The sequence below is a fragment of the Ralstonia sp. AU12-08 genome, assembly GCF_000442475.1.
Classification (GTDB): Bacteria; Pseudomonadota; Gammaproteobacteria; order Burkholderiales; family Burkholderiaceae; genus Ralstonia; species Ralstonia insidiosa.
On record NZ_ASZV01000046.1, the window covers coordinates 283,968 to 341,638 of the forward strand.

Annotated in this window: 54 protein-coding genes and 1 pseudogene (2 of these 55 cut by a window edge); 28 read left to right on the forward strand and 27 right to left on the reverse strand. The window is 62.2% G+C overall.

Features of this window, described 5'->3' with window-relative positions; translation table 11 throughout:
* From C404_RS51620 to C404_RS51640, 5 genes are all read left to right on the forward strand, one after another.
* On the forward strand, positions 1-898 hold the 3' portion of the coding sequence (locus C404_RS51620) for an SDR family oxidoreductase (RefSeq protein ID WP_021196677.1). Its footprint begins 35 nt before the window's first position; the window shows 898 of its 933 coding nt (coding positions 36-933); the start codon falls outside the window, past its left edge; the stop codon is at positions 896-898.
* A gap of 577 nt (positions 899-1,475) precedes the next feature.
* Positions 1,476-2,825, forward strand: a complete 1,350-nt coding sequence (locus C404_RS51625) for an NAD(P)/FAD-dependent oxidoreductase (protein WP_021196678.1) — start codon at positions 1,476-1,478, stop codon at positions 2,823-2,825.
* Entirely contained in the window at positions 2,822-3,589 is a 768-nt protein-coding gene (locus C404_RS51630; protein ID WP_031329903.1) for a DUF1365 domain-containing protein, read from the forward strand. Before C404_RS51625 ends, C404_RS51630 begins: the two co-directional genes overlap by 4 nt.
* A complete protein-coding gene (locus tag C404_RS51635) occupies positions 3,586-4,785 on the forward strand; it encodes an SAM-dependent methyltransferase (protein WP_021196680.1) in 1,200 nt (399 codons plus the stop codon). The genes C404_RS51630 and C404_RS51635 overlap by 4 nt, the downstream gene beginning before the upstream one ends.
* A gap of 146 nt (positions 4,786-4,931) precedes the next feature.
* Positions 4,932-6,041: an SAM-dependent methyltransferase gene (locus tag C404_RS51640; protein ID WP_021196682.1), complete on the forward strand. Its 1,110-nt coding sequence runs from the start codon at positions 4,932-4,934 to the stop codon at positions 6,039-6,041.
* 134 nt (positions 6,042-6,175) lie between these two features.
* Here C404_RS51640 and C404_RS51645 read toward each other — a convergent pair whose 3' ends face one another.
* The 5 genes from C404_RS51645 to C404_RS51660 all read right to left on the reverse strand — a co-directional run bounded on the left by C404_RS51645 (position 6,176) and on the right by C404_RS51660 (position 11,406).
* Positions 6,176-6,688: a chalcone isomerase family protein gene (locus tag C404_RS51645; protein ID WP_021196683.1), complete on the reverse strand. Its 513-nt coding sequence runs from the start codon at positions 6,686-6,688 to the stop codon at positions 6,176-6,178.
* 234 nt (positions 6,689-6,922) lie between these two features.
* Complete coding sequence (locus C404_RS51650; protein WP_031329905.1) at positions 6,923-7,309, reverse strand: RidA family protein; 387 nt, start codon at positions 7,307-7,309, stop codon at positions 6,923-6,925.
* 35 nt (positions 7,310-7,344) lie between these two features.
* Positions 7,345-8,616 (reverse strand): FAD-dependent oxidoreductase, encoded by a 1,272-nt coding sequence (locus tag C404_RS58910; protein ID WP_021196685.1) that lies wholly within the window; start codon positions 8,614-8,616, stop codon positions 7,345-7,347.
* A gap of 92 nt (positions 8,617-8,708) precedes the next feature.
* Positions 8,709-10,169, reverse strand: coding sequence for a M81 family metallopeptidase (locus tag C404_RS51655; RefSeq protein WP_021196686.1), 1,461 nt, complete (start codon positions 10,167-10,169; stop codon positions 8,709-8,711).
* A 121-nt stretch (positions 10,170-10,290) separates the two neighbouring features.
* Positions 10,291-11,406 (reverse strand): ATP-binding protein, encoded by a 1,116-nt coding sequence (locus C404_RS51660; RefSeq protein ID WP_232317405.1) that lies wholly within the window; start codon positions 11,404-11,406, stop codon positions 10,291-10,293.
* Positions 11,407-11,802: 396 nt separating this feature from the next.
* Here C404_RS51660 and C404_RS51665 point away from each other — a divergent pair, with 396 nt between their 5' ends.
* Together C404_RS51665 and C404_RS51670 are read left to right on the forward strand one after the other, a co-directional pair.
* Positions 11,803-13,929 carry a TonB-dependent receptor gene (locus C404_RS51665; RefSeq protein WP_021196688.1) on the forward strand — a complete coding sequence of 709 codons (2,127 nt, stop codon included), beginning with the start codon at positions 11,803-11,805 and terminating at the stop codon, positions 13,927-13,929.
* 15 nt (positions 13,930-13,944) lie between these two features.
* Complete coding sequence (locus C404_RS51670; RefSeq protein ID WP_031329908.1) at positions 13,945-15,576, forward strand: serine hydrolase domain-containing protein; 1,632 nt, start codon at positions 13,945-13,947, stop codon at positions 15,574-15,576.
* A 58-nt stretch (positions 15,577-15,634) separates the two neighbouring features.
* Here C404_RS51670 and C404_RS51675 read toward each other — a convergent pair whose 3' ends face one another.
* Genes C404_RS51675 through C404_RS51710 form a run of 8 tightly spaced genes read right to left on the reverse strand, consistent with a single transcriptional unit; the run spans position 15,635 to position 23,826 of the window.
* The gene (locus C404_RS51675) at positions 15,635-17,332 is read right to left on the reverse strand and encodes a serine hydrolase domain-containing protein (protein ID WP_064496175.1); all 1,698 of its coding nucleotides are present in this window, start codon (positions 17,330-17,332) and stop codon (positions 15,635-15,637) included.
* Positions 17,329-18,972, reverse strand: a complete 1,644-nt coding sequence (locus C404_RS51680; RefSeq protein WP_031329910.1) for a serine hydrolase domain-containing protein — start codon at positions 18,970-18,972, stop codon at positions 17,329-17,331. The genes C404_RS51675 and C404_RS51680 overlap by 4 nt, the downstream gene beginning before the upstream one ends.
* An 8-nt stretch (positions 18,973-18,980) precedes the next feature.
* Positions 18,981-19,994, reverse strand: a complete 1,014-nt coding sequence (locus tag C404_RS51685; protein WP_021196692.1) for a dipeptide epimerase — start codon at positions 19,992-19,994, stop codon at positions 18,981-18,983.
* Between the two features lie 22 nt (positions 19,995-20,016).
* Positions 20,017-21,378, reverse strand: a complete 1,362-nt coding sequence (locus C404_RS51690; RefSeq protein ID WP_031329911.1) for an MFS transporter — start codon at positions 21,376-21,378, stop codon at positions 20,017-20,019.
* Positions 21,379-21,437: 59 nt separating this feature from the next.
* Complete coding sequence (locus tag C404_RS51695) at positions 21,438-21,869, reverse strand: ExbD/TolR family protein (protein ID WP_021196694.1); 432 nt, start codon at positions 21,867-21,869, stop codon at positions 21,438-21,440.
* Positions 21,870-21,903: 34 nt separating this feature from the next.
* Positions 21,904-22,335, reverse strand: coding sequence for an ExbD/TolR family protein (locus C404_RS51700; RefSeq protein WP_021196695.1), 432 nt, complete (start codon positions 22,333-22,335; stop codon positions 21,904-21,906).
* A gap of 3 nt (positions 22,336-22,338) precedes the next feature.
* Complete coding sequence (locus C404_RS60920) at positions 22,339-23,127, reverse strand: MotA/TolQ/ExbB proton channel family protein (RefSeq protein ID WP_021196696.1); 789 nt, start codon at positions 23,125-23,127, stop codon at positions 22,339-22,341.
* A gap of 57 nt (positions 23,128-23,184) precedes the next feature.
* Positions 23,185-23,826, reverse strand: a complete 642-nt coding sequence (locus tag C404_RS51710) for an energy transducer TonB (RefSeq protein WP_031329914.1) — start codon at positions 23,824-23,826, stop codon at positions 23,185-23,187.
* Positions 23,827-24,173: 347 nt separating this feature from the next.
* Here C404_RS51710 and C404_RS51715 point away from each other — a divergent pair, with 347 nt between their 5' ends.
* On the forward strand, positions 24,174-24,884 hold the full coding sequence (locus tag C404_RS51715; RefSeq protein WP_021196698.1) for a response regulator: 711 nt from the start codon (positions 24,174-24,176) through the stop codon (positions 24,882-24,884).
* Between the two features lie 76 nt (positions 24,885-24,960).
* On the opposite strand, the gene C404_RS51720 is transcribed toward C404_RS51715, so the two are convergent.
* Together C404_RS51720 and C404_RS51725 are read right to left on the reverse strand one after the other, a co-directional pair.
* Positions 24,961-26,136 (reverse strand): chromate transporter, encoded by a 1,176-nt coding sequence (locus tag C404_RS51720; RefSeq protein ID WP_031329917.1) that lies wholly within the window; start codon positions 26,134-26,136, stop codon positions 24,961-24,963.
* Between the two features lie 45 nt (positions 26,137-26,181).
* Positions 26,182-27,150 (reverse strand): chromate resistance protein ChrB domain-containing protein, encoded by a 969-nt coding sequence (locus C404_RS51725; protein WP_031329918.1) that lies wholly within the window; start codon positions 27,148-27,150, stop codon positions 26,182-26,184.
* 124 nt (positions 27,151-27,274) lie between these two features.
* Here C404_RS51725 and C404_RS51730 point away from each other — a divergent pair, with 124 nt between their 5' ends.
* Entirely contained in the window at positions 27,275-27,598 is a 324-nt protein-coding gene (locus C404_RS51730; RefSeq protein ID WP_021196701.1) for an ArsR/SmtB family transcription factor, read from the forward strand.
* 13 nt (positions 27,599-27,611) lie between these two features.
* A pseudogene (locus tag C404_RS51735) lies at positions 27,612-27,857 on the forward strand (low molecular weight phosphatase family protein); the annotation flags it as partial.
* Between the two features lie 352 nt (positions 27,858-28,209).
* Here C404_RS51735 and C404_RS51740 read toward each other — a convergent pair.
* Positions 28,210-29,142, reverse strand: a complete 933-nt coding sequence (locus tag C404_RS51740) for a LysR substrate-binding domain-containing protein (protein WP_021196703.1) — start codon at positions 29,140-29,142, stop codon at positions 28,210-28,212.
* A gap of 191 nt (positions 29,143-29,333) precedes the next feature.
* Between C404_RS51740 and C404_RS51745 the strand changes: the two genes are divergently transcribed.
* Genes C404_RS51745 through C404_RS51765 form a run of 5 tightly spaced genes read left to right on the forward strand, consistent with a single transcriptional unit; the run spans position 29,334 to position 33,397 of the window.
* Positions 29,334-29,993 carry an RraA family protein gene (locus C404_RS51745; protein WP_021196704.1) on the forward strand — a complete coding sequence of 220 codons (660 nt, stop codon included), beginning with the start codon at positions 29,334-29,336 and terminating at the stop codon, positions 29,991-29,993.
* Positions 29,994-30,025: 32 nt separating this feature from the next.
* Positions 30,026-30,706: an RraA family protein gene (locus tag C404_RS51750; protein ID WP_021196705.1), complete on the forward strand. Its 681-nt coding sequence runs from the start codon at positions 30,026-30,028 to the stop codon at positions 30,704-30,706.
* A gap of 5 nt (positions 30,707-30,711) precedes the next feature.
* The gene (locus tag C404_RS51755) at positions 30,712-31,347 is read left to right on the forward strand and encodes an RraA family protein (protein ID WP_021196706.1); all 636 of its coding nucleotides are present in this window, start codon (positions 30,712-30,714) and stop codon (positions 31,345-31,347) included.
* Complete coding sequence (locus tag C404_RS51760) at positions 31,347-32,564, forward strand: pyridoxal phosphate-dependent aminotransferase (protein ID WP_021196707.1); 1,218 nt, start codon at positions 31,347-31,349, stop codon at positions 32,562-32,564. The genes C404_RS51755 and C404_RS51760 overlap by 1 nt, the downstream gene beginning before the upstream one ends.
* A gap of 23 nt (positions 32,565-32,587) precedes the next feature.
* Positions 32,588-33,397, forward strand: a complete 810-nt coding sequence (locus C404_RS51765; protein WP_021196708.1) for an alpha/beta fold hydrolase — start codon at positions 32,588-32,590, stop codon at positions 33,395-33,397.
* A 135-nt stretch (positions 33,398-33,532) separates the two neighbouring features.
* Here the strand turns inward: C404_RS51765 and C404_RS51770 are convergent, their stop codons facing one another.
* Positions 33,533-34,441: a LysR family transcriptional regulator gene (locus tag C404_RS51770; RefSeq protein WP_021196709.1), complete on the reverse strand. Its 909-nt coding sequence runs from the start codon at positions 34,439-34,441 to the stop codon at positions 33,533-33,535.
* Positions 34,442-34,810: 369 nt separating this feature from the next.
* On the opposite strand from C404_RS51770, the gene C404_RS51775 reads away from it, so the two are divergent.
* From C404_RS51775 to C404_RS51835, 13 genes are all read left to right on the forward strand, one after another.
* On the forward strand, positions 34,811-36,187 hold the full coding sequence (locus C404_RS51775; RefSeq protein WP_021196710.1) for an MFS transporter: 1,377 nt from the start codon (positions 34,811-34,813) through the stop codon (positions 36,185-36,187).
* A gap of 84 nt (positions 36,188-36,271) precedes the next feature.
* Positions 36,272-36,631, forward strand: a complete 360-nt coding sequence (locus C404_RS51780) for a hypothetical protein (protein ID WP_021196711.1) — start codon at positions 36,272-36,274, stop codon at positions 36,629-36,631.
* Positions 36,624-37,388, forward strand: coding sequence for a 5-oxoprolinase subunit PxpB (gene pxpB, locus C404_RS51785; RefSeq protein ID WP_021196712.1), 765 nt, complete (start codon positions 36,624-36,626; stop codon positions 37,386-37,388). The genes C404_RS51780 and pxpB overlap by 8 nt, the downstream gene beginning before the upstream one ends.
* Positions 37,385-38,362 (forward strand): biotin-dependent carboxyltransferase family protein, encoded by a 978-nt coding sequence (locus C404_RS51790; RefSeq protein ID WP_021196713.1) that lies wholly within the window; start codon positions 37,385-37,387, stop codon positions 38,360-38,362. Before pxpB ends, C404_RS51790 begins: the two co-directional genes overlap by 4 nt.
* A gap of 42 nt (positions 38,363-38,404) precedes the next feature.
* Positions 38,405-39,181, forward strand: a complete 777-nt coding sequence (locus tag C404_RS51795; RefSeq protein ID WP_021196714.1) for a LamB/YcsF family protein — start codon at positions 38,405-38,407, stop codon at positions 39,179-39,181.
* A 26-nt stretch (positions 39,182-39,207) separates the two neighbouring features.
* Positions 39,208-39,675: a hypothetical protein gene (locus tag C404_RS51800; RefSeq protein WP_021196715.1), complete on the forward strand. Its 468-nt coding sequence runs from the start codon at positions 39,208-39,210 to the stop codon at positions 39,673-39,675.
* A 527-nt stretch (positions 39,676-40,202) separates the two neighbouring features.
* Positions 40,203-40,493, forward strand: coding sequence for a co-chaperone GroES (gene groES, locus C404_RS51805; RefSeq protein ID WP_021196716.1), 291 nt, complete (start codon positions 40,203-40,205; stop codon positions 40,491-40,493).
* A 112-nt stretch (positions 40,494-40,605) separates the two neighbouring features.
* On the forward strand, positions 40,606-42,249 hold the full coding sequence (gene groL, locus C404_RS51810) for a chaperonin GroEL (protein ID WP_021196717.1): 1,644 nt from the start codon (positions 40,606-40,608) through the stop codon (positions 42,247-42,249).
* Positions 42,250-42,661: 412 nt separating this feature from the next.
* Entirely contained in the window at positions 42,662-43,132 is a 471-nt protein-coding gene (locus C404_RS51815) for a TadE/TadG family type IV pilus assembly protein (RefSeq protein ID WP_021196718.1), read from the forward strand.
* Between the two features lie 88 nt (positions 43,133-43,220).
* Positions 43,221-43,691 carry a TadE/TadG family type IV pilus assembly protein gene (locus tag C404_RS58915; protein WP_080981295.1) on the forward strand — a complete coding sequence of 157 codons (471 nt, stop codon included), beginning with the start codon at positions 43,221-43,223 and terminating at the stop codon, positions 43,689-43,691.
* A 60-nt stretch (positions 43,692-43,751) separates the two neighbouring features.
* Positions 43,752-45,059 carry a vWA domain-containing protein gene (locus C404_RS51825; protein WP_021196720.1) on the forward strand — a complete coding sequence of 436 codons (1,308 nt, stop codon included), beginning with the start codon at positions 43,752-43,754 and terminating at the stop codon, positions 45,057-45,059.
* 234 nt (positions 45,060-45,293) lie between these two features.
* A complete protein-coding gene (locus tag C404_RS51830; protein WP_021196721.1) occupies positions 45,294-46,379 on the forward strand; it encodes a YjgN family protein in 1,086 nt (361 codons plus the stop codon).
* Positions 46,380-46,400: 21 nt separating this feature from the next.
* Positions 46,401-47,483: a M48 family metallopeptidase gene (locus tag C404_RS51835; RefSeq protein WP_021196722.1), complete on the forward strand. Its 1,083-nt coding sequence runs from the start codon at positions 46,401-46,403 to the stop codon at positions 47,481-47,483.
* A gap of 81 nt (positions 47,484-47,564) precedes the next feature.
* On the opposite strand, the gene C404_RS51840 is transcribed toward C404_RS51835, so the two are convergent.
* The 10 genes from C404_RS51840 to cpaB all read right to left on the reverse strand — a co-directional run.
* Positions 47,565-48,011: a GtrA family protein gene (locus C404_RS51840; protein ID WP_021196723.1), complete on the reverse strand. Its 447-nt coding sequence runs from the start codon at positions 48,009-48,011 to the stop codon at positions 47,565-47,567.
* 44 nt (positions 48,012-48,055) lie between these two features.
* Positions 48,056-49,123 carry a glycosyltransferase family 2 protein gene (locus C404_RS51845; RefSeq protein WP_021196724.1) on the reverse strand — a complete coding sequence of 356 codons (1,068 nt, stop codon included), beginning with the start codon at positions 49,121-49,123 and terminating at the stop codon, positions 48,056-48,058.
* A 54-nt stretch (positions 49,124-49,177) separates the two neighbouring features.
* A complete protein-coding gene (locus tag C404_RS51850; RefSeq protein ID WP_021196725.1) occupies positions 49,178-50,497 on the reverse strand; it encodes a glycosyltransferase family 87 protein in 1,320 nt (439 codons plus the stop codon).
* Between the two features lie 18 nt (positions 50,498-50,515).
* The gene (locus C404_RS51855) at positions 50,516-51,457 is read right to left on the reverse strand and encodes a type II secretion system F family protein (RefSeq protein ID WP_021196726.1); all 942 of its coding nucleotides are present in this window, start codon (positions 51,455-51,457) and stop codon (positions 50,516-50,518) included.
* A 42-nt stretch (positions 51,458-51,499) separates the two neighbouring features.
* Positions 51,500-52,477 (reverse strand): type II secretion system F family protein, encoded by a 978-nt coding sequence (locus C404_RS51860; protein ID WP_021196727.1) that lies wholly within the window; start codon positions 52,475-52,477, stop codon positions 51,500-51,502.
* A gap of 11 nt (positions 52,478-52,488) precedes the next feature.
* Complete coding sequence (locus C404_RS51865) at positions 52,489-53,853, reverse strand: CpaF family protein (RefSeq protein ID WP_021196728.1); 1,365 nt, start codon at positions 53,851-53,853, stop codon at positions 52,489-52,491.
* A gap of 24 nt (positions 53,854-53,877) precedes the next feature.
* Positions 53,878-55,071: an AAA family ATPase gene (locus tag C404_RS51870; RefSeq protein ID WP_021196729.1), complete on the reverse strand. Its 1,194-nt coding sequence runs from the start codon at positions 55,069-55,071 to the stop codon at positions 53,878-53,880.
* Positions 55,072-55,113: 42 nt separating this feature from the next.
* A complete protein-coding gene (locus tag C404_RS51875; protein ID WP_021196730.1) occupies positions 55,114-55,422 on the reverse strand; it encodes a hypothetical protein in 309 nt (102 codons plus the stop codon).
* A gap of 32 nt (positions 55,423-55,454) precedes the next feature.
* Positions 55,455-57,179, reverse strand: coding sequence for a type II and III secretion system protein family protein (locus C404_RS51880; protein ID WP_021196731.1), 1,725 nt, complete (start codon positions 57,177-57,179; stop codon positions 55,455-55,457).
* A gap of 121 nt (positions 57,180-57,300) precedes the next feature.
* On the reverse strand, positions 57,301-57,671 hold the final stretch of the coding sequence (cpaB, locus tag C404_RS51885) for a Flp pilus assembly protein CpaB (protein ID WP_021196732.1). It continues 481 nt past the right edge of the window; the window shows 371 of its 852 coding nt (coding positions 482-852); the start codon falls outside the window, past its right edge; the stop codon is at positions 57,301-57,303.

A 57,671-nucleotide genomic window follows, 5' to 3' on the forward strand; every position in this document is an offset into this window, starting at 1 on the left:
CATGGAACTGGCGCGGGAGTTGCACCGCAACTACACAAGCGAACTACGGCTCGTGAGCCGCACGCCGCGCAAGGTGAATGACACCGACAGCCTGGTGTCGGCCAACCTCCTCGATGCAGAGCAGACGACCGAGGCCGTGAAGGGAAGCAGCGTTGTCTATTTCACCGCTGGCTTGCCGCCGGACACGCACCTGTGGGAAACGCAGTTTCCCGTCATGTTGAAGAACGCGCTGGATGCCAGTCGGGCAGCGGGCGCCAAGTTCGCCTATTTCGACAACACCTACATGTATCCGCAGGATGCCCGGCTGCAGACGGAGGCCACGCCGTTCGCGCCGGTGGGGCGCAAGGGTCGGGTGCGGGCGGCGATGGCGTCCATGGTGCTGGACGAGATGGCGCGCGGAGAGATTCCCGTGCTCATCGGCCGGGCCCCCGAGTTCTATGGCCCGGGTAGGACGCAGAGCTTCACCAACGCGCTCATCATCGAAAACCTGGAGACCGGCAAGAAGCCCCGCGTGCCGGTGCGCGACGACACCCGGCGCACGCTCATCTGGACCCCCGACGCAAGCCGCGCGCTGGCCGCACTGGGCAACACGCCCGACGCGTTCGGGCAGACCTGGCATCTGCCCTGCGATGATGACCGGCTGACGTACAGGCAGTTCGTCGCCATGGCCAGCGACGTGTTTGGCCGGGAGACGTCCTACACGGTCATTGGCAAATGGGCCATGACTGCTGCCGGCCTCTTCTCCAAGCCGGTGCGGGAGATTCGCGAACTGCTGCCGCGGTACGAGCAGGACAACCTGTTTGATTCCACCCGGTTCAAGCGTCGGTTCCCGGAGTTCAAGGTAACGAGCTATCGCGAAGGGCTGGAGCTGATTCGGCGGGAGTGGGCAGGGGGATAAGCGTCGCTTGGGATTGCACGGCTTCCCCTCCGGCAATGCGGCGTACTGTTGAGATCGAGTTGGCCGCATAACTGTAAGACACGCCTGTTTCAACGTGCACCGCCTGCCAATGTGCCGCAAGCGCCCGGAACGCGTTGCCGTGCGTGCAATCCACCCAGCCGCGTTGGGTCACGGTCGGCTACGCGCTGCGCTTCCGTTTGACACGTAAAAGTGAGCTCAACTCAACTCAATTGCGATTCATGAGTGGGGTTGCCCCGTGTTTTCCTGTTCATTCTGTTGACCCGATTGGCGCTCTGTCATTTCATTGGATGCAATCTGTGATTCAAGGGGACGCGCGTGGCACAGGCAAAGAATGCGCCGTGATGCCTGCGCGGTGCGCTCCCCGGTGGATGAACAACTGCACCGGCACCTGGGCGAGTCACCAACCGTGCCCGCCTGATGCTCGAAGACGCGATGGAATACGCCATCCGCGTTGAAACGCTGCATCCACCGGAGCCTTAGCCGCGTATATGCCGGTAAGCGTCACATGAACCGGTAGGGGTGATGCGCGCATCGCCCGCACTTGGAGACAATTTCAATGGAATGGTCCTTGGATCCACCCGGCAATACCGGGGCGGCTGACGGCGTACGGCCTTCGGTTGTGCCGGCGTCCGGCCAACGCATTGCGGTGGTGGGCTCGGGCATCTCAGGCTTGGCTGCGGCGCACTGTCTTGCGCAGCGCCATGCCGTCACGCTGTTTGAAGCGGCGCCCAGATTGGGTGGGCACACCAACACCGTCGACATTGAAGACAGCGGACACGTGTTTGGGGTGGACACGGGCTTTCTGGTATTCAACGCGCGCACCTATCCGAACCTGATTGCCCTGTTTGATGCGCTGGGCGTGGCGCATTGTGAGAGTGACATGTCGTTCAGCGTATCGGTGGGCAATGGTGCGCTGGAGTGGGCGGGCACGAGTCTGCGCACGGTGTTTGCACAGCCGCGCAACTTGGTGTCTGCCCCGTTTCTGTCGATGCTGGGCGACATCCTGCGCTTCAACCGGCAGGCGCACGCCAACCTGGCGGCCGCACGGCGTGCCCGCCACAGCCTTGGCGCGTTGCTGGCCGCGGGCCGCTATGGCGAGCCCTTTTGCGCGCACTATCTGCTCCCGATGGCGGCTGCCATCTGGTCCACCCCCAGCCGCGACATCCTTTCGTTTCCCGCCGAAACATTTCTGCGCTTCTGCCTCAACCACGGCTTGCTGCAGATCTTCGACCGGCCACGCTGGCGCACGGTCAAAGGGGGCGCGCGCAGCTACGTGCACGCCATCGCCAGCCGGTTGGCCGATGTCCGTGTTGCCACACCCGTGCGCGGCATTCGCCGGGCGGCCACCCATGTTGATGTGCTGACTGATGCAGGCAGCGAGCGCTACGATGCCGTGGTGCTGGCCACGCATGCGCCCCAGACGTTGCGCATGCTCGACGATGCAACGGATGACGAGCGTGCCGTGCTCGGGGCATTCCGCTATCAGCCCAACACCGCCTTTCTGCACCGCGATACCCGCCTGCTGCCGCGCCGGCGGCGGGTCTGGTCGGCCTGGAACTACATTGACGCATCGCAAGCTGGGGCAGCCGGCGGCGCACCCTGCGTGAGCTATCTGCTCAACCAACTGCAGCCGCTGCCGGTATCGACTCCGGTTGTGGTCACGCTCAACCCACCAGCACCGCCCGCACCTGAACTGGAGTACCAGCGCTTCGCGTATGAGCACCCGGTGTTCGACCAGCCGGCCATCGACGCGCAGGCCCGCCTGCCCGCGCTGCAAGGGCAACGCCGCACGTGGTTTGCCGGTGCATGGACGGGGTATGGCTTTCATGAAGACGGCTTGAAATCTGCCCTGCGCGTGGCTGCCGATTTTGGTTGCCCACCCGCCTGGGCGCAGGTGGCGTCATGAGCGAAGACGCACAGCTCCTCGTCGGCCAGGTCATGCACCGCCGCTTGCGGCCCGTGGCCAATCGCTTCGTCTACCCAGTGTTTGCGGTGCGCGTGAAGCTGTCGGCGCTGGAGCGGCTGACGGGCACGTGGTTTGGCGTGAACTGCTGGCGGCCGCTGTCGCTGCGCACGCGTGACTACGGTCCGCGCGACGGCTCTGATCTGCTCGTGTGGATTCGCGGCGTGCTGCGTGATGCCGGCTTAGCCGCCGATGGCGAGGTCTGGCTGCAGACGTTTCCGCGCATTGCGGGCTGGATGTTTAACCCCGTGTCGTTCTGGTACTGCCACGATGCGGCTGGCCAGCTGCGCGCGGTGCTGGCCGAGGTCAACAACACGTTTGGCCAGCACCACCGCTACCTGCTGTGTGCGGCGGATGGCGGTGCCATTGGTGCGCACACGGTGCTGCGTTGCCGAAAGGAACTGCATGTCTCTCCGTTCTGTCGGGTCGAAGGGGGCTATCAATTCCGCTTTGCTGAGACGGCAACCACGGCACTCGCGCGCATTGACTACCACGACCACGACGGCCTGCTGCTGCACACCGCCATCGGCGGGCGACTGCAGCCGTTCGATGCCTCGCATCTGCGCCGTGCGCTCCTGCGCCAGCCGTTGCTGGCGCTGCAGGTGATCGGGCGCATTCACTGGCAGGCGCTGCGGCTGTGGTTCAAGGGCGTGCCGTTTTTCGGCCGCGCTGCGCATGAGGCTTCTTCTCTGGAGAACACCCAATGACAGCCACGCATTCTCTTGCCTGGGTGCCACCCCACGTTCCCGCCGCTGGGCGCTTGCTGTTGGCGCTGGCTGGGCGCCTGCGCCACGGCTTTCTCCATCTCGCCACGCCCGATGGCGAAGTGCAGGTTGGCGATGCGGCATCGCCGTTGCATGCGGATCTGCGCATCCTCGACTGGCGTGCCTGTGCCCGTATCCTGCGCAGCGGCGACGTGGGCTTTGCCGAGGCCTATCGGGACGGATGGATCGACACGAGCAATCTGACCAACCTGCTGCGGTTGGCCATTGTCAACGCCGCCACGCTGGAGCAGGCCATCTTCGGGCATGCCCTTGCGCGGACCTGGTTGCGTGTGCGCCATCTGCTGCGCCGGAACACCCGCAAAGGCAGTCGCCGCAATATCCACTTGCATTACGACCTGGGCAACGACTTCTACCGGCTGTGGCTGGACGAGGGAATGACGTACTCGGCCGGCTGGTTCAACGGCCACCCGCACCAGACGCTGGCCGATGCGCAAACGGCCAAGTACCAGCGCGTGTGCGACCAGCTCCGGCTGGGGCCCGGCGTGGATGTGCTGGAGATCGGCTGTGGCTGGGGCGGCCTGATGGAAATGGCCTGCGAACGCGGCGCGCATGTGCATGGCATCACGCTATCGGAAGCCCAGCGTGGCTACACCGCACAGCGGTTGGCGGATGAACCACGCGCCCGCGTTGAATTGCGCGACTACCGTGACATCGATAGCGCCTACGACGCCGTTGTCTCCATCGAGATGTTCGAGGCTGTGGGCGAGGCCTACTGGCCAACTTACTTTCAGACGCTGGCGCGCTGCCTGCGCCATGGCGGCCGCGCACTCGTGCAGAGCATCACCATCGACGAAGCGCAGTTCGAACGCTACCGCGCCGGCACCGACTTCATCCAGCAGTTCATTTTTCCGGGCGGCATGCTGCCGAGCCGCGAACGCTTTATCCAGTTGGCAGAACAACACGGTATGCGCGTGCTCGATCGTCTGGATTTCGGCAGCGATTACGCAGAGACCTTGCGCCGCTGGAGCCAGCGCTTTGAAGCCCAGCTCGATGCGGTGCGCGCGCTCGGGTTTGATGACGCCTTTATCCGTATCTGGCGCTTGTACTTTGCGTATTGCGAAGCGGGATTTGATGAGGGCCGGATCGGTGTGTCGCAGTTCCTGCTGGAGCGGGTGTGAGCCTGTCGCCGCGCGCTGCTGCTCTCGTTGTGTTGCGGATGCTGGTGGCCGTGTTCAACGCCACGCGCGCGGACTACGCACGCACCCCAAGTGTTCTGATCCCCTGGCCGCCGCGCCGCTGATCTGCCAATCGTGAGGAGACCTGCATGACCACGCTGAGCACGCCGTCAACACCATCCGCACCCGCCCAGGCCACCCCGGACCCGCGCGATGGTTGGCTGATCCAATGCTGTGAGCGGGGCTGGGTGCCAGACCCGCTCATCCGCATGGGCATGCGCACGCTGATGCGGCAGCGCTTGCAAGACGAGGGGATTCACGATGGGGAGTTACGTGCGCGGCGTTTCAACACGTTGCTCGACGCGTTGCGCGTCAGCCCCATCGCCATTGAAACGGACAAGGCAAACACGCAACACTACGAATTGCCGGCAGCCTTCTTTGCGGCGCATCTTGGCCCGCGCTTGAAGTATTCGTGCGCGCTGTACCCAACGGGCGAAGAGACGCTCGCACAGGCCGAAGACGCGATGTTTGCGTGTTATGCAGAGCGCGCGGGTCTGGCGGACGGGCAGTGCATTCTCGATCTGGGTTGTGGCTGGGGTTCGCTGTCGCTATGGATGGCGGCACAGTATCCGAAGGCGCGCATTGTGGCGCTGTCGAATTCGCACAGCCAACGCGCGTGGATTCGCGCGCGGGCGGCCGAGCGCCGCATTGCAAACTTGACCGTGCACACCGGCAACATTGCCGACTTCGAGTTTGCCGACGTGCCGGCGCGCGGGTGCTTCGACCGCGTGGTGTCGATCGAGATGTTCGAGCACATGAAGAACTACGGCCAGCTGCTCAGCAAGATCGCGCGCTGGATGCGGCCCGATGCCGTGCTGTTTGCGCACCTCTTCGCGCATCGCACGCTGGCGTATCACTTCCAGGTACAGGGCGGCACGGATTGGATGTCGAAGTATTTCTTTACCGGCGGCACCATGCCTTCGGAGAATCTGCTGCTGCAGTTTCAGGACGATCTGCGCGTGACGCGCCAATGGTGGGTGAATGGCACACACTACGCACGTACAGCCAATCATTGGCTCGCCAACCTGGACGCTGCGCGCCACAGGCTGATGCCAGTGTTTATGCAGACCTATGGCGAGCGCGATGCGGCGGTGTGGTTTCAGCGTTGGCGCATGTTTTATATGGCGGTGTCGGAACTGTTTGGTTATGCGCGCGGCAATGAATGGGGCGTGGTGCACTACCGGTTTGAAAAGCGCTAGGTCTGTTTAGCCACGCGCGTTGATGCCGTCACTGCGTTGTGCAAGCCGCACCCGTACAGGCATCCAGAACGCCTGCTCCGCTTGAGGCGGTGCGCTACGACATCAAGCGCTTCCAGCGTGCAGTCGTATATGCATCAATGGGACTCCCCCAGAAGACGGCGGCGCAACCCGGGAGCACGGGTGCCAGGTGCCAGCCAGATATCGAAAAACGCGTGCGCGAAGGCGGTGTCGTCCACCTCGGTTGTCAGTTGCCCATTGGCATAAAAGCGTGCGCCGCGGCCCGGCAAGTAGACGCCGCACAGTGTGTCACCGGGCTTCACGTCGATGAAGGCCGGCGTCATGGCTTCCTGCCACTGCAGCAAGGTCGAGTCGGGCGGCGGGGGCACGTTCAGGCGGCGGATTTCATCGAGCGCCGTCTCGATGAGCTTTGCGCGGGTGATGGCACGCCGGTATGTGATCTCCAGCGCAAACGGCGTGTCGTAGCTGGGTGGCGTCTGTGTGCTCCAGAGCTGTGCGTCGTAGAGGCAGAAGCCCAGAAGGCACAGCGCGCCTTTGCCTGACAGCTGGGCGTGGTCCACTTGGCTGCGGCAATCCGCCCACGCATAGGTGTTGAGTACCGCGGCAAGCAGGACGATCAGCACACGCATGGCGAACCTCCAGGATTGACCAGGAAAGAAGCTCGAGTTTGCCGCCTCCATTGGTCAGGATCAATACTGCGCCGCCATGCCTCTGTTCGAGCGAAGCCTGAGGGGAACGGGACCGTTCTCCAGCTTGTGGCCGAGAACGACCCGCATTCATATCGCGTCTCGATGGTGTCGACGCTGAAATGCAGGGGTATTTCGTAACGCGTGGCTTGCGTATGTGGTGGCTGAATTGATGCGCTACGGACTCACGCTGTCATCGATGGCCAGCACCTCAATTTCGACGGCGACGCCAAAAGCCAGCTTGGCCTCGACCAGACTCCGAGCGGGGTAAGCACCCTCTTGAAAGTAGCTCAGGTAGATCTGGTTAAACGCGGCAACGTTCGCGAGATCGCTCAACCAGACGGTGGTCTTCACGACGCGGTGCAGAGAGCTTCCCAGGCCTCCAAGCGTGGTGGAAATGCTTTGCAGGACGGCGTGCGTCTGTTCTTCGATGGTTCCGCCATGCGGCTTGTTTTCGGCATCGAAGGGAATGTGTCCGGACAGCAGCAAGAAGCCGCCAGCACGTACCGCCGTCGAGAAAGGTAGGCCAGGAGGTGCAGGCACGTAAGCAGGGGAGGTCGTCATCGGAGTTGATGGAGTTGGTTTAGATGCGGAGAGGATCAAGCGTGTGCCGGGCGCCGGCTCAGAAGGCGATAGCGATCCCAGCGATACGGCGATGGATCCAACACAGGTTGTCGTTGGCGGATGAGGTCGGCTACGGTGCGCGCGGAGCCGCACGCCATCGTCCAGCCCATCGCACCGTGCCCGCAGTTGAGCCAAAGGTTGGTATGGCGGGTGGCGCCGAGAAACGGCAGGTTGTCGGGTGTCATGGGGCGATAGCCGACCCACCGGCTGGGTTGTGCGCGGTTCAGGCGCGTGCAGATGCGCGCGGCAAAGGCCTCAAGGGCGGCAAGACGTTTGGCGATGCGTTGTGCACTGGGCCTGCCGATGTCGGCGAATCCCGTGAACCGAACGGTTTCGGGTGCAAACGATGCCCACGCGATCTTGTGGGGGATCGAGACGGCGCCCACGCGAGGCGATGCATCGCGAACACCTGTGTAAGAGATCGAGTAGCCCGTGACGGGGTAGATCGGCAGGTCGTATCCCAAGGGCGCCAGCAGCCGGCGCGAAGCCAAACCGGTTGTGATCACGACGGCGTCTGCCTGGATGCAACCACGGTCCGTCTCGACACCGACGATGCGATCACCGCGCGTTTTCAACGTGCGTACCGTCTCGGAAAATCGCACCACCGCACCAAGACGCACCGCCTCTGCCAAGGCTGCCTGTGCGTAGCGTGCAGCATCGCCCGTCCCGTCCATTGGACAGTAGATTGCGTGTGCAAACTGCTCTGACGCAGTGCGCAGCATGGGCTCAATGTCCAACAACCGCGTGGTGTCGACCCTCTCAAACGGCTCACCGGCTGCAGCGAGCAGTTCTGAATCATGCTGGCCGGGTTGCGCCCTGTTCCCGTACAGATACAGGATGCCGGCCTGCTTGCCGCCATACGCTTCAGTCAGTACCAGCGGATCGCCAAATTGCAGATCGCGCGAGTACGCGGCGAGCGCCAGCGCAGCTCGGGAGTTGTCCAGCCACCGCTCCAGCGTCGCCTCGCGAGCGAATAGCCACGCCCATCGCAGGAGCGCCGGCTTCCAAGGGGCGCAGATGCCCAGGCCTTCGTTGGAGCGCAACAAAGAGCGCAGCGCGACTTGGATGATTCCAGGCTCCGCCCAACTGAAGCTGTGTCCTGGTGAGATCAGGCCGGCGTTGGCGAAGCTGGCACCGGTAGCCGCAGCATCTGCGCGCTCGACGAGCTGCACGTGATGACCTTCGCGTGCAAGGGTCAACGCGGTGACGGTGCCTGAGATTCCGGCACCCACGACGACAATGTTCATGGATCTGACTGCCCGACGTATTGGAAGGCGTGGCCGTTTGATGGCCGCAGATGTTCTTGCGCTTCTGGCGGATATGCCCTTGGGTTGCGGACTTACGCCTCGAAGGGGTTCGACACGCGGGGCCAGTAGTTGAGGTCGCGATGCCGATAGTGCAGATCGGCGAAGCTCGGTGTGACAGCTCCTGGCGCTGCGATGTGGAAGATTGCCTTGGCGCGCGGGGCGAACTCGGCTTGAAAGTGCTGGGTCGATTTCACGACAACCAGCCGCTTGCTTTCAAAATCGATCCCCAGACCAGTGAACGCGTCGACGCTAACCACTTGGTTGCGTACCGAGGCCAGAACGATATCGACCCCATTGGCGGCTTCGAGCCAAACGGCGCGCCCAAACGGAATGGTCAGCCCCGAAATGCTTTGCGTGTGTTGGTCGGATAGCGCACGCACGGTCACGCGCAGGTCCAACGGGTCTGCCGAGGCCACGCCGCATTTGCCACCCAGGCGCAAGTCGAACGTTGCGCCCACGCCGGCGTCGTGACAGATCTGGATGGCACCGAGATCCCAGAAGCACCCGATGGCGACGTTGGCAATCTGTCGCTCAATGATCCGGCGCAGGATGACCGTGTTGTCTCCTGGTGCCCCGCCTCCCGGATTGTCGGCAACATCGCCAATCACGACGGGGCCGCTGCCAACCGCCAGGGCACGGTCCAGTCCCGTATCGACGTCGAGCCATGCAGGCCGCGTGGCTTCGCGCAGGGCCCAGAATTCGTGGCCAAGCTGGGTGGCCAGCGCCGTCGCAGCGGCGAGGTTGTTGTCGGTCACCACCCAGAACTTTGCGCCGGCCTCCGGAACATCGCCCCACGGAAACCCATGCCCGAACGACACGGACAACACGCCGTCCCGTCCTTCCAGCGATTTCATGCGCCGAACGAACGTAGCCATGGGCTCGCTCGTGGTGTGCCAGGCCCCCACCATGCGGCAGTCGTAGACCCCTGTCGTGGGGCGGATCTTGCCTGCCGCGGTGTCGAGCAGCAGTTGATACGCTTCGCGCAAACGGTCGATGGGGTCGGTGTGCGGATACTCCTTGTAGGCGATCAGGATGTCCGCCGAGCGCCGCATGCGCTCCGTGAAATGGCAGTGCGGATCGAGTGTGGCGGCAATCGGCACTTCGGGGCCGACAATGGCGCGCACCCGGGATAGCAGATCGCCTTCACAGTCGTCGTATCCCTCGGCCACCATCGCGCCGTGCAGCAGCAGGAGCACACCATCTAGCGGCTGGGCTGCTTCGAGCTTGCCAAGGATCTCGTCTCGCAACGATTCATAGACGGCGCGAATCGTGGGGCCCGACGGTTGGGCCTCTGCACAGATGCCCTCGACGATCTCGTGCCCATCGCGCTCTGCAAGGCGTCGCGCTTCCGCAAGGGCGAACCCCATGCCTTGTGGGGCCCGCAGGCTTGCGTCGCCGTGGAATATGCCCGATTCCTCAAAGCCGCCCCAGCCGGTGGGGCAGGGCGCGAACGTATTCGTTTCGGTCGAAAGTTGCGCGGTGAATAGCTTCATCGTGAATCCTACGGGAGGCGTCGAGATCGAAACCTCACTGTAGGCACACGCTGTTGCTGGTTTGTGAGCACTCTGTATCGCGTTCGACACGGGAGCGCAGCCGCGCTGTGCAGCAGTCAAGCTATCTGCGCGGCAGTTTCACCGTCGCGATCAATCCGCCCGCCGGATCGTTGTGCAGCTCAAGCGACCCGTTGTGTCGCTTGACGATGTCGCTCGCGATGGCGAGTCCGAGGCCCGTGCCGCCGGTGTCCTTGTTGCGTGAGCTCTCAAGCCGGTAGAACGGCTCAAGCACGCGTGCCAACTGCGCCTCGGGGATGCCTGGGCCACGGTCGGCCACATCAATGCAGATGAACGAGGGTCCGTCGGTCAGGCGAATGTGCGCTTCCTCACCGTACCGGATGGCGTTGGTCACCAGATTCGTCAGGCATCGCTTCAAACCAAGCGGTTGCGCCATCACCGCGCGTATCTCGCCGCTGATGGTGACGCGCTGCCCGCGTTCGGCGGCATCTTCCGCTATCGCGTCCACCAGCGCGTTGATATCGACCGGGCTGGAGGCTTCAACGACTTCCGCATTCCGCAAGAACGACAACGTGGCGTCCAGCAACTGCGTCATCTCGTCGATGTCGCTCTGCAGCCGGTCATTCAACTCCCGGTCTTCCAGCGTGCGAAGGCGTAGCCGCATGCGTGTCAATGGCGTGCGCAAATCATGCGAGACGGCGGCTAGGAATCGGTTCCGCTCACTCATCTGGCGCCGTATGGCCGCTTGCATCGAGTTGAAAACCTGGGCTGCCTGTCGCGCTTCGATGGGGCCGGCTTCGCGGATGGGCGGTGCGTCGATGTTGTTCGCCAATTCGGCAGCCCCATGGGCCAACGAACGAAAGGGTGCCGCGAGCATGCGTGCGCCGATCCAGGCCGAGATCAATAGCGGCACCAACTGGATCAGCACGGCCAGAAATACCTGTAACGGAACGCTCATGCCCGGAGGCGGCTTGAACGCCGCATCGCTGTAGAGCCGCCACACGGCGAGACTGGCGCCGACCTGCGTCATCAGCACCATCGTCAGCATCACGAACAGCAAACGATAGAACGCGGAATCAAATGATGGCTTGTGCATAGGCGTCCTATTGGGAGGATCTCGAATACGGGTAAACGTAGCGGGATTATCGCGCTCGACTGTATCGACTTTGTTTGTATTCCATTTCAACGTTGAAACAATGCATGCGTGAAACGCTTTCACACCTCCGCTTGTTTCAAGGCCGATACAAAGTACACACGAAACAGAAATGCCATGCACTTACCGTTGCCGATGAGTTGCGAAGTGGAGCAGTGCTTTGAACACCGCTAACAGAAAGCGGAAAACTCGGAGGAGACGACAGTGAAAATGAACAATCGAAGGACACGTAGAGCGGATGCAACCGCGTCGTTGTTTCGCCAGCGTGGACGATACATAACGTGGTTTGCTGGACCGGTACTTGGTTTGGCTTCTCTGTACACGCAGGCACAAACGGTGAAGCCTTCACAAGAGACGGTGCAGGTTGCGGCGCCCGATGCCGCGTCGGATACGACATCCGGAGTGAAGCCCGCAAGCGCACCGACCCCAGCGGATAAGCCTGCACCAGCAGCGGAGACTTCCGTGTCGCAGGGTAAGGAGGGCGCCACCCTCAACACGGTGGTGGTGACCGCAACGCGCCGCCGGGAGCCCGCACGTGAAGTGCCGATGCAGATCAACGTGGTCTCGGCTGAAGAGCTGCAGAAAGGTGGCGCGAAGACGATGTCCGACTTCCTGTCTTCGGAACCCGGTGTGGATCTGAACACGGCAGGCGGCGCCGGCTCCGGGCAGATCAGCATGCGCGGCGTGACGACAGGCGAGCAGACCGGGCCGACCGTTGGCGTGTATGTCGATGACGTGGCATTTGGCGGGAGCACGGTGTTCTCCCAGGGCGCGACGTTCGCGCTCGACATGAGCCTGCTGGACCTCAACCACATCGAGATTCTGCGGGGCCCGCAAGGAACACTGTACGGTGCGGGCGCGATGGGCGGTCTGCTCAAGTACGTGACCAACGAGCCGGATTCCAGCGAGTTCTCGGGCCAGGCGTCTGCAGGCCTTTCCGTGACAAAGCACGGCGGCGTGAACAACTCTGCCAACGCCGTGTTGAACCTTCCGCTGAAGACCGATGTTGCGGCGGCACGGATCTCGATGTTCAGCCAACACGACGCGGGCTATGTCAATGCCGTGGGGCCACAGGCGGGTTCACGTGTTGACCGCAGCGATACCTACGGCGCGCGCGCGTCGTTCCTGTTGACGCCCACGAGTGAGTTGACGCTGCGCCTGACTGCGTTGACGCAGAACATCAACCGCAATGCACCGAACTACGTTGCCTATGGCAAAAATGGGCAACCAGTGGATGGTGATCTGACAACGCGGCTCTTTGCGACAGAGCCCTTTCATCAGAACGTCCAACTCTATTCCGCCGGGGTTGAGTACGAGTTCGGCTGGGCACGCGCGAATTCGATCACGTCATACCAGTCGATGCGATCTGACGCACCGCAAGACCTGTCGGTGGTGTACGTCCCGTTGCTCAACGGCCTGGGGCTCAATGTGAACTCCGTTGTCGCCAAGAACGTGGCGACGACGAACAAGTTCACACAGGAGTTTCGCCTGACTTCGCCCGGCAACCGGACGCTGGAATGGCTTGCCGGAGTGTTCTACACGCGCGAGCGCAGTGACGCGAGCCAAGGGCTCATCACGACGTTGTCCGACGGAACCATCGGCCCGAACCTGACTGCGCTTGAAGCCCCGAGCACCTATAGCGAGTACGCGGCCTACGGCGATCTGACCTATCACCTGACCTCGCGTCTGTCGTTGACGGGTGGCTTGCGTGTCGCCCACAACACGCAGGAGTACCAGCAGACCACGTTTGGCGCGCTGGCAGGGCCGACGCAGACCATCACCGCACCCTCGTCGGATACCAGCAAGACGTACATGCTTACGGCGAGCTATGCGCTGACGAAGGACAGCAACGTCTATCTGCGTGCGGCCAGCGGGTATCGCCCAGGTGGGCCGAATGCGCTGCTGGTCGACCCCGTCACGGGGTTGCCTTCGTCCGGGAATCCCACGTTCCGCCCCGATACGCTGTGGACCTACGAGGCCGGCTACAAGGCCGATCTGTTGGACAAGCGCATGTCGGTCGCGGCAACGGTGTACGACATCCAGTGGAAGAACATCCAGCAGTTCGGCGCGGTCAATGGCGTCAACCAGGTGCTCAATGCCGGCGATGCAAGGATCAGAGGGTTGGAGCTCTCCAGCGCGTTTCGCCCGAATCGCCACTGGAACCTCGGGCTGAGCGTGTCGCTCATCGACGCAAAACTGACCACGGGTAATGCCAGCACGGGCACCAATGCGGGTGATCCGCTTCCGAACTCGGCCCGGGTTGCCGCCACGCTATCGGCCAGCTACCTCTTTGCTGTGAACGGGTATCCCGCCTACGCAGGTATCAGCCAACGGTTTGTCGGCAGTCGCCATGCTGGCTTTGGAAACAATACAGGTCGCCCCGACTACCCCTTGCCGGGCTATGCCATGACGGATCTGCAGGCAGGGCTCGACTTCAAGAAGTTCAGCCTCGCGTTCTACGTCCGCAACTTGTTTGACCGCCGTGCATTGCTTGCGGCAGGTACGTCTCTGGTTCCGATGGGTGGCCCGGCGCTGGTCAGCGTGGCACAGCCTCGCACGATCGGTGCAACGCTGACGGTTCCCTTCTAACGCACATCACTTGGCATGACACACGATCGATTGGATATCAGGAAGCAACTCGACGCGTTGCTGGAGCCGTACAACAAGGCGGACCAGCCGGGCCTCGTGGTCGGCGTTGCGTTGCGCGGGGATGCGCTGTACCGGCGCGGCTTCGGGCTGGCCAGTATTGAGCACGGCACCATCAACACGCCCGCAACGCGCATGCGGATCGGCTCGACGAGCAAGCACTTCACGTGCCTCGCCGCGTTGCTCCTGGCAGAGGAGGGCAAGCTGGATGTTGACGCGGGCATCCGTACGTACATTCCGGAGCTACCGTTCCTCGCCGGCAATCCCACGCTCCGTCAGTTGATGACCCACACGGGTGGTTACCGCTGTTACCTGGACCTATGGGTGTTGACGCAGGGCGTGGTGACCATGCCTCGGGGCGCGGCGTTGGCGGCCGAGGTTCGCCAACGCGACGTCAACTTCCGCCCCGGAGAGCGGATGATCTACTGCAACGGTGGCTACCACCTCCTGTCGCTCGCCATTGAGCGCGTCAGCGGCGTGCCATTCGAGACCTTCCTGTCGGAACGCATCTTCCGTGTGATGGGCATGGTCGATACCGAGGCCGTTGCCGACGATATGCAGATTCGGCTCCGCATGGCCACCCAGCATGTACCGGACGGAAAGGGTGGCTTTATTCGCGGCCTGTTCCCTTCGTGGGAAGTGCGGGGTGAAGGCGGTATCGTGTCCACCATCGATGACATGCTCCGTTGGACGGCCCATCTGCGCGCGCCTGACAGGCTCGGCACCCAAGACATGTGGCGGCAGATGCTGACCAAACCGCGCTATTCCAGCGGGGCCGAGGGCGTGTACGCGCTTGGGCTGATGCGCACCCCGCATCGCAATGTTGAACTGCTGCACCACGCCGGCGGCGTGTTCGGCGGCTCATGCCAGATGTTGACCGTGGCGGCGCATGCGCTCGATGTGGTGATTCTTACCAACGGCGCGCCGGTGGACCCGATTGCACTGGCAACGCAAATCGTCGACGTTGTCCTGGGTGACGACGTACTCGGCGCACCGCGCGCCGAGCCACTGATCACTCATGGCCATGAAGCGCTGCTGGGCCGATACTTCTCGCGTGCCGATCGCGCGTACTGTGAGGTTGTCGATCGGGATGGGCACCTTGCCGCCGTGATCCACAACCAGAAGCACCTGGCGTTACCGCTGATCGAGACGCCAGAGGGCTTGCACATTGAGGACGGTACTGGTGGCGCGTTGATGATCCGATCCGTCGAAACGTCAGCTGGCCGCGTGACGGCGATCGAACTCATGGATTGCGGCCATGCATCGGTGCTGGCCAGGCTGCCGGATGACGCGCCGCCGGTCTCCGATGCCTTCGCCGGCATGGAGGGCGCTTACTTCAGCGGCGATGCCGCAGGCCATGCCGGGCTGACCCTCTCGAACGGCGCCATGTCGATGCGGCTTGAGGGCACGATGGGTGGCGTCAACTACCGGCTTGTCCCCGTCAGCGAAGACGTCTTCATGTTTGAGCCGGCTGATGCGCAAGGCTTCTCCACCGGCGTGCTGACCGTCGATCGTATCAATGGACGTGTTTCGCGCTTCTGGCTGGATACCGCGCGCACGCGCAACCTCGCGTTCTCGCGGGAGATATGAGAACGGGCGGAGCGGCAGCCGTGCCGCTCCGTTTTTTTCCGGGGTTAGCTGTCTTCTCTTAGATGCAGGGGGCGGGGTATCGGGCCCAACTGCCAGCTACCCGCGTGAATGCGACACGCCGGCTCCGTTGGGTATCAATGCGGAAGCCCGTCGTCATCGGCTGGGATGGGTCGTGCGATAGCGTCACGATGCCGTCGATGAAACCCAGGGGAGCAATGGGGGCCATGCCAAAGACGTTCTCTGCGATGGGTGTCAGTCGGTAATCACAACCGCCAGCCGAGCCTTGCATACGAAGCATCAGCGCATAGCGGTCAGCCGGATCGGGTTCGATGGTGGCCCGCGCGTTGGCATCGTGGCTCTCATAGATGCCGCACACCGCAGCGGCGAGTTCGGCCGTCATCAGCGGTGGTTCTGCAAGGCGTTGGAACGTCTCGGCATGACCGCAATGGGCGATCCGCAGATGATCGAGATCATCGGGCGCGTTGTGTGTGCCCCAGTGCACGGAGAACGCGCCGTCGGAGCCGGCTTCGATGGCGACATCGTTGGTGGGGCTCCCTTCGATCGGATACAGCGGCAGGGGCTTCCCCGCGCAGAGCCAACCGCCCAGCGCCAGTGCACCGTCGCGGTCCTCCAGTGCATACACCGCATCGCTCTCCAATGCGCGATAGCAGCCCAGCCGCGCCGCGTGTGCGGACGCACGCGCTGGCATCGGCGGCCCGTCGCCGCTCAGTACATCGGCGAGGACGATGTCGACGATGCGATGGGCAAGGTCGATTGGGGTATCGAGTGCGCCGTTGCTGAGGAGCACCACATCCAGCCCGTGTGCGGCTGAGAACAGCATATGGCTGGTGCCCCCGATGACACCACCCGAATGATGGGTGAGCTCGACACCGCGATAGTTGGTTTGCTTGAGGCCCAGGGCGTAGTGGCTGCGCTGTCCGCTGGAAAACACGGGCATCTCCAGCATCTGCGCCCACGTTGCGTCGGTGCCGATGATCTTTTCACCATGCATGTGCGCGGTCCATCGCAGCATGTCATCGACCGTCGAAACAATGCCGCCTTCACCCAGGATCTCTTTCGAGGGAAAGATGCCGCGCAGGTACCCGCTGTTGCCGTCGGGCAGATGAAAGCTGGCGATACCCGGCACAACCGTCATGTCGCTGTCGACGGAAGCCGTTTGGTGCATACCCATCGGGGTAAAGATCCGCGCTTGCAGGAACGCGTCAAACGGCATGCCGCTGGCACGTTCAATGGCGAGCGACAACAGGTGATACCCGCCGTTCGAATACATCATGCGTTCACCCGGGCGGAAATTCTCATCGCGTTGCCGGGTCTGCGCGGCAAGCGTTGCGCCGCGCGGCGGGATGGCCAGCCCTTGCGTCAACAAGGCCAGATCGAGCGCACAGCGTTGCCCGCCTCGATGCGACATCAGCTGACGCAGCGTTGGCGCACCGCCAGCGCGCGACAGCTCAGGAACATAGGTTCCGATGCCAGCATCCGCATCAAGAAGACCGTCCTCGCAGAGCAGCAATACCGCCAGGCAAGTGAAGTGTTTGCTGACAGAGCCGATACGCAGGCGCGTGGCGGTGGTCAGCGCTCGTGCATGCTCCAGACTCGCCATGCCGAATGCCTTCCGGTAGAGCCGTTCACCATGCTGCGCGATGCCGACCACCACGCCCGGACTATTGCTGCACGCGTAGGGGCGAAAAAGCGCCGACAGCGCTTCGTACATGCGGTTTTCTGAGGTGCTTGTCATGGGGTTGTATCGTCGTCAACGCGAGTGAACAGCAAGTGGCGTGTGCGCCAGGTGTCAAGCCGGAAACACTTGGTGTTGCCAAAGCCGTCGCGTGAGAGGCGCATGGCGCCATACGCCATGCTGCTGGGGTCGTGCGGTGTGAAGGCAAGCATGTCGTTCGACTTGGGGTCGAGACGGTAGTGCGCCGCGCCGTGTTTGCCTTGGACACGCATCGCCAGTGCATCGCCTTCCTGCTTGATGACTGCAAGCGCATCGGCATCCGAGCTGACGTAACGTCCGACCAATCCGTTGGCCGCGTCGGCTGCATGGGGTGCCGTATTGGCGAGGCGGTCCAGCGTCTGGCTTTGCCCGCACTGCGTCATGTCGAGACGCGTTCCGTCGCTGTGGAGTTTCAGGTAAAGCGCGCCCTCCGGGCCTTCATCCAGCGCCAACGTTCTCGGCCTGTCTGGCACCGTTTTGAGCGGCAAGGGGTGAATGACGAGATTGTGGTGAATGAGATGCAGCGCGCCATCGCGGTCAACAATCTCGCAATAGGCGCCGGTTTCGTGTGAGTAGTACGTCCCCAACCACGCGGGATACTCAACAGACGTTGCCGGGCGGCATTCCACTGGCGAGAGATGCGCCTCCAGCACGATGTCGATCACACGCTTGGACAACGCGATCGGATTGATCGTGTCTGCATTCGTCATGATCACGATGTCGAGGCCATGCTCAGGCACCGTCAACATCTGGCATGCACCGCCGATCGAGCCACCGGAGTGGTGCAGCATCGGGACGCCGCGATAGGTTGTCTGCATCAGGCCGAGCGAGTAAATGCCGACCTCCCCGCTATTGAAACGGACAGGGGTGAGCATTTCATGCCAGGTGGCAGCGCAACCAATGCCTTTCTTGCCGCGCAGGTGTGCGATCCAGTGCAGCATGTCATCCACAGTCGAAACGATGGCGCCCTCACCCAGGCAACGCCATCCAGGCAGTAGCCCGCGTTCCCAGCCGCCGGTGGCACCCCGTACATGCAGCGTCGCCATGCCAGGCAGAATCTGCAGGTCGTGGGGCGCCGCAATGGTGTTGATCATGCCCATCGGGCCGAAGAGGTGTTCTGCCAGGAACGCCTCGAACGACATGCCACTGATGCGTTCAATCACGAGCGACAGCATCTGGTAGCCGCCGTTGGTGTACATGGCGCGCTCGCCTGCGGGGAAGTTGCCCTCGGACTGGCGCGCCTGCATGGCCAGTGGCGCACCGATGGGCACCATGCTCAATCCTTGTGTGAGCATGAAGAGGTCAAGGAAGCACCGCTCTCCGCCGGAATGATTCATGAGCTGGCGAAGCGTGGGATCGTTGTCCCGTGCGGGAAGCTCAGAGAGGTAGCGGCGCGCCGGCGCGTCAATGTCGAGCTTGCCGGCTTCCACAAGCAGCATGGCGGCCAGGCAAGCGAAATGCTTGGTGACAGACCCGATGCGCATGCGTGTGCATGGCGTATTGGCAACGTTGTGCTCCAAGCTGGCCATGCCAAAGCCACGGCGATAGCGCAACGCGCCACCGTAGGCAATGCCCACGACGAGGCCCGGTGCGTCACTACGCTGATAGGGGGAAAAGAGGGCGTCGAGCCTTGCGGCAAGTGAAGAGGCAATGTGCTGCATGGCGGGCGTTATGGGAGCACAGCGTTGTCGACGGCGGATCCCCAGGCAGCGTCCGGACATAGCAAAAGCCCGTCCGCGTAGTGGGCACCAACAGCACGATCCTTGGCGAGGAACAGCGGGCCATCGAGGTCAATGCGGTCGCACAGCTGCCCAATAAGGAAGGCGGGTGCAATCGCCAATGACGTCCCTGGCATGCATCCAACCATGACGGAGAGGCCCGCAGCCCGTGCGCTGGCAGCGAGTTCAAGCGCGCGGGTAAGCCCGCCGCACTTGTCGAGCTTGATGTTGACGATGTCGTACCGACGAGCGACGCTGGGCAGGTCTTGCACATCCTGGAACGACTCATCGGCGGCCAGCGGAATCGGGTAGTCCAGCGTGTCGAGGCAGGTGTCGGCTCCGATGGCGAACGGCTGTTCCAGCATGTCGATGCCGACTTGCTGCAACACCGGGAGCATCGCGTCGAGGTGCGCGCGTGACCAGCCCTGGTTGGCATCGACGGAGAGCGGGATGTCAGGTCTCGCCTCACGAATCGATAACAGGCGGCTGGCATCGCGCACACTGCCATCGAGCTTGATCTTGAGCGCGCGGGCTTGGCGCAGGCTACGCGCCTTGCTCGCCATCGCCTGTGGGGTATCGACGCCGATCGTCATCGTGGTGAGCAGGGGGCGCGGTGGCGGAAGCTGCGCGATGTGCCAGACCGGTCGGGCTTCGCGCTTCGATTCCAATGCCCAAAGCGCCGCGTCGACCGCATTGCGCGCACCGCCCGACGGCAGTAGCGCCAGCAACTGCGCACGGGTGATGCCGCGTTCGACGGAGGGCCGTACTGACTCGATCTGCGCCACGATCGATTCGGGCGTCTCGCCAAGATAGAAGACGCCGGCCGCCTCACCCACGCCTTCATGGTGCGCGTCGGCGATGGTCACGACAACCACTTTTGCCGCGTCGATGAGATATCCGGTGATCTGGAACGGCGCAGCCAGCGGCCAGCGCTCGATCTGAATCGAGAGAGAGCAGGATGTCATGGTGATCGGTGGACGGTGGGGGCTATGCGTAGCGTTCGATGGCGTCGCGCACGCCTTTGCCGGCTGCGCGCATCAGCACGCACGCGGAAAAGAAGCCAACTAGGGCGACGCCAATGATCGTCAGCAGGAGACCGTGGTTGACCGCATGCAGGTGGTCCGACATCACGCCGATGAATACCGGGCTACCAGCTTGGACGACGATGGTTGTCAGCACGCCGATGGCGGCCACGCGCGAGCGCAGATGGGCTGGGCAGATGCTTTGCATGATCGCGGGGAACAGCACCATGCCGGCGACTACGCAAGCGAACTGCAGACCGAAGAGGCCGTAGACGAGCGTCACCGAACCGGCGGTCAGGTAGAGGAGAGAGACCAGACCGGCGGCAAGGGCGCCCCACTCACACACACGCATCGGGGCCAAAACGCCGAAGCGAGGCCCGATGCGGCGAGCGATCAGCCAGCCCAGGATGCAGCCAACGATGCTGCCGATGCTGGCTGCGGCCCCCAATCCACCACCAGCCGCGGCTGGGGCCGCGCCAAAGTTCCGCACGGCAACAATCGGCATCCACGTGGTGATGCCGGCGAACGCCATGTTGACCAACGCAATCGCGCCGAAGAATTTCGCCATCATGGTCCATTCGCGTCGGAAGTAGACACGCGCGGTCAGGGGCGACGTAGCGACTTGCCCGGCGGCTTGCAGATGCCTGCCGGGGTCGCCGTGCTTGGGCCGGATCATGGCGACCAGAATGACCAGCAGCGGCGCAGGGATGGCAACGGCAAAGAACGCCAGGCGCCAGGGCGAGAAGCTCGCCAGCGCACTGGGTAGCGTGCCGTGCATCGTCGTGACACCCTGCAGTAGCGCGCCCCCCAACGCCATGCCCGCACCGGCGCCGAGCAGATTGACCAGCGCGAACACCGAGTTGGCGAGCACGCGCTGTCGTGCGGGAAACAGGTCGGGAATCATGCCGTAGATGATGGGCATCAATCCGGCTTCTCCGATGCCCAATCCGATCGAGGCGATGAAGAGTTGCCAGAAGCCAGTGGTGAGCCCGCAGGTGGCAGTCGCTGCGCTCCAGACCAAGATGCACACCGCCAGCACGAGGCGGCGGTCGACGCGGTCGGCCACCCACCCAATTGGCAGCGCCGCCGCGCCCGCAAAGAGCGCGATGCCGGCGCCCTGCAGCAGGCCGATCTGCAGGTCCGAGAGACCGAAATCCTGCCGGATGGGTTCGGTAAGGAGGACCAGTATCTGCCGGTCGATATTGGCAAAGAACGCGACGATCACGAGTACTGCGAGGCCGAACCAGGCAAGCGCGCCAGCGGACGCTTCCCTTGGCGGGGAGATCCCCATGGCGGGGGAAGGTAAGTCGAGTTTCGAGTCGAACATGGCGGAGCCGACAAGTGAGGAGGGTGCGAGAAGGTGACCGGGTGACCGCGCAGTGCCGCTTACGGCATGTACTGCTCGTTGCCGACCAGCCCGATGCGCTTCACACCCAGCCGCTGGGCGGACGCCATGACCATGGCAACGGCCCGATACGGCGCCGCCTTGTCCGGACGCAGATGCAGCTCAGTTGGTGCCGGGTCCGCGCTGACCGCCTCAAGCCGGCTTTCCAGTTGCGCGCGGGTGGCCACCGGCTCGCCATTCCAGGCGAGCGAGCCATCGGGTGCGACGTCGATCTGCACGATGGTCGGCGTTGTCTGCTGGGGCTGCGCCGGCGCGTCGGTCGGCATGTCCAGCTTTACCGCATGCGTTTGGATGGGGATCGTGAGGATGAGCATGATGAGCAGCACGAGCATCACGTCGATCAACGGGGTGGTGTTGATCTCGACCAGGACCTCGGCCTCATCGCCGTTGCCGCCATGCATCGTCATTGCCATGACGGGCCTCCTTGTGGTGTGAATGGGTGACTGGTTATTGGCGCGGTGGTGCTTCGGTAATGAAGTCCACCTTCGCGATACCGGCGCGTTGACAGGCGAGCACGACACGTCCGATGGCCGCGTAACGTGCATCCAGGTCGCCACGGATGTGCACTTCCGGCTGCGGTGTCTGCACGGCCACCGTCTTGAGCCTGTCGACAAGCGCTTGGGTGTCCGGCACATGGCCTTCATTCCAGAACACGTCGCCGTCTTTCGTGACCGCGAGGATCACGTTCTGGGCTGTGGTTTGCAGCGGGTGGACGGCTTCTTTGGGAAGCGTGACCGGCACGGTGTGTGAGACCACCGGAATGGTGATCAGGAAGATGATCAGCAGCACCAGCATCACGTCCACCAATGGCGTCGTGTTGATGGTGGACATCACCTCATCGTGCTCGTCACTGCTGCCAGTTCCGACGGACATGGCCATGGCTCACCCCACGCGCGCAATGGCCATGGACCGCGTTGCGGCGGCAGCGGCAGCCGTGGTCTTGCCTGTGAAGAGAACGGTATGCAGTTCGGCGGAGAAGCCGCGCACGCGCTCCATCACCGCCTTGTTGCGCCGGACCAGCCAGTTGTAGCCGAGCACAGCCGGCACGGCCACGGCCAGGCCGATGGCGGTCATGATCAAGGCTTCACCCACGGGGCCGGCCACTTTGTCGATCGATGCCTGGCCGGCAATGCCGATGGCCGTCAGCGCGTGATAGATGCCCCACACCGTCCCGAACAGCCCCACGAATGGCGCGGTTGACCCGACGGTACCCAGGAAGGAGAGGCCGTCCTGCAGGCGATTGGAAACGGTGTTGGTTGCACGCTCAACGGCGGTGGTGACCCACGTATCCAGGTTGATCTGCTCAAGCATCGCGCCATCGTGGTGATCCCATGCAGAGAGGCCGGCATGTGCAATGAAGCGGAAGGGGCAGTCCTCGTTGAGCGCGCGTGCGCCCTCTGCAAGTGTGGGCGCGGTCCAGAAGACCTCTTCGGCAGCTTTTGCACGGCGGAGCACGCGCGCCTGTTCAAGCAGCTTCGCGACGATGATGTACCAGCTGCCCATCGACATCACGATGAGGATCAGCAGCGTACCGCGGGCAATCAGATCGCCACCTTTCCAAAGCGCTTCGAGGCCGTATGGATTCGTGACCGCATCGGTGGCGGCATGCGCTGCGCTGGTTGCCAGCGTCAGAGCGATGGCGGCAGCAGCTGGGTAGAAGCGTTTGAACATATTTGTCTCCTGGAACGTGTTGGAACAACGTGATGGCATCGGCTGTCGGTTGCAGCCTCAATCGAGCTTGAAAGAGAAAGGCACCTGCACGCGCACCTCCTGGCCTTGCGCGATGCAGTGGAACTGCCGCACGGCGTTCTCAGCCGCGCGATCCAACACAGGTGCGGCGGATGTCGTGACACGCAGGTCTTTCACGTTGCCGTCGGTACCGACCGTGAACGCCACGACAACGTCGCCCGTGAGGCTGTCTTTGATCGCTTCACGCGGGTAGCGGATGCCCGCGCGCACCTGCGTCGAGTTCGGACACACAACGCCCACGCTTGCGGCAACGGGCGCGGGTGCCGCCGCCGGTGCTGGAGGTGCGACTGGTGCAGACGGCGTTGGTGCGGCCGACTGCGCGGTGATGGTGTTTTGCGACGGTGGTATAGCGGTATGGACTTCCGGCGGCGGCACAAACGGCGGTGGTGCAACGTGCTTCGGCCGCGGCGGGGGCTCTACCAGCTTCTTGGGGGGCGGCGGAGGCGGGGGCGGAGGCTTGACCTCTTCAATCAGACGCGTTTCGATCGGCGTCGTGATGATCTTCACGACGTTGGTTGCGATACCGCTTAGCAGCGCGTACAGGATCACCACATGCAATGCGATCACGAATGCGATGCCGGCCATTCGACGAGCGTGCGGTTTGGGTTGGGCGTAGTTCATATGCCACGTGTCTCCTGCCTTGATAGGTCTTGTTGAGGAGCACGTTAAAGCCTGGGCATTTCCACTTCATCTCGACTTTGTATCGAGGTTGATACGAAGCTGGATGCGCGGGAGGTAGCGCCCGAGCGTGGCGCGATGGCGCGTGTGAAGCGCGCATCCCGTTGCGCTACCGGCGTGACCGGAATCTTGCGGGGCGCTTGGCCACGGACGTATGCGCAACAGCACCCAGATCGATTATTTCAAGCTTGAAATAATCCGTACAAAAAAGCCCTTATATTGGCGGCTCATAATTCCATGGGCGCGAGGGCGGCACGCAGCTGCTACGACACCGGAAAGGGGGAGACACCGTGACCAAATCGATTCATGTTCTCGCGGTCGACGACGACGCGCAGATCAGGGGCTTGCTGTGTGATTGCCTGGCCGATTTCGGCATGGTCACCACGCAAGCCGCCAACGGTGCCGATATGCATCGTGCGCTTGCAGACGGCACCGCCGATATTGTCGTGCTGGATCTGATGTTGCCGGATGGCGATGGGCTCGATCTGTGTCGCGAAATTCGCGCGAAGTCGGATATCCCGATCATCATCCTGACGGCGCGCGGTGAGATGACAGACAGAATCGTAGGACTCGAACTGGGCGCAGACGACTACGTCGTCAAACCGTTTGAGCCCCGTGAGCTGGTGGCGCGCATCCAGACCATCCTGCGCCGCACGCGCGCCCAATTGCATGCGCATGCCGATACCCAGGAAGAGTGCCGGTTCGCAAACTGGCGGCTGAACCTGATTGGCCGCCATTTGATCGCTGCCGACAACACGGTGATCCCGCTGTCGAACGCCGAGTTCCGCCTCCTCAATGCGTTCCTTGCCGCCCCGGGGCGCGTACTCAGCCGCGAATACCTGATGGATGCCGCGCGCGGCAAGTCAACCGATGCATTTGATCGCAGCATCGACGTGCAGATCTCGCGCTTGCGTCACAAGCTGAGAGAAGACATCAAGGAGCCCAAGCTGATTCGCACGATTCGCGGCGAAGGCTACATGCTCGATGCCAAGCAGCATTGAGTGTGGCTGAATCCGTTGGCATTGCCATTCGTGGTCCGGTGCAGGGTCGGTGATCCATCGCATGACAGCCGCCAGCTCAATGATGGAGCAGCGGATAGACGGCTAGGCCGATCAAGGCTGCGCCAGCAACGATGATTGGCTCCGACAGCTTTTTGAACTTGAGCAGCAACGCCACCGTGACCAGCGCCAGCAGCGCGGTCGGCACGTCAACGATGGAGCGCTTGGCTAGCACGATCACTGCACCGGTGATGGCGCCTACGGCCGCTGCGGTCACGCCATCCACGAATGCCAGGATGGCCGGCAGCTTGCCGTATTTCTTAAAGTACGGTGCCGGCAGGATGGTGAACAGGTAGCACGGCAGAAACGTGCCAGCCGCTGCTACGCAGGCACCCGGCAAGCCCGCGATGAGATAGCCGATAAAGCCAACGGTGATCACGACCGGCCCGGGTGTGATCATGGCCACGGCCACTGCATCGACAAACTGCTTCTCGCTGAGCCAGTGGTGCTCGGTGACGACGCCGCCATACAGAAATGGCACGATGGCCAACCCCGAGCCGAACACGAAAGCGCCAGCTTTGGCGAAGAACACACCTATCTGGGACAGCAGCGGCCAGTCGATCATGCTCAGCATGCCGCTGCCTGCGGCGATGGGTGTCGCGGCAAACGCGTTCACCTTGCCCTGGCGTATCCACTTGGGCGGCGCGCGCCAAAACCAGACGAGTATGCCGCCCGCAAGGAACAGCCAGGCCACCTCCGACTCGGTGGCGACTGTCACCGCCGCCAGAGCCAGATAGATGAGCCACAGTAGCTTGTCCTTGCCGACACTCTTTGTCGTGAGTTTGTAGGCGCTGATAGCGATGATGCCAATCACCGCCGCGCCGACACCGTAGAATACCGACTGCATCCACGTTAGCCCGCCAAAGCGCACGTAGGCCCAACCCAACGCCACAACCATCAGGAACGACGGAATCACGAAGGCGATGCCAACCAGGGTCGCCCCGAGGATGCGGTAGTGAACGTAGCCCAAGTAGATGGCCAACTGCGCGGCCAGCGGCCCGGGCGCGAGCTGTGCTAGTGCAAGGCCCTCTTTGTAGTCGGCCTCCGTAATCCATTGGCGCGCTTCCACCAGATCACGACGCATGTAGCCAGCAAGCGCAACGGGACCGCCAAAACCAAAGGTGCCGAGTCGAAGGAAGTACAGCACCAGTTGCCGGAGCGCGTACCTTGGGCGCTCATGGAGGGATGGTGGCATTGGTGCAATGGTGCGGGGCGCGTTTGTCATCGCTTTTGAGCGGAGCTAGTTTGGTTTGCGGCTACCCGAGAAGTGGGCATATAGGGAGTCAAGAACGACGCTGAATTCCGTAAGAAGGACATCGTCATTGGCCAACCGCTTGCGAGCGCCGGCCAGGATGGCCTCGAATCCACTGGCTTCGGGGGCGGTGGTTCCGCCCACATCAAGCGCGTGCACCACGGCACCAATGCGGGCAAGCCCTGCGTTGTCGTCCAGACCGAAGCTCGCGAGCAGCACCTCGAACGACACCTTGTCGCCAACGTGGGTGAAGGTCGCACCGTCAAAGTCGAAGCCCAGTGCGTCGGCGGGGCAATCGGTTGGGCTTTCCAACCAAAGGAAGCGCGCATGCGGATCGATGAAACGCTGGATCAGCCAGGCGCTGGCGACGCGGTCCACCCAGAGGTGTTGGCGCGTGGCCCACACACGCCCTTGATACTGCGTGGGGTCGCGTCGCGCGATGCTGCCGGCCGTTGCTGAGCGAGGCTCACCGGTCGACTGCATCGCCTCAATCGCGCCCGCAAAATCGCGCCACTGCGCTTGTGCGCGGATGGAGGCTTCATTGGGGAAGAAGTCGATCCTGTGAATGGCCTCGTATGAGCGTGCGTGCCTGCGACGCAGTCGCTTGAGGTCGGCCGCTGCCAAGTCAGGCAGTGTTTTGCGGGCCTCGGCCAGTTCAGCGAGCCAATCCGTGTAATCAGACGTGCGATCGAACAGTGCCTGGTAGGCGGCTGTCTCGTCGGGCCCTTGAGCTTGGACGCGCAGAAGCCAGGCTTGCCCGTTCTCCTGCACGGCTTCGTCCGCAAGTGCATTGAGCTGGGAAGCCTGCTTCGCATGCGCGGGCAGCAGGTAGGCCCCGTCGCGCAGGGCGACACAGCCAAGCACTTTGACGGCGCGCCACACTCGCATGCGCACGGTCGCGCTGGAGGTCGGCAAGCTGACGATTAGCAAGAGCCAAGAGTCTGAAAGACGTGTCATGACAGCAGAATAGGTGGGCGTATGAATCGCAGCAATGCTGTAGATATCGCTACATGTCTGGCCGTCGAGATCCACTCAAGCGATGGCTCTTTCATTTATTCCATATTTCCAGTAAATTGGAAATATGGAAGAAGACATCGCCATCCGTTCCCTGGCCGCCCTCGCGCACAACCTGCGCCTGCGGGTGTTCCGCATGCTCGTGGTCGCGGGGCCTGCGGGCCTGACGCCCGGCGCCATTGCCGAGCAACTCGATGTGCCGGGCGCCACGCTGTCGTTCCATCTGAAGGAGTTGATGCATGCGCAACTCGTGACGCAGGAGCGTGATGGCCGGAACCTCATCTATCGCGCCGAATTTGCTCACATGAGCGCGCTGCTTGGCTTTCTGAGTGAGAACTGCTGCAAGGGCGAGCCATGTCTCGATGTCAGTTCCACGGCTTGTCAGTGCTGAGGCCTGTGCATCAATGACCACCAACGTACTGTTTCTCTGCACCCACAACTCCGCGCGCAGCGTGCTGAGCGAGGGCATGCTCAACCACTGGGCGCAGATGCTCAACAAGGATGTCCGCGCCTACAGCGCAGGCAGTGCGCCGAGCGGCCGTATCAACCCGTTCGCGCTGGAAGCGCTCGCCAATGCGGGCGTGGACACCAAGGGTTACCACAGCAAAAGCTGGGATGCGTTCGTGGCCGACGGTGCGCCACAGATGAAGGCGGGGTCAGATTGAGTATTGATCGCGTCCAGTTCTTGAATGCGAAGGTCTGAAACAACTGGTGCGATCCGTGTCAATACTGGCGCGCGTGACGCAAAGTCAAGGCTCTTCAAAGCCGGTAACGGCCGTTCCTGACAGCGGAACTTACTGTCGTAGTGGTCTTCTACGACGATCTAAGCGTGGAGACGCGACTTCGAGGCGGCCGCTGCTCGGGCAAGAATGTTTCCTCACTTTGTTTTCGGGGAGCATTGCCATCACGGTGGGCGAGTAGACGATGAAATAGCCAGCTCATTCCTGTAGTCAGCGCGCCGACAATATCCGGCCAATTGCCGCGTCACTTGACAGACAAGTCTCATCGTGAGGCGACTGCGCGAGACTTTCCTCGATTTTGAGTTCGAAGCAACGACACGATGGAATCCATCATCGGGTGAGGGCGGTCGGCTTTCCACACTGCGGCTGCGGTCACGACCATCACGCGCTCCAGTAGTGGTCGTATCACTACGTTGTCGGGTGCCAGCTTGCGCATGGATGAGGGAACGAGTGCAACGCCCTGGCCGCAACTCACGTACGCAATCTGGGACGCGACGGATCGCACCTCGTGATGGACGCGTGGTGCAAAACCGTGGCTTCGGCAAACGGCCGCCAGCATGTCGAAGTACACGGGGCTCACCTGCCGTGACGACATCACCAACTGTTCGCTTGCCAGCGATCGCAATCGTATCCGCGGCAATTCGGCCAGCGGATGATTTTTCTGCAGGGCTACTGCGAGCCGATCCTCCGACAGGGGTAGGGTCGCAATCCCACTGCCGACAGGGCCATCCAGCCTTGCAAATGCAAGATCCAGCTCCCCGGCTTCCAGGCCAGGAACAGCCTCCACGCTATCGATCTCGCGCACGAACACCGTCAGCTGAGGGTGCATCTGACGGAGTTGATCGAGCAACGGCGGAACCGTGTCGAGCATGGCCGATGTGATGGCGCCGACATGCAGCACGCCCGATTGGCCCGCCGCCACCTCCCGCACGACTTGTTCCAGACGTTCAACCTGACTGGCGAACTGGCGCACCGCGGGCAGAATCGCCGCCCCTGCCGGACTCAGCTGGGTCCCCCGCCGTGAGCGATAGAACAGCTGCAGCTTGAGCGATTGCTCCAGCACCTTGATTTGCTCCGTCAATGGCGGCTGCGACATGTTCAACCGCTTTGCCGCCCGCCCGAAATGCTGTTCTTCGGCGACCGTCAGGAACATCCATAGCTGGCGTATCAGCCGGAAGTCGATTGCGTTGCTCATGTCGGCGTATCTCCTGACGAATGATTTGAGGGGCACGGTGCGAATCCAGCCACGGCCATCAGCGAATGATTACGCCGAGAACGGATGCCTCTTCTGTTCCGAATATCGTATCAGCGAGATACGAAATGGGAAATTTACATATCAGCTGAGTGCCGCGACGATGCTCGAAACTGTCAACCGGATTCAGCGTGATGAACCAGACTTCGCTCCTCAACCGTCTTGCATCGCTTGACACCAACACGGTGTCCGATGCGCTCGATTTTCTTGGCCTGCCTGGCGCTACTTACGGGCTGCGCCCATTGTGGGACTGCCCCAAGATCGTCGGCCGCGCCAGCACCATCCAACTTGGTCCAAAGGCTGACGCCAAGCCCACGGTGCATTTGATTTCTCCGGTCATTGACGCGGTGCAGACGGACGACCGCGTCCTCGTCATCGCGGGTGGAGCGGAAGGCATTTCGTGCTGGGGCGACATCCTGGCCAACGCTGCCACGGCCAAGCAGATCCGGGGCTCGGTCATTGATGGTCTGAGCCGAGATATCGAGGGAAGCGAGTCAATCGGTTACCCGGTCTACGGGCGCGGCGTCACGATGATCAGCGCGCGCAATCGTGTCATTCAGATCGACTCGGGCACGCCCGTGCAGATGGCGGGCGTGACTGTCAACGAAGACGACTATGTGATCGCCGACCGCTGCGGCACCGTCTTTGTGCCGGCGACGCGCATCGAAGAGGTACTTAGCTTGGGCGAACGTATCGCGCGCAGGCAGGACGGCATGGTGGCCGCCGTGCGGACGGGCCGTTCTGTGGCCGAGGTGATGCACGACAAGGAATTCGAAGCGATCGCCGCCTCCTGAGCGAAAGATCCACTCCTTTTGGAACTCTGCATATGACGAATCCCCACAAAGCCAGCACGGAAGACCGCGAACTGGTGGCCCTCTTTGAGGGATTGGACACCCCCGGCGTGTCCGACGCGATGGACAAGCTCGGTCTACACGGCCAGGCGCTCGGCATCATGCCGTTGGACAACTATCGCAAAGCTGTCGTCGGTCCCGCTTTCACGGTGAAGTACGTGCCGGCCAGCAACCCGCCCGGCACTGTGGGCGACTTCATTGACGACGTTGCCGAAGGCGATGTCGTCGTGCTCGACAACGATGGCCGCACCGACTGTACGGTTTGGGGCGACATCATGACCCAGTACGCTGGCTTGCGCGGTATCGCCGGCACCGTCATCGACGGCGTCTGCCGCGACGTGACCAAGGCGCTGGGCGACAGCTACCCGATGTTCTCGGCGGGCCGCTTCATGCGGACCGGTAAGGATCGCGTGCAGGTGGAGGCGGTGAATACCACGGTTGCAGTCGGGTCCGCCAGGGTGGCTCCGCGCGACATCGTGGTGGCCGACGCGAACGGCGTCGTCATCGTTCCGCGCGGCCGCGCACGTGAAGTGGCCGAGACCGCGCGCAAGATCGAGGAGATCGAGTCGCGTATCCGCGAACAGATCGCGCAGAGCAAGTCGCTGGGCGAGGCCCGCGCGGCACTGGGCTACCACAAGCTGCAAACCAAGGAGTAAGCGCCATGGCCACAACCTACAGCGATGTGCAACGCGCGCAGGCGTGCAAGCTTGGTACCTCCACCCTGTTCGAGGCGTCTGGCGTTCCCACCAGTGCAGTTGATCCGGCGATTCGCACGGTATGGGCTGGTGCGTCGGTCGCGGGCCCGGCCTATCCGCTCGAATGCTCGCCAGGAGATAACCTGTCCATCCACATCGCAATGGAGAAGGTGCCGCGCGGCAGCGTGCTGGTCATCTCGACCGGGGGTTTTGTTGCGGGTTATTGGGGCGAAGTGCTGACCGTGGCGGCAGAGGCGGCGGGCGTGGTTGGTCTGATCATTGACGGTGGCGTGCGCGACATTGCTGCGCTGACAGCGCGCCGCTTTCCGGTGTTCACGCGCGGCGTCTGCATGCGCGGCACGATCAAGGCCAGTGCACCTTCGATCGGTCAGCCGATCAGCTTCGCCGGTACACCGGTGGTGGCTGGCGATCTGGTGGTTGCCGACGACGATGGCGTTCTCATCATTCCTGCCGCACAGGTTGAACATACGCTCGCGCAGGGCCAGGCGCGTGCCGACAAAGAGGCAAAGATGATGGAGGCACTACAGCAGGGCAAGAGCACGCTGGAGTTGATGGGCCTCACAAGCTGGAGGGCTGCGTAATGACCGATGCCGCCTACGGATTGAACCGCTTTCTCGCCGCCGCAAGGCCGTCAGCCACCTACCGCGTGATGGACCGCGTGGCCGCGCGGCGCGCCAGCGGTGCCAACGTCATCTCGCTGAGCGCGGGGGAGCCGGATTTCGATACCCCTGAGCACGTGCGCGAAGCTGGCATTGCCGCCATCCGTGCTGGACACACCCGGTATACGCAAGTGGCTGGGCTACGTGTACTGCGCGAGGCGATTGCCGCCAAGTTTCAGCGCGAAAACGACCTCGATGTGGACTGGCGCAACACGCTTGTGTGCAGTGGCGGCAAACAGGTGATCTTCAACGCGCTGGCAGCCACCCTCAATGAAGGCGACGAAGTCATCGTTCCGGCGCCGTATTGGGTGAGCTACCCCGAGATCGTGCAGCTATGCGGGGCACGCCCGGTCATCGTGGAGTGCGGCGCGCAGACAGGTTTCAAGCTGACCCCGCAGGCGCTTGCGCAGGCGCTGACGCGCAAAACGCGTTGGCTGATCCTGAACTCGCCTTCCAACCCGACCGGGGCTGTGTACACGCGCGAGGAGCTTCTCGCGCTGGCGGGTGTCCTGCTTGAGCATCCTGACGTGCTCGTGTTGTCCGACGACATTTACGAGCACCTGATCTTCGACGATCTGCCATTCTTCACCATCGCGCAGGTCGAGCCCCGACTGCGCGACCGTATCTTGACCATGAATGGCGTGTCGAAGGCTTACGCGATGACAGGCTGGCGAATCGGTTTCGGTACCGGGCCCGCTTGGTTGATCGAAGCAATGGAAAAACTGCAGGGCCAGCAAACTTCCGGTGCTTGCTCCATTTCGCAGCATGCGGCGCTCGCCGCCCTAACCGGGCCGCAGGACTTCATTGTGCAATCGCGCGTGGCTTTTCAGCGCCGGCGTGACATGGTTGTCGAATTGCTCAATCAGGCGCCAGGCTTGCACTGTGCTGTGCCGCAGGGTGCGTTCTACGCTTTCGCGTCATGCCAGGATCTGATTGGCAAGACTACGCCGACGGGGACGCATTTGGACAGTGACGAAGCCGTCGTCAACGCACTACTCGACGAAGCCGGTGTGGCTACCGTCCATGGGAGCGCTTTCGGCCTCGGTCCATACATTCGGATCGCCTACGCACTGGATGACTCGTCACTGCAGAAGGCATGCACGGCCATTCAAGAGTTCTGTCGCCCGCTCGTTGCGTGAGCCACTTCGGGAGCATGAATCCGATGTCTAAGGAATTTCTCAAGTCGCAGTTCTCTTTCGCCGTCGGCGACACGGCGGTCGACGTCTCCGCTATCCATCGCGATGGCGGCAAGGCACCGATCGTGTTCCTGCACGGCTTTGGTTCCACCAAAGAGGACTACGCCGATATCGTCCGCCATGCGGAATTCGCCGGCCACCCATTTGTCGCCTATGACGCTCCGGGTTGTGGTGAAACGCGCTGCGCGGACCTGTCGAAGATCAGCATCCCGTTCCTGGTGAGCACGGCGCTGGCTGTGCTGGACCGCGTGGGCTTCGATCGGTTCCATCTGGTCGGGCATTCAATGGGTGGACTGACAGCGTTGATGCTTGCACACGCACATCGGCATCGGGTCATCAGCTTTACCGACATTGAAGGTAACCTTGCCCCTGAGGACTGCTTTCTCAGCCGGCAGATCGTCGACTATCCGCGTGATGATGATGCCGAGCGCTTCTTCGATGACTTCATCGAGCGCACGCGACATGCCCCCGCCTACGCGAGCGCACTGTATGCCGCAAGCCTGCGTCACAAGGTCAGGGCTGGTGCCGTGGGCGGCATCTTCCGGTCGATGGTCGATCTGTCGGACAACGGCAAGTTGATGGAGAAATTCCTCGCGCTACCGTTTCCGCGCATGTTCATGTACGGCGAACAGAATGCATCGCTTTCCTATCTCGGCCACATTCGCGAGCGGGGCGTCGCGCTGGCGGAGATTCCGGAGTGTGGGCACTTTCCCATGTACTCGAATCCGGTTCTGATGTGGCGGGCGATCGCTGAGTTTCAGGCGCAAGCGGAGTAACGCGCATTCGCCGGTTTTCTGCCCAAGCTTGGCCAGGATGGGCGGTCGTGGACATATCGGCCGGGGGGGGCATCGCCGCATGATCTGCCCCCCCCTGGGCGACAGCACCGACTTCTACGACGCACCCAATCCGCCTCACGTTGGTGTAAACGGCGGCGGCATGGAGCGCATGAACCGATCCGCCTCCTGACAGGCCAGTTCCGCAACCAGGCGAATCGCGTCGGACGCCCGGCTTTCGAGATAGCTCACCACGAGCCCCTGCGGTGGTAACGGCAAATCCGTGGGGATGACTCTCAGCTCGCCTCGCTCAACGTCATCTCTCATTGGCGGCAGTGGCACAAACGCGTTGCCGAAGCCGCATTTCACGAATCGGGCGATGGCCGCGATCGAATTGACGCAGTGGACCGTCCCCATTGGAAGTCCCACCCGACGGTAGACATCCTTCAGCACAAGATACGGTTGTGAACCTCGACTCATCGTCACAACCGGTTGGGACAGCAATACCCGAATATCCGGGGCGGGTGCACCCAACTCCGGACGCCCGACCCAGCCGAGAGCCATAGGCAGGCACGTGATGCTGACAATGCCGTCACCCACCAACTGATCTGTCTGGAGGGCGATATCAATCTCTTCGTCCCGCAGGCTTTTGTGCAGGCGCTCGGTCGACTCGGAACTGAGCTGGACCTCGATGCCAGGATTTGAAGTCTGCAAATGCTCGATGAAACCAACGAGCCACGTGTGGACGATGCTGTCAATCGCGCCGATGCGCACATTGCCCAGAATCGCCTGATCCGTGCGGCCCAGCTGCATGATGTATTCCTGCAGTTCGAGCATCCGCTCGCCATAGCCAATCAGCCGTAAACCCACGGGCGTCAGTCTGAGGTCTCGCGCATCGCGGTCGAACACACGTGCCCCGATCTCCTCTTCGAGCGAAGCAATGCGGTTGGAGATTGCCGCTTGAGTGATATGCAGGCGCTCCGCTGCTGCACGGAAACTTCCGAGTTTCACGACAAGGATGAAGCTCTGAAGAAAGCGCGTGTTCATCGCCAACTATGCCTTGATAAAACATCTAGTGTGCGCGGCGCGCGCGACTTGGACAACCTATGCGAGACGAATCTAGGCAAATCGCGAGCCCCGGACTTTCCCTAATCCATCGGTACGCGATCTCCTTGCAGCCTCTCGCACTTCGCGATTGCACTGGCATATACACCGCATGGGCATAAACCCTTGGATTCGTTACTGACATGGCGCAGTTGCAGGGTTTCGCGCCCCAGGCTGAAGCCGGGAAGCTGCAGAACGGTGCATGCGAATGCGCTTTGCAAAAGAAAAATCTATCAGGCTGCCCAAAGCAAACCCGTTTGAGCCGACACGGTGTGCTGCGTAGCATCAATGACACCGAACCGGAGGAGACTCATGAACACTGAACAAGCTGGACGCACAAAAAAACAGAGTGCGCGGGCGTTCATCGTATCGCTGTCAGGCACAAGCCTGGAGTGGTACGACTTCGCCATATATTCATCGGCATCAGCCCTCATTTTTGGAAGCGTCTTTTTCCCGTCTGGCGATCCGCTCTCCGGCACCTTGCTGGCGTTCGGAACCTATGCGGTCGGCTATGTGGCCAGACCTCTCGGTGGTGTCCTGTTTGGTCGGCTTGGCGATGTCATTGGGCGTAAGAACATTCTCGTCTGGACGCTGCTACTGATCGGCATTGCTACTGTCCTTGTCGGATTGATTCCGTCGTATGCGTCGATCGGTATCGCCGCCCCGGTCATCCTTGTCCTGTTGCGCATGGCTCAAGGTGTGGGTGTTGGCGGTGAATGGGCTGGCGCCGTTCTCATCTCGTGCGAGCACAGCGATCCACGCCGTCGCGGCTTCGCGGGCTCCGCTGCACAGATGGGGCCGCCGCTTGGCAACTTGATGGCAAATGGTGTTCTCGCGCTTCTTGCCGCGTTGATGTCGCGCGAGGCGTTTCTCGCATGGGGTTGGCGCCTTGCCTTCTTGATGTCGGCCGTACTCGTGGGCGTGGGCATCTGGATTCGAATCAAAGTGGAAGAAACGCCCGTCTTCGAAGCCATCAAGCAGCAGGGCAAGGTCTCCCACTCGCCAATGCTCGACGTGTTGAAGCACGAACCGAAACGGCTCCTTGCCGCCACGATGATTCGGATGTGCCCCGATGTCATGTACGCGATGTCCACCGTTTTCGTACTGACCTATGCGACGCGCGTCCATGGGCTCAAGGCCAGCGAAGCGATGCTTGCTGTTGTGATCGGATCTTTGTTCCAGACGTTCATGATCCCGGCGTTCGGCTTTCTGTCCGATCGTGTCCGGCGACGCTCCATCTATGCGGCGGGTGCCTTGTGCGCTGTTGCATGGCCTTTCATCTTCTTCCCCCTCATGGAAAGCATGGGGTACGCCGGGATCGTGCTTGCGGTGATTGGAGGACTTTTCACCAATTCACTGATGTATGGCCCGCAGGCGGCCCTCGTATCGGAGCAGTTCAGCCCTCGGCTTCGCTACGCAGGCAGCTCGCTTGCCTACACCTTTGGTGGCGTCATCGGCGCCGCGATCGCGCCATGGCTCTTCATGTATCTGCTCGGGACCTACGGGAACTGGCAAGCGCTGGCGGCTTACATCGTGCTGACCGCCGTCGTGACCGGCATTGGCCTGGTGCTATGCCGCGACCCCGACTACAAGGAGGACCTTGCGCTTGCGGGTGGGGTGCACGGCGCGGAGGCAACCCACGATGCGCTTGGTGCTGCGGCGCTGCGCCAGGAGCCGGCGCGGTATTGAGCACGACAACGCGCTTGTCGGATGCCAAGGGATTGGACAGCCACTGCCGTTAGTGAAACAAGACACCACCGCATGAGGTACTGCATGACCATTCAAACCAATTACATCTTGATCTCCTCCATGGATGTCGCCCCCGAATATGAGGCACTCTTCAACGAGGTCTATGACACGGAGCACACGCCTTCGCTGCTCACAGTGCCGGGCGTACGCAGCATTCAGCGCTTCAAGGGCGAGCCGTTCTCGATGGCCATCGGCTCCGGTGTGATGGACAAGGAGGCACCGGCTCCCATCTACACGGCTGTCTATGAAATAGATGATCCAAGCGTGCTCACCAGCCTGGAATGGGCGCGTGCGGTTGAAGAGGGGCGGTGGGCGGCTCAGGTTCGTCCACACACGCGCAATCGGCATCACGCTGTCTACGCCCGCTTGCCAAAGCATGACTGACATCGCTACGGTTCGCGTGGGGCAGCGCGTTAAGCAACGCGCTTCTGCCGACACATTGACGCTTGAAGGAGCGAACGACGTCCCCGCACTGACGACAGGGCCCCGCGTGCATGCCGCGGGTTCGGGCGCGATTCTGTTCGATCCCTCAACAGGCGCTTTTGATGCAGCGGTCCAGCAGCGCTTGTTCGCTCTTGTCCATCGCATGCGCATGGAGCTTGGCGACGATGACACTTGCGAACTCGTGCCTGGTGTCAACAACTTGCTGTTTATCTTCAATCCGCTCGCATTACATCCTGCCCAAGCTGAGCGGTGGCTCCGGCAGTTGTGGGAGACCACCGAACCGCTTGCGAGCGCGGGCCGCGACATTGAAATCCCGGTCATCTATGGTGGTGCGGTGGGAGAGGACCTGACCAGCCTCGCGTCGGGCGCATCGTTATCGGTCGAGGAATATGTGGACCGCCACAGTTCAGCCCTCTATACCGTCGCTTGCGTCGGCTCGATGCCGGGCTTTGCCTACATGACTGGCTTGCCACCGGAGCTGGCTGTCCCAAGGCGAAAGGTGCCGCGCATGAAGGTAACGGCGGGCGCCGTCATTGTGGGCGGCAATCAGGCTGGCGTAATGCCCTGCACCGCGCCATCGGGTTGGCACGTCGTGGGGACAACGCAGCTCGAAATGTTCAACCCTCATCGAGAGCATGCTTGCCTGCTGTCGCCCGGCGACCGCGTCCGGTTTCTAGTGAAGGGAATCGAGCTGTGATTGAGATCCTCACAAACGGAGCGCCCAACGTCATCCAAGACTTGGGGCGTCCGGGGACAATGGCATTGGGCGTGAGCCGGAACGGGGCAATGGACACACTGGCCATTTCACTTGCCAACGCACTGATTGGCAACGAGGCGAGTGCCGCAGCCATAGAAGTCTGCCTGTTTCCGTTCCGCGCACGGTTCGAAGCGGATACAGAGTTTGCCGTGACCGGGGCCGATTGCACCGTCCGGCTGGATGGTGAACTCGTGGCCCCCTGGTGGGGGCGCAGCGCACGAGCTGGGCAGTCCCTTTCAATTGAACGGCCGAAGCGCGGGGCACGGGCTTACGTTGCGCTGCGCGGAGGCATCGACGTCGAACCCGTCCTAGGCTCCAGGTCCACCGACCTGAAAGCAGGCTTCGGCGGCCTTGGAGGACGAGGTTTGCGTCGAGGGGACACACTCAAGTTGAACGCCGTGCAGAGCCGCGACCAACGCGCCACGGACCTGGGCGTTGTTCCTCGAGACGTTCCCGCGTTGTGGCAGGAGTTGGCATCGGGTTGCGTGACGGTGCGGACGTTGCCTGCGGCGGAGTACGGACTCTTCACCTCTGAAGCGCGACACGCGTTCGAACACGCCGACTATGAAGTGACTCCTGATGCCAACCGGGTCGGCTATCGGCTGGCGGGTCCATGCCTGCCACTGGTGGCACCGGTGGAGTTGCTTTCGCACGGCATTGTTCCTGGAACGTTGCAGGTTCCTCCATCCGGGCAGCCGATCGTGCAACTCGCCGATGCGAACACCTGCGGCGGCTATCCCAAGATCGCGACCATCATCGAGGCCGACCTGTGGCGACTGGCGCAGGCGCCTATCGGTTGTCGAATCCGGTTTTCCATGACGGATATCGACTCCGCACTGTCTGCGCTGCGCACACAAAGAGAAGAGCAGGCCAAGCTTCGCAGAACCCTGGCTCTCATGGCGCAGCGCGGATGACCGCGACGCATCCAAACATTACATATCAAAGAGGGCTCACCTATGAACGCACTCGGCAAACCGCTTGAAGTCGATCTCAACTCCGACATGGGGGAGGGCTATGGCGCATATCGCATGGGGGACGATGAGGCGATTCTTGACATCGTCACCTCGGCCAACGTCGCATGTGGCATGCATGCTGGCGATCCGGAGATCATGGTTAAAACCTTCCGGCTCGCGAAGGAGCGAGGCGTGGCGATCGGCGCTCACCCGGGGTTCCCGGACCTCTGGGGCTTCGGGCGCCGGGTGATTCCTTATACGCCGGGCGAGATCGAACGGCTGGTGGCATATCAAATCGGCGCAGCCGAGGCGCTCGCCAGGTATGCCGGCCACCGTATCACCTACGTAAAGGCCCATGGTGCCTTGGGCAACTTGACACAAACCGATGCTGAGGTTGCAACGGCCATCGCGCGCGCGATCAAGGCTGTCAACCCGGAATTGATCTGCATGACGTTTGCCGGTTCGGTGATGGAGAGGGTCAGCGGCGAACTGGGGCTCGAGGTGCGTCGGGAAGTGTTTGCCGATCGCGCCTATGACGAAGAAGGACATCTCGTGCATCGCAAGACGCCCGGCGCCGTGCTGCATGATTCGGATCACGTTGCGAGCAGGATGCTGCGAATGGTTCAGGCTGGCGGCATTGAGACGATCTCAGGGCGCATGCTGCCGGTACAGATCGATACGATCTGCGTGCACAGCGACACGCCCGGGGCAATTGAGATGGCGGGCAAGGTTCGTTATGCGCTGGAACAAGCGGGTATCAGCGTCAAATCGTTCAGCTGAGTGCGGTTTCACTTAACGTTGTTGCAATGCATATCGAAGACATCAGGACCCTAGTCGAGCGCCTCGACGCTACGCCTATCGGGGAGTTCGAGTACAGGCGCGGATCGGAAGGTCTTCGCGTCATTTTCTCCAGATCGCCGGCAATTGCACACGCCTCCTACGGTGCCGCCGGGACAGTCGCTGTTGAGGCGGATATCGCTCGACAGACATCGGTCGTGCGTGCGCAGGCGGTGGGCTTCTATACGTGGTGCCACCCGCTTAGTGATGTGCCGCCAGTGGTGGAAGGCGATCTCGTTGCGAAGGGACAGCACGTGGGGTATATCAGCGTTGCTTCGGTGGTCCGCGCCGTTTATGCGCCTTGCCGGGGCAACGTTCGCGGCCACATTGCAAAAGACGGGTGCATTGTTGGGTACGGTGACCCGCTGGTGGAAATTGAAGACGCTGGCGATGACTTCGCTGCAACGATTGGAGTGCCGAGCGGCACTCTCCTATGAAAACTAAGAGTGAACAAGGGCGCCCGCGGCGATCACGCCACTGTCTGCGAACGCAGCGAGGTGTGTGGGCCCATCTAAGATAAGCACCATCTCCGCCTCTTCTCGCCTTCTAGCAGTCTTGGATGCTCATCCATGCATTTTTTGTGATGCATAGCGCATGTTTTTCGTGGTTTTAGAGCGAGGTTCGTGCCTTTTACGGCGAGAGTAGCTCCCATCCGCTGTTCCGACTTCCATGGGTTCCTTCAGCTAAAGCATTGAAGGGAAAGACAATTTTTTGGAAATGACGAGGGCGGGGACTTCCAGGAGTTCAGAGTTGAGTGAACAAAGTTCAGAGTTGCGTGAATCTCGACACCGACACTCGGCAGGTCGACATTTCCATTCTTGAAATCGTAATACCCCGTCCCTATAATTAGCACTCGCCGGGCAGGAGTGCTAACAACGCCTCCGACCCCCGATGCTTTCCCGATGCGCCGCGTCTTGCGGCGTGTTTTGTGAATAAACACTCACTTTGCATTGAGGAGTTGTGTATGAACCTGCGTCCTTTGCACGACCGCGTGATCGTGAAGCGCCTGGACAACGAAACCAAGACCGCTTCGGGCATCGTCATCCCTGACGCCGCTGCTGAAAAGCCGGATCAAGGTGAAGTCCTGGCCGTTGGCCCGGGCAAGAAAGACGACAAGGGCAATGCGATCGCGCTGGACGTGAAGGTCGGCGACCGCGTGCTGTTCGGCAAGTACGCCGGCCAGAGCGTCAAGGTGGATGGTCAGGAAGTCCTGGTCATGCGCGAAGAAGACATCATGGCCGTGGTGCAAAAGTAAGCACGCGCTCGTTCATAACGTTCGCAACGCTTACCTGTAACCCAATCCTCATTGCCGGCGCAGCCTATTGAGCTTGCGCGGGCAACATCCAAAGATCTCGGAGATTCTCAAGATGGCAGCTAAAGACGTAGTGTTCGGCGACGCCGCACGTGCCAAGATGGTCGAAGGCGTGAACATTCTCGCCAACGCAGTGAAGGTGACCCTGGGCCCGAAGGGCCGCAACGTGGTGCTGGAGCGCAGCTTCGGTGGCCCGACCGTGACCAAGGACGGTGTGTCGGTCGCCAAGGAAATCGAGCTGAAGGACAAGCTGCAGAACATGGGCGCGCAAATGGTCAAGGAAGTCGCTTCCAAGACCAGCGACAACGCCGGTGACGGCACCACCACCGCAACGGTGCTGGCCCAGTCGATCGTGCGCGAAGGCATGAAGTACGTTGCCGCCGGCATGAACCCGATGGACCTGAAGCGCGGCATCGACAAGGCTGTGACGGCCGCTGTTGAAGAGCTGAAGAAGATCAGCAAGCCGACGACCACCAGCAAGGAAATCGCTCAAGTTGGCGCCATCTCGGCCAACAGCGACGAATCCATCGGCCAGCGCATCGCTGAAGCCATGGACAAGGTCGGCAAGGAAGGCGTGATCACGGTGGAAGACGGCAAGTCGCTGGCCGACGAGCTGGACGTCGTGGAAGGCATGCAGTTCGACCGCGGCTACCTGTCGCCGTACTTCATCAACAACCCGGAAAAGCAAGTTGTCCAGCTGGACAACCCGTTCGTGCTGCTGTTCGACAAGAAGATCAGCAACATCCGCGACCTGCTGCCGGTGCTGGAGCAAGTGGCCAAGGCTGGCCGTCCGCTGCTGATCATCGCTGAAGACGTCGAAGGCGAAGCCCTGGCAACGCTGGTGGTCAACAACATCCGCGGCATCCTGAAGACGGCTGCTGTGAAGGCACCGGGCTTCGGCGACCGCCGCAAGGCCATGCTGGAAGACATCGCCATCCTGACGGGCGGCCAAGTCATCGCTGAAGAAGTCGGCCTGACGCTGGAAAAGGCAACCCTGAACGACCTGGGCCAAGCCAAGCGCGTTGAAATCGGCAAGGAAAACACCACGATCATCGATGGCGCAGGCGATGCCCACAACATCGAAGCGCGCGTGAAGCAAGTGCGTGCCCAGATCGAAGAAGCGACCTCGGACTACGACCGTGAAAAGCTGCAAGAGCGCGTGGCCAAGCTGGCCGGCGGTGTTGCCGTGATCAAGGTTGGCGCTGCCACCGAAGTCGAAATGAAGGAAAAGAAGGCCCGCGTGGAAGATGCACTGCACGCAACGCGCGCTGCTGTGGAAGAAGGCATCGTGGCTGGCGGCGGTGTTGCACTGCTGCGTGCCCGTGCACTGATCTCCGGCCTGAAGGGTGCCAACGCTGACCAAGACGCCGGTATCAAGATCGTGCTGCGCGCCATGGAAGAGCCGCTGCGCCAGATCGTCACCAACGCTGGCGACGAGGCTTCGGTTGTGGTGTCGAAGGTGATCGAAGGAAGCGGCAACTACGGCTACAACGCCGCCACCGGCGAGTACGGTGATCTGGTGGAAATGGGCGTGCTGGACCCGACCAAGGTGACCCGCACCGCGCTGCAGAACGCCGCTTCGGTCGCTTCGCTGATGCTGACGACGGATTGCGCCGTTGCAGAACTGCCGAAGGACGATGCAGCTCCGGCAATGCCGGGCGGCATGGGTGGCATGGGCGGCATGGACGGCATGATGTAATTTGCCCGTCTGGCAACCTGGCCCGGCCGCTGGTTCTTCCGGCGGCTGTTCCAAACAAAAAACCCCGTGGGTGCGAGCCTGCGGGGTTTTTTGTTTGCATCAGAAGCTGCGCCGCATTCCTGTGAAGCCCGGCAAGGCGTGAAAGCAGCCGCTGATTGGCCAGGCGCGTGCGTTCTCGATTTCACCATGTTTCGGGCTTGAAACAACGCTCCATATGCATGGCGCTTTCCTCACTCGTTTGGCCGATATCCGCTGATGGGGCGTGTGCTAAAACATCCTCAGGCGGCAGCGTTTGTTCGTTCCGTTCACATCTTGGCGAGCGGTGATAGAGCGCAACTGTGCCGGCACAAATACGTGGCGATGGTGCTATCCATCGACCCGAAAAGAAGAATCAAGAGCAAGTGGGGGCGGTATGAAGACCATCCATCAAGCCGGGGCGGCGGCTGTGGAGTTTGCACTCGTCGTGCTCATCTTCTTGGCGCTTGTGCTTGGGACGGTTCAGTTCGGCTGGTTGCTCTATAGCTATGTCGTACTGACCACAGCTGCCTCTACGGGAGCGCATGTTCTCGCCTCGCAGCGCGGCTATAGCGCGCCCTATACCAACACCAAGAACGCGATTCTGGCTGCTGCTGCGCCGATTGCGTCAGCGACGGCGTTGGCAAGCAACATGACGATCAGCATGACGGTTGGCGGAACATCTTGCCAAAGCGATGCGCTCTGCTCCGCCGCCCTGGGGACGGGGAGCCAGGCGCCGACTGCCGGGACGCAGGCCAGCGTTTCTATCAGCTATCCGTTTGTTCCGATGGCGGGTGGGGCGCTGGTAGTACGTGCCTCTCTTTTGCCGACCGCATTGCAAACCAGCATGTCCGAACTGGTGCAGTAGCTGCATCGCGCCAGCCGATGCAATCAGCAAGCAGGCTGGGGCGGCTGTTGTGCCTCAACGCTGAGCACAATTGAGTACGGGGGCGATGATGCGCAGTGTGCTGAGAATCGACCGGAAGCACCGAGGTACCGCGACAGTGGAGTTTGCGTTGCTATCGCCGTTTCTTCTCCTGCTGGCACTGGGTGTGGCCGAGTTTGGCTGGTTGATTATTAACTCCGTCATGGTGACCAATGTCGCCGCGTCGGGGGCCCGCTTCTTTGCCGGTCAGAGGGGTACCACCACACCGTATTCAGATACCAACACGCAGATCAAGGCGTCGGCATCGAGTCTCAAGCCATCCAACCTGAGTTACGCCACCTCTGTGGGCAACGCTTCTTGCAGCACGGACGCAACCTGCGCGCTCGACCTGAACAACGCTGTGAAAAACGGGGCGGTGACCAGTGCGACGGTCACCGTCACCTACAGCGCTTACAAACCGCTGCTCGCGGGGGCTTTTCCTGGCGTGTCCAATTTACTGCCGCAGTCGCTTAGCGCCACCGCCGTAGAGCGCGTTCAGTGAGCGTGCCACTTTTGTGAGGAGCCATGTGCCATGAATCGACTCTCTGAAAGGACGGGCGCAATGAAGCGGCAACGTGGCGCCGTCGGCGTCATGGCGGCGTTCTCCATCATTCTGCTGCTCGGGGTCATTGGTCTCGCGGTCGATGCCGGGTATCTCTTCTACTGCCAAAAGCGCTTGCAGACAGCCACAGATGCGGCTGCCCTGGCGGGTGCCGTTGACCTGTGGACCAACTCGTTTGCCACAGCGCAAGCCAACGCCAAGGCGTACACAGCCGGTCAAGGCAACAATTCGATGCCGCCAGGCGTGACGGTTTCGGCGGCCACCATCACCGGTTTGCAATTGACCAATGCGCAGCTGCCGGCATCGGGAGCCGTGTCGAAGTACAACGCTATCCAGGTTGCTCAGCAAGCGACGGTACCGCTGACGTTTGCAAGCGTGTTCGGGTTCAAGTCCATCCAGATTGCCGCCAGTTCAAAGGCGGCTGCGGGCGGGGCCGGTGGCCCTGCCAAGTACAACGTCATGATCATCCTCGACACCACCGCATCGATGAACACCACCGATTCGAATTGCCCGGGGCCGAAGAAGCAGTCACTGTCACGCCTTCAATGCGCGCAGCAGGCCGCGATGACATTGCTGACCAATCTGACGAATGCTGGTGACAACGTCGGCTTGATGGTGTTTCCGCCCGTGGCCGGCAGCAGCAAGGAAACGGATTTTTCATGTGGCTCTTCACAGCAATCGATCGCAAGCAGCTATTCAGCGGTTGCTACCGGTGTGGTGACGAGCGGTGCCACATACCAAGTATCGGGTTTGGCTTCCGGGTTTCTTAAGAACGGTGCCGCAAATACGGGATCCAGCATCGTTCAGGCGCTCGGCGGCGGCAGTTGTGGCGGCATCCAGGCCATTGGGGGGCTGGGTACGTTCTACGCTCAAGCCATTGCTTCGGCGCAGGCGGCATTGTTGAACATGTCGCAAGGACAGAACCCACCCGGGCAAAACGTGATCGTGCTGCTCAGCGATGGCGATGCGTCGTCATCCCAGGGCCAACTTGGCAACACGTACAAGAGCACCTACGGGCAGGAATGCAAAGCGGCCGTCAGCGCGGCCAGTACTGTGCAGAAGACGGGAACACTGATCTACACGGTTGCCTACATTGGCGGAGGCTCGACTTCGTCAAGCTGCAGCGATGGCAATAGCGATCTGACGCCGTGCAGCACCATGCAGCAGATCGCCACGGGGCCGTCGTACTTCTTCTCAGACACCTGCCCGAATGCAGCGGGAGGGGCAGTCAACAACCTGAACGCTGCATTCAGTGCCATTTCATACTCACTCACGAAGCCGCGCCTGGTCCCGCCCAACGCTACGTAGGCGTGGCTTGATTTGTCTTCCGGCAATCCCGTCGGCGCGTTGCAGTACGTCGGCGGGATTCGCATCACGATCACGCTCGCTGTTCGGCTGATCCTGGCGAATGGGGCGAACCTCCCTTTCTGGTTTGTTAACGCACCGTTAACGTTGCATTGCGGCGGGCTTCGATACAATCGGCCCACCCGCGAGCCTCTGTTTCTGAGCGGGCACGACAACAACACAGGGAAGGGAAAACAGATGAACGACATCGCACGCGAGCCTGTCCTGGGCGGCGCCCCCAGTGGTCCGTCCGCGGCTGCCCCGCAACCCTTGCGGATGCGCTTTATCGGCAGCGGCTCGGAATACTTCCGTATCTGGATCGTCAACCTGCTGCTGACCATCGTCACGCTGGGTATCTACTCGGCCTGGGCGAAGGTGCGCACGATGCAGTACTTCTACCGCAACACGCAGTTGGCCGGATCGAGCTTCGACTATCACGGTAGCCCGACTGCCATTCTCAAGGGCCGCGCGATCATCTTCGTGCTGGCGCTGGCGTTCAACCTGCTCAGCCATTCGTCGCCGGCGCTGTCGCTGCTGTTCCTGGCACTGCTGGCTGGGGCGTTTCCGTGGCTGCTGGTGCGCTCGTTGCGCTTCCGCATGGCCAACTCCAGCTATCGCGGTCTGCGCTTTGCCTTCACGGGTAAGGATGCAGAAGGCTACATGGTGTTTCTGGTCTGGCCGATCCTGAGTGTCTTCACCGCGTACCTGCTGGCGCCGCTGGCGCACCAGCGCTTCAAGCGCTATCAGCATCGCAACACGCGCTTCGGCACCACGCCGTTCGATTTCTCGGGCACGCCGGGCAACTTCTATGGCGTGTATCTGCGCACGTTCGGGCTGGCGGTGCTGGCCCTCGTGGTAGCGGTTGCGGTGATCGCAGTGCTGGGCGTGTCGATCGGCAAGGCGGAAAGCAGCGCCGGCCGCGCCATCGCCATCGCCATTGCGGTGGTGCTGATGTACGTGGCGATGCTGTTCCTGGCACCGTACTTCATGTCGCGTTTGCAGAACGTGGTGTGGAACCACACCACGCTGGGCCCGCATCGCTTCCAAAGCCAGGTGGCGGCCGGCAAGCTGTTCTGGATCTACGTGTCGAACGCGGTGCTGATCGCCATCACCATCGGCCTGTTCACGCCGTTTGCTCGCGTGCGTACGCTGCGCTACAAGATCGACTCGATGACGCTGTTTGCATCCGGCTCGCTCGACACGTTCGTGGCGGGCGAGACCACCAAGGTGGGCGCCCTGGGCGACGCCGCGGTGGATTGGTACGACATCGACATTGCGCTGTAAGCACGCCGGAAGGTCACGTTCATGATTCTCGCCACCTACTTCGACGGTCGAACTTCGCGCGCGCAGCCCGTGCGTCTTGCCGTCGAGGCGGGCGAGGCGGTGCTGTTCGACACCGACGGCACGCTGTTGCGCCGGGCCGCACTGCCGACGCTGCGTGTGTCGGAGCGCGTCAAGCATGCGCCGCGCCTGATCACGTTTGAAGACGGTGCCTTCTGCGAGATTGCTGACCCAGCAGAGCAGGCGGCGCTCAACACGTTGCTGCAGCGTACCGGCCACCAGGAGGGTCTGGTGGTGCGCGCGCAGAACAGCTGGAAGCTCGCCTTGGGCGCGCTGATCGTGACGGTACTGGTGCTGGTGATCGGGTATCGCTACGGCTTGCCGTGGGGCGCCAAAGTGGTGGCAAACATGGTGCCGCAACGCGTGGAGTTGCAGCTCGGGCGCGGTACGCTGCGCGCGCTGGACGAGCGTTGGCTCAAGCCCAGCAAGCTGCCGGAGGCGCAGCAGGCGCGCATTCGTGCACGCTTTGTGGCCCTGCGTGCACCGCAGGCCACGCACACCTACAACATCGTCTTTCGGGATGCGGGCTCGCTGGGTGCCAACGCCTTTGCGCTGCCAGGCGGCGACATCATCGTGACCGATGCACTGGTCAAGCTGGTGGGCGAGGGCGATGGCCTCACGGGTGTGCTGGCGCACGAGGCGGGGCACGTCGAATACCGCCACGGGCTGCGCCAGCTGATTCAATCGTCTGCCATTGGGGCGACTGCAGCGCTGCTCTTTGGTGACGTGTCGACCATTCTGTCGGGCGTGCCAGCGGCGATGCTCACGCTGCGCTATTCGCGTGACTACGAGCGCGATGCAGACCACTATGCTGCGCTGCTGCTCCAGGACAACGGCCTGTCTGTCGGTGCGTTTGCGGATGTGCTGCAGGCTCTGGAAGACACGCACGGCGGCACGCGCAAGGCTGACGGTGTGAAGAAGTCCGACACAGCCAGTGATGACGACGCCTCGGCGTTTTTCTCATCGCATCCGCTCACGCGTGAACGGATCGACACGCTGCGCCGTTTTGATCGTACGCACGGCGCCAGCGGCACGGATACGGACTGATCTGTTGGCATTCCCATCTTCGGGAGTGACGGCCATTCGTAACAGATGGCCGTTGTTGTTTGTGCAAGAGCGATCGCGTGGCTACCGGAACGTCCAGAACCGATGCAGGACGAACGCGATTGGCGGCACGATCGCCAGAATGCACGCCAGGCCTGCCCAGTAGCTGAGCCCCAACGTCTGCGCGAGCCACGAGATTGCCAGTGTCAGCGCCAGCCCGAACAGCGAGACGCAATAGAAGCGCAGGAAGTTTGCGCCCCCAGGTTTGGCCGAAAAGCTCCACAGCGCGTTGAGCAGGTAGGAGCACACATTGGCGCAGACGAAGGCCACGCCGTTTGCTGTGACCTGCGTCGTGGAGAAGCCGTTGATCAACGTCGTCGCAATGGCGACATGCACGCCGGTGGCGACCACGCCGGATACGCCGAAGCGAAGCACGCGCACCATTGCCATGCGGTCCGGGAGCCGGTGCGCGATTGTGCGGGGGCGTGCGGCAGCGAAGGTGCCTGCGCTGCCGGGTTGTGCTGGTCGCATGATGTCTCCTTGCGGGTTTGTGCAGCGTGGAGCCCCGCGACGCGCTAGCGCCGGCCAGCGTGGGCGCGCTGACGATCGCTCTGTGCCATGCGCAACTTCACGCTGGCCAAGGAGATCACATCGCGGTTGCCCAACACACGCTCGCGCGGGCGGCGCACCTGGTAGCGCCGCTTGACGAGGTAGATCGGGCGCCCCTTGGCCTCGTCGTAGATGCGGCCGATGTACTCGCCCACCACGCCCAGCCCGATCAACTGCAGGCCGCCGAAGAAGAGCAGCAGTGACAGCACCGACGCATAGCCCGGCACATCCACGCCAAAGATCAACGTGCGCGCAACGATGTACGTGCCATAGAAGAAGGCGAGCGACGCGATCACTGCACCGAGGTAAGTCCAGCTACGCAGCGGCAATGTGCTGAAGCTGGTGATGCCTTCCAGCGCGAAGTTCCACAGGCGCCAGCCCGAGAATTTGGATTGCCCCGCACTGCGCGGCTCGCGTTCGTATTGCACCACCACCGTGGTGTAGCCCACCCACGCAAACAGGCCCTTCATGAAGCGATGCCGCTCGGGCAATTGCTTGATCGCATTGACGACCACGCGATCCATCAGGCGGAAATCGCCCACGTTCTCGGGCAGCTTCAGGTCCGAGAGCCGGTTGTGAATACGGTAGTAGGCTTTCGCCGTCACGCGCTTGAGCCAGGGGTCGCATGCGCGGCTGCTGCGTTGGGCGAGCACGACTTCCGCGCCCTTGCGCCAGTGGGCGACGAGGGTGGGGATCAGCTCAGGCGGGTCTTGCAGGTCAGCATCGATGGGGATGACTGCATCGCCCATCGCTTCATCCAGCCCGGCGGTGAGCGCGGCTTCCTTGCCGAAGTTGCGCGTGAGATCGATCACGCGCACGCGCGCATCGAGGTGCGAGACGTTGATGAGCCGGGCGAGTGTGTCGTCAGCGCTGCCGTCGTTCACGCACACGATCTCGAAATGCATGTCAGCAACGGATTCGAGAATCGGCACCACGCGGGCGAAGAACGCATCGATGGCGAGGCTCTCGTTGTAGAACGGCACCACCAGCGAGAGCAGCGGTGTGTCGTGATGACCTTGGTGATTCGGCTGCATGACTTCCCCCTTTGTTGCGCTTTCCGGTGCAGACGCTTGGTGGTCTGTTGTGACTTATCGGCGAGATGGCGCAGGCTGTGTGGTGCTTGCGTGCAGGTTTGCCGGCCGTGCATTGGTAGCGGGCGCGCTGCATTTGCCAAACTGCACCGCACGTCGCACAACGATCACCGCCACGGCAACGAACACGAGCGGACCGATCTGCGGCAGCTTGACCAGCGGGTTGGCGAATTCATACAGCGGCAGCAGCCACGCCAGCACCAGCACCAGACGTTCGCCACTCGATAGCCCGAAGCGGGTGCCATGACTGACCAGTCCCGCCACCGCAATGAGCAACCACGTCAGCTCATACACGCGCAGGTACGGTGATGTCAGCATCGTGGCGGTTGCCAGCATGGCGATGCGCAGGCCGCTATCGGTGGTGCGCCGCCACACATAGATCAGGGCGCAAACGGCCAGCACCGCCGCGCTCATCTGCACGGCGTGTGCAGCAGAGACGCCGACGCCGGCTGCGCGTGCGGCGGCGAGGAAGGTCGGCATGACGTACCAGGCCGTGCCGCCATCGTCGATCATGTTGGCCTGTGCCCAACGCACGCTTTCCACAAAAGCGGGGACGGTTTTCCAGCCACAGACGGCAATGCTGATGCCGGCAAACGCGAGTGCGGTGACGGCGGCGCTGGCCAGCGTTTTCCACGCACGTGCCACGAGCAGCACCACCGGAAAGAGGATTGCCAACTGCGGCTTGATCGCCAGCAGGCCAACGGCGACACCTGCCAGCACCGGGCGCTTGTCCAGGCATGTGACGGCCGTTGCGGCCAGCCCCGCGGTCAGCATGGAGTTCTGCCCCATCAGCACGCTCACGAACACGGCGGGGGAGCCCACCACCGTTACCCACGCACGGTGGCGGGGTAGAACGCGATCACCCAGCAGGCCAAGTGTCGCCTTGACGTAGAACACACCGGTGGCCAGCATGAACAGCAGATAGCTTGCCCAGAACGGCAGCAGCGCCAGCGGCAGTACGACCAGCAGGAAGGTCGGCGGATACAGCCAGGGCAGGAGCCGATCGCTACCTGAGGCCAATGTGCCGAATTGATGGATGACCACCATCATCCGATCTAGGTTGTACGCCTGCAGGGCGCTGTCGTGCAGCGCGATGTACGAGGCGCTCCAGAACACGGAGAAATCCGACCCCACACCTGTAATGCGCTTATCGGTAAAACCGTCACTGACCCAAGCACCCGCTGCGAAGATCACGAGGATGAGAAACAGCATGATTGTGCTGCCGATGCGCACGGTATGCGCATTGACCCAATAGCGTGTTGCCGCAGCCTCCGGTGGATTGGCATGGTTGCCTGTGCGGAGCGTGTGTTCGTTCATTGCTGGCTCCATCCGATCCTAGTTGTTGATCACCGAGCGCAGGCCCGCCACGATCTGAATGCCTGCCGGTCCGAGCAGTACGACGTAGAGCGCGGGAAAGAGGCAGAAGATCAGCGGGAAGAGAACCTTGGTGCCGATCTTGGCGGCACGCTCTTCGGCCAGCATCTGGCGCTTGGTGCGCAGCATGTCGGAGTGCACGCGAAGGGACTCGGCCACACTGGTACCAAAGCGATCCGCCTGGATGAGCATGGCGACCAGCATCTCTACGTCATCCACGCCGGTACGCGCAGCGAAATTGCGGAGCGCCTTTTCGCGTGCCAGACCGGCACGCAGCTCCAGCGTCAGCAGCTCGTACTCTTCAGCCATGGCCGGGCGGGCGCTGCGCATGTCTTCCACGACGCGCAGCACGGCGGCATCCAGGCCCAGGCCCGCTTCCACGCACACCATGATGAGGTCCAGGCTGTCAGGAAATGCCTCGAAGATGTCGCGCTTGCGCCGTTTGATCTTGAGCGCCAGGACGACGTTGGGCAGGTAGAAGCCAAACAGCGCACCACCGAGCAACGTGGCGAGGTAGGCGGTCTGGTGGCTGGCGTCAAAGCGATCGAAGAGCAATACTGATAGCGCAAGCGGAATGCCTGCGGCCAGCGCGGTCTTGATGCCAAAGTAGATGGGGATCGCATCCGGCGAGCGCCACCCGGCATGCACGAAGCGGGCGCGTAGTGTCGAGTCCTCCCAGCCTTCCTTGGGCAACGAAGCGCGGGCCAGCGGCTTGGCCAGTTGCCCGATCCTGTGCACCCAGTCAGAGGGGGCCTGCTGCGGTAGGAAGCTGGGAGCCTCACGGTCGATCTGCCCAAGGCGTTGTTGCAGGATGCTCGGACGCAAGATGAACAGTGCCACCAGCACGGCGCCGAACACGACAAGGAATGTGCCGGCCAGCAATACAGTGTGCGCAATCTGCATGTTCGTTCGGGATGGGTTTCCCGCCTCCGGGTGACATTCCGTTCAGATATGGATGCGGATGATCTGCCGAATCCACAGCATGCCGAGGCACGTCATGGTGATGGCGAACCACAGCAAGCGCAGGCCTGAATCAGTGGTCCACAGCGTCGAGATCAGATCGGGGCTGAGCAGGTAGATGACCACGCCCATTACCGGCGGCAGCAAGACCAGGATCCAGCCGCCCAGCCGCCCTTCGGCTGACAGCACGCGCACCTTGTCCAACAGCTGCAGGCGCTTGCGGATGAGCGTGCCCACGTTGTCCAGGATCTCCGCCAGGTTCCCGCCTGACTCGCGCTGGATCAGGATGGCGATGACGAGGTAGCGCAGGTCGTCGACCGGCACGCGATCGGTCAACCCGGCAAACGCATCGTTCATGGAAACGCCAAAGTTGATCTGGTTGAAGACGATGGCCAGTTCCGCGCCGATGGGCGCCGGCAGTTCATCACCGGCCATCTCCAGCGCAGCCGGCAAGGAGTGGCCTGCGCGCAGCGCACGGCCAATGAGGTCGGTGGCTTCGGGCAGTTGGGCCTCAAGTTTGAGCAGGCGCCGCGTACGACGATGCCTCACATAGAGCACGGGCAGCGCTGCGCCCGCCAGCACGAACACGAGCAGCGTCAGCGCCGGGGGATTGAACAGCGAGCACAGGATGGCGATGACTGCAGGCACGATCAGCGTCCAGGTCAGGAGTCGCCCCACTGACCAATCCAGCCCCGACTGCAGCAACATCAGGTCCAGCGTCTGGATGCGTGGTAGCCGGCCGAGCAGCGCGGCCATGTCGGGCGATTCGCTGAGCACGCGTTGCTTGAGGATGCTGTCGCTGCCTCCGTGACTGACGCTGCTGATCAACGCCAACTTCAAGCGTTGGCTCAGGCGCCGCGCGGCCTGGCTGTGGCGGCTATCCCACCACAGGTAGACGGCGGAGACACCTAGCAGCATGGCAACGAACACCGACACCGCAAAGCCGATCACCATGGGTTCCATGTCGGTACTCCTCAAATTTCATGCAGCACGGACGGGTCGTACAGTGTCTCGGGCAGGGCGATGCCGAACATGTGCAGACGTTCCGAAAACTTGGGGCGTACGCCCGTGGCGCAGAAGTGGCCGCGGATATGGCCGTCGCGGTCCACGCCCTTTCGGCGGAAGGTGAAAATCTCCTGCATGTTCACCACCTCGCCTTCCATGCCGGTGATTTCCTGCACGCTCATGAGCTTGCGAAAACCATCGGTCAGGCGGGAGACCTGCAGCACCACCGTCAGCGCCGAGGTGATCTGCTGGCGCATCGTGCGCGGCGGCAGCTGCAGGCCAGCCATGCTGATCATGTTTTCCAGTCGGGTCAGCGCATCGCGCGGTGTGTTGGCGTGAATGGTGGCGAGCGACCCTTCGTGGCCGGTGTTCATCGCGTGCAGCATGTCGAGCGCTTCAGCGCCGCGTACTTCGCCCAGGATGATGCGGTCGGGGCGCATGCGCAGGGCATTCTTGACCAGCGAGCGCTGCGTGATCTCGCCGCGGCCCTCGATGTTGGCGGGGCGTGTTTCCAGGCGCAGCACGTGGTTCTGGCGCAGTTGCAGCTCGGCCGCGTCTTCAATGGTGACAATGCGCTCGTCGGCCGGAATGTAGCCGGACAGGATGTTCAACAGCGTGGTCTTGCCGCTGCCCGTGCCACCCGAGATCAGGATGTTGAGTTTGGCTTTGACCATGGCATCCAGCAGCTGCGCCATGGCGGGTGTGAGCGTATTGAAACCCACCAGGTCGTCAATGGTGAGGGGGTTCACCGAGAAACGCCGGATCGATAACAGCGGCCCATCAATGGCGGAGGGCGGAATGATGGCGTTGATGCGCGAGCCATCGGGCAGGCGCGCATCCACCATCGGGCTGGATTCGTCAATGCGGCGGCCGACCCGCGATACCATTTTTTCGATCACGCGCATCAGGTGCGCATCATCGTGGAAGGTCACGCTGGTCAACTCCAGCTTGCCGCGACGCTCCACATACACATGCTTGTGCGTGTTGACGAGGATGTCGGAGACGGTGGGGTCGGCCAGCAAGCTTTCCAGCGGGCCATAACCAAGCATCTCGTCCTGTACGTCGTTCACCAGACGGCGGCGCTCCACCTCGTTGAGCTGATGCTTACCTTCGTCAACGATGCGCTCAACCAGCAGCGCCAGCTCGCGCTTGATCTGGTCAGGTGTGAGCTGCTGCAAGCGGCCCAGTTCCACGCGGTCAATGATGATCTGGTGAACGTCCATTGCCACCTGTTGATAGGCCGGGCTGAGCGGAGCGCCCGAGCCGTTGGCCTGCGCGACACGTTGCGGCAGGGCTTCACCGGCTTGCTGAAAGAGTTGTTCTCGCAGGGACATGATGGGCTCCGCGTGATCTTGGGGTTAGGCCCGAGCGGGGGCAGGCACCTGGCTGGTCTGGCCGAACAGCTTGCGCAGCAACCCGTCGCGCCGGTGTTGCGTGTCAGGAAAGAGATGGCGTGCCATGTCGGTCAGGGCGCGGGCAATCGGGCTGTTTTCAGCCACTTGAAGCACGGGCAAGCCTTGGGTTACCGCATCGCGCACGGGGCCCGGGTCGTAAGGCAGCATGTGGGCCACCGACATGCCAAAGGCGGCTTCCATCGTGTGCTGGCTGATCGGCAAGCGTTTGTCGAGCTGATTGAGTACCAGCCGCAGGCGCTCGGCGCGGTAGCCCAGTGAATGGCAGATCTCCATCAGCCGACGCCCCGCGCGCAGGTACGAGAGGTTGAGCTGCAGCACCGCATAGATCAGGTTGCTGTGATCCAGCACAACGATGGACGCCGGGTTGATGTCCTGCCCCACGTCGAAGACGACCACGTCGTACATCGACGCAGCCAACGTCAGGATGCGCTCAAGATGGACGGCCTTGATTTCGCCGCCCTTGATCGGATCTCCGGCACCGGCCAACACATCGAAGCCCTGCGATACATGCGTGAGACATGCATCAAACAAGGCGGCATCGAGCCGGTCGATCTGGTTGCAGACATTGGCCAACGTGGCCGGCGGCGATTGGTCTGTCACCAGGAAAGCGGCGTCGCCGTACTGTTGGCAGAGATCGACCAGCAACACGTGCTTGCCGTGGCGGGCACTCAGGATGTGTGCGAAGTTGGCCGCGGTGAACGTGGTGCCGCTGCCGCCCCGGCACGACAGGAACGACACCACCTGGCCGTCGTTGCGTGCGCTGGAGAGGGCGTGGCTGGTGCAGCGCTGCAGCTCGTCGCGAAACTCCTGTGCGTCCGGCGGCCAGGGCAGTACGCACTGCACACCGGCGCGCATCGCACGCATCAGTAGATCGGCGGACGGCGCCTCGGTCAACAGCATGCAGAGCGTGTCCGGGTGTTCGCTGGTCAGGCGGCGCACTTGCTGAAGGTCGTCTGCGCTGAAAGTGGCGGCGTCCAGGATCAGCAGGTCAACCCCTTGCCCGAGGCCGGGTTGAGTCAGCGCGCGCGATGGTGCAGTACACGTGCGTTGCACAACGTGATTGGCAGCCTGCGTGATCAGCCCTGCCAGGTATTGCAGGTGCGATTCATCGGCAGAGACGAGAGCGATCTTGGCCATGGCCTGGCTCCTGTATGGGCGTCTGGTGGTGCGCGGTTCAGGTTACCGAGCCTGAGCATCCAGGCTGTTGCCCGTACCGACGCCCACGGTGAATGCGCTGGTGTCGGCCTGCGGGTTGCGGAATTGGCCGCTGTAGCGGTCCATGGCGGCGGTTGCGGCACGCCCGTCCACGCCAGCCACCGTGTCAGTGTTCTTCGCCGCATCCGGATTCAGCGTCTGCATGGCTTGCACCGTGCGTACGGCTTCACCGAAGTGCTTGTCGTAGACCGGCGTTGAAGTCATGCAGCCGGCGAGAGCGATGGCGAGTCCGCTGCAGAGTCCCGCACGCGCCAGCATCGAGATGGTGTTCATGGTTCTCTCCTTGACGATTCCGGGTGCCGAATTCAGTTGCCGGAGGGTTGCTCACCCGTCGCCGCAAAGCGCCAGGTGTTGAGCGGTGTAGTGCTGGCTGCCGGTGCCGCGGGGGCGGTCGGCGCAGCGGGAGCCGGGGTGTTGGCAGGTGCCGGAGCTGGCGTGGGCACGTGACCCTCCATGTTGCCGTTCATGTACAGCTCACCACGGTTGACCGGACCAAAGCTATCGGTTGGCAGCGGATACTGTTCTGGCAGTGGCTTGACCAGGTGCGGCGTGACGACGAACAAAAGCTCGGTCTGGTCTTGCTGGAAGCTGGTGCTGCGCGCAAGTGCACCGATCACTGGCAGTTCACCAATGCCCGGCAACGCCTTGAGGCTGCCAGTGATGTTGTTCTTGATGAGCCCGCCAATCGCAAAGCTCTGGCCGTCATGCACCTGCAGCGTGGTCGATGCGCGGCGCGTCGTGATGAGCGGCAGGATTGACGTGTTGTTGCTGTTGGGCGCGGTAACGGCCACACCGGTAGGCGACAACTCCGACACTTCTGGCGATACCTTCAGATTGATGCGGCCGTTCTCCATCACGGTGGGGGTAAAGCGTAGGCCCACACCAAAGGTCTCTTCCTGCAGCACGATGGTTCCCACGCCATTTGCGGCAGCGCCTTGCGCCACTGGAATGAAGACCTTGCCGCCCGCCAGAAAGCTGGCTTCCTGGCCGCTGATGGCCATCAGGCTCGGCTCGGCAAGCACCTTCACCAAGCCATCACCGCGTTGCGCATCGAGTGAAAACTTGAGTGGCAGGTTGTTGTTCTTGCTGAAGTTGATGATGTCGTTCGAGCCCGAGAGGAAGTTGGCAATCGCCCCGAACGACCAGCTACCGAATGCGCTATTCGCGTTGAAGGCGGCGCCCATCTGGTCAATCAGCGTTTTGGAGACCTCCGCCACCTTCACTTCCAGCATCACCTGCTGCGGCGCCTCGACTGCCATCATGTTGATGATGCGCGGGCTGCGCAGTGGCCCGCCCGGGCCGCCAACCGTGTTTTGCGCGGTGCTTGCCTGGCCTGCGCCCGCTTGCTGATCTCCCTGATTGGGGCCGCGCGTGGTGCGTGTGACGAAGGCGTTGGCAATGTCCACCACCTTTTGCGCCTGCACCGAATCGCTCACCGAGCCACCAAGCACCAGGCTGTCGGCCGCCGCCGACACCCTCACGTTCTTGGCCTCGGGCATCAGTTGCCGCAGGGTGGTTTGCAGTCCGCCCGGGTCCGCGCCCACGGCCACATCAACGACGCTGCATGAGCCGCTGCGGCCCTGCACAATCATGTTGGTGGAACCCACTTCCAACCCCAGCACATACAGCGTCTGCGGAGAGACGAGCATCGCTTGTACGACGTTCGGGTTGCCAACGGTGCGGCTGCGCACGGGTTCGGGCAATTGCACCATCGTTGACTTGCCCACTGGTACCGTCACCTCGCTGTGTGAGCGCATGGCGCCGGCACAGCTCGGGCCCTTTGCCGATGTGTCGCGGTTGGATTCTGCTGTGGCAGCACTGCCGATGGTGACTTGGATCGGCCCATTTGCCGACACCTTCATCGGCTTGTTGGGGGCCGCAGCGTTGTTGGTCAGGATGGCGCTCTCGACGCCAACCTGAGCGTGTGCGGCACCTGCACACAGTGCGCCCAGCGTGGCCACCGCCAGCGCGGTAGCTTTCAGGTACGGTCCCATGCAGCGCTTGGCGCCGCGATCAACGAGTTGGTCCATGTCGATCCCCCAGATTGGTTGTTCTGCATGACAAGGGCGGTTGCCGTGTCTGGCTCTCTACGTGGAGCCTTTCTTCCGTTACTCGCGTTTTACTGTGCTGCCCGGCGTGGTTTGCGCTTGTCTAGAAGCACTCCTGACTGTGCTGCACGCCGCTGATCACACCCACGCAGTTCCCGGCTGCACGGTGTTCCGCAACGCGACGCACCACCTGTACCGTCTTGACCACCGGCACGGCCACCGCCGCTGTCATGACGGGTTCTTTGAGCAGCGTGCTCTTCGTGGCGCCGGCCGTATCCACGGGGCGTGGATCAACCTGATTGCGCAGCACCAGAGAGAGGTTGCCCACGCTGCGTGCCAGGTCGATCTTCTCGGCTTGCTCAGGCGTGACTTCCAGCGTGACGGCGTTGACGACCTTGGGTTTGGTGTCGTCGCGGTTGACTTCCTGTGCAACCGCCAGCACAAGAATTTTCTCCAGTACGATCTTCGAAATTG

Coding starts and splice junctions, on each gene's coding strand:
- C404_RS51625 (WP_021196678.1), top strand. CDS start 1,476: ATGGAATGGTCCTTGGATCCACCCGGCAATACCGGGGCGGCTGACGGC.
- C404_RS51630 (WP_031329903.1), top strand. CDS start 2,822: ATGAGCGAAGACGCACAGCTCCTCGTCGGCCAGGTCATGCACCGCCGC.
- C404_RS51635 (WP_021196680.1), top strand. CDS start 3,586: ATGACAGCCACGCATTCTCTTGCCTGGGTGCCACCCCACGTTCCCGCC.
- C404_RS51640 (WP_021196682.1), top strand. CDS start 4,932: ATGACCACGCTGAGCACGCCGTCAACACCATCCGCACCCGCCCAGGCC.
- C404_RS51645 (WP_021196683.1), bottom strand. CDS start 6,688: ATGCGTGTGCTGATCGTCCTGCTTGCCGCGGTACTCAACACCTATGCG.
- C404_RS51650 (WP_031329905.1), bottom strand. CDS start 7,309: ATGACGACCTCCCCTGCTTACGTGCCTGCACCTCCTGGCCTACCTTTC.
- C404_RS58910 (WP_021196685.1), bottom strand. CDS start 8,616: ATGAACATTGTCGTCGTGGGTGCCGGAATCTCAGGCACCGTCACCGCG.
- C404_RS51655 (WP_021196686.1), bottom strand. CDS start 10,169: ATGAAGCTATTCACCGCGCAACTTTCGACCGAAACGAATACGTTCGCG.
- C404_RS51670 (WP_031329908.1), top strand. CDS start 13,945: ATGACACACGATCGATTGGATATCAGGAAGCAACTCGACGCGTTGCTG.
- C404_RS51675 (WP_064496175.1), bottom strand. CDS start 17,332: ATGACAAGCACCTCAGAAAACCGCATGTACGAAGCGCTGTCGGCGCTT.
- C404_RS51680 (WP_031329910.1), bottom strand. CDS start 18,972: ATGCAGCACATTGCCTCTTCACTTGCCGCAAGGCTCGACGCCCTCTTT.
- C404_RS51685 (WP_021196692.1), bottom strand. CDS start 19,994: ATGACATCCTGCTCTCTCTCGATTCAGATCGAGCGCTGGCCGCTGGCT.
- C404_RS51690 (WP_031329911.1), bottom strand. CDS start 21,378: ATGTTCGACTCGAAACTCGACTTACCTTCCCCCGCCATGGGGATCTCC.
- C404_RS51695 (WP_021196694.1), bottom strand. CDS start 21,869: ATGGCAATGACGATGCATGGCGGCAACGGCGATGAGGCCGAGGTCCTG.
- C404_RS51700 (WP_021196695.1), bottom strand. CDS start 22,335: ATGGCCATGTCCGTCGGAACTGGCAGCAGTGACGAGCACGATGAGGTG.
- C404_RS60920 (WP_021196696.1), bottom strand. CDS start 23,127: ATGTTCAAACGCTTCTACCCAGCTGCTGCCGCCATCGCTCTGACGCTG.
- C404_RS51710 (WP_031329914.1), bottom strand. CDS start 23,826: ATGAACTACGCCCAACCCAAACCGCACGCTCGTCGAATGGCCGGCATC.
- C404_RS51720 (WP_031329917.1), bottom strand. CDS start 26,136: ATGCCACCATCCCTCCATGAGCGCCCAAGGTACGCGCTCCGGCAACTG.
- C404_RS51725 (WP_031329918.1), bottom strand. CDS start 27,150: ATGACACGTCTTTCAGACTCTTGGCTCTTGCTAATCGTCAGCTTGCCG.
- C404_RS51730 (WP_021196701.1), top strand. CDS start 27,275: ATGGAAGAAGACATCGCCATCCGTTCCCTGGCCGCCCTCGCGCACAAC.
- C404_RS51740 (WP_021196703.1), bottom strand. CDS start 29,142: ATGAGCAACGCAATCGACTTCCGGCTGATACGCCAGCTATGGATGTTC.
- C404_RS51745 (WP_021196704.1), top strand. CDS start 29,334: ATGAACCAGACTTCGCTCCTCAACCGTCTTGCATCGCTTGACACCAAC.
- C404_RS51750 (WP_021196705.1), top strand. CDS start 30,026: ATGACGAATCCCCACAAAGCCAGCACGGAAGACCGCGAACTGGTGGCC.
- C404_RS51755 (WP_021196706.1), top strand. CDS start 30,712: ATGGCCACAACCTACAGCGATGTGCAACGCGCGCAGGCGTGCAAGCTT.
- C404_RS51760 (WP_021196707.1), top strand. CDS start 31,347: ATGACCGATGCCGCCTACGGATTGAACCGCTTTCTCGCCGCCGCAAGG.
- C404_RS51765 (WP_021196708.1), top strand. CDS start 32,588: ATGTCTAAGGAATTTCTCAAGTCGCAGTTCTCTTTCGCCGTCGGCGAC.
- C404_RS51770 (WP_021196709.1), bottom strand. CDS start 34,441: ATGAACACGCGCTTTCTTCAGAGCTTCATCCTTGTCGTGAAACTCGGA.
- C404_RS51775 (WP_021196710.1), top strand. CDS start 34,811: ATGAACACTGAACAAGCTGGACGCACAAAAAAACAGAGTGCGCGGGCG.
- C404_RS51780 (WP_021196711.1), top strand. CDS start 36,272: ATGACCATTCAAACCAATTACATCTTGATCTCCTCCATGGATGTCGCC.
- pxpB (WP_021196712.1), top strand. CDS start 36,624: ATGACTGACATCGCTACGGTTCGCGTGGGGCAGCGCGTTAAGCAACGC.
- C404_RS51795 (WP_021196714.1), top strand. CDS start 38,405: ATGAACGCACTCGGCAAACCGCTTGAAGTCGATCTCAACTCCGACATG.
- C404_RS51800 (WP_021196715.1), top strand. CDS start 39,208: ATGCATATCGAAGACATCAGGACCCTAGTCGAGCGCCTCGACGCTACG.
- groES (WP_021196716.1), top strand. CDS start 40,203: ATGAACCTGCGTCCTTTGCACGACCGCGTGATCGTGAAGCGCCTGGAC.
- groL (WP_021196717.1), top strand. CDS start 40,606: ATGGCAGCTAAAGACGTAGTGTTCGGCGACGCCGCACGTGCCAAGATG.
- C404_RS51815 (WP_021196718.1), top strand. CDS start 42,662: ATGAAGACCATCCATCAAGCCGGGGCGGCGGCTGTGGAGTTTGCACTC.
- C404_RS58915 (WP_080981295.1), top strand. CDS start 43,221: ATGCGCAGTGTGCTGAGAATCGACCGGAAGCACCGAGGTACCGCGACA.
- C404_RS51825 (WP_021196720.1), top strand. CDS start 43,752: ATGAAGCGGCAACGTGGCGCCGTCGGCGTCATGGCGGCGTTCTCCATC.
- C404_RS51830 (WP_021196721.1), top strand. CDS start 45,294: ATGAACGACATCGCACGCGAGCCTGTCCTGGGCGGCGCCCCCAGTGGT.
- C404_RS51835 (WP_021196722.1), top strand. CDS start 46,401: ATGATTCTCGCCACCTACTTCGACGGTCGAACTTCGCGCGCGCAGCCC.
- C404_RS51840 (WP_021196723.1), bottom strand. CDS start 48,011: ATGCGACCAGCACAACCCGGCAGCGCAGGCACCTTCGCTGCCGCACGC.
- C404_RS51845 (WP_021196724.1), bottom strand. CDS start 49,123: ATGCAGCCGAATCACCAAGGTCATCACGACACACCGCTGCTCTCGCTG.
- C404_RS51850 (WP_021196725.1), bottom strand. CDS start 50,497: ATGAACGAACACACGCTCCGCACAGGCAACCATGCCAATCCACCGGAG.
- C404_RS51855 (WP_021196726.1), bottom strand. CDS start 51,457: ATGCAGATTGCGCACACTGTATTGCTGGCCGGCACATTCCTTGTCGTG.
- C404_RS51860 (WP_021196727.1), bottom strand. CDS start 52,477: ATGGAACCCATGGTGATCGGCTTTGCGGTGTCGGTGTTCGTTGCCATG.
- C404_RS51865 (WP_021196728.1), bottom strand. CDS start 53,853: ATGTCCCTGCGAGAACAACTCTTTCAGCAAGCCGGTGAAGCCCTGCCG.
- C404_RS51870 (WP_021196729.1), bottom strand. CDS start 55,071: ATGGCCAAGATCGCTCTCGTCTCTGCCGATGAATCGCACCTGCAATAC.
- C404_RS51875 (WP_021196730.1), bottom strand. CDS start 55,422: ATGAACACCATCTCGATGCTGGCGCGTGCGGGACTCTGCAGCGGACTC.
- C404_RS51880 (WP_021196731.1), bottom strand. CDS start 57,179: ATGGACCAACTCGTTGATCGCGGCGCCAAGCGCTGCATGGGACCGTAC.